The sequence below is a fragment of the Acetobacter lambici genome (genome assembly GCF_011516885.1).
In the GTDB taxonomy this organism is placed as follows: domain Bacteria; phylum Pseudomonadota; class Alphaproteobacteria; order Acetobacterales; family Acetobacteraceae; genus Acetobacter; species Acetobacter lambici.
The window spans coordinates 1-55,297 of sequence record NZ_WOTD01000008.1 but is presented as its reverse complement, the minus strand read 5'-3'; the positions used below and the strand labels follow the sequence as shown (position 1 = coordinate 55,297).

General features: G+C 58.9%; 58 protein-coding genes (1 of these 58 cut by a window edge). 41 read left to right on the top strand and 17 right to left on the bottom strand.

The window, feature by feature from the left end; genetic code table 11:
* The 6 genes from GOB86_RS06085 to GOB86_RS06060 form a co-directional block, all read left to right on the top strand.
* Positions 1–1,486, top strand: partial view of a putative bifunctional diguanylate cyclase/phosphodiesterase gene (locus GOB86_RS06085; RefSeq protein WP_165991474.1) — the 3' portion only. The gene continues 554 nt to the left of window position 1, outside the view; 1,486 of the gene's 2,040 nt are visible here — the last part of the coding sequence; its start codon lies beyond the left edge, outside the window; the stop codon is at positions 1,484–1,486.
* Positions 1,487–1,622: 136 nt separating this feature from the next.
* Entirely contained in the window at positions 1,623–3,428 is a 1,806-nt protein-coding gene (gene lepA, locus GOB86_RS06080) for a translation elongation factor 4 (RefSeq protein WP_165991473.1), read from the top strand.
* Positions 3,429–3,551: 123 nt separating this feature from the next.
* Positions 3,552–4,727, top strand: coding sequence for a homoserine O-acetyltransferase MetX (metX, locus tag GOB86_RS06075; protein WP_165991472.1), 1,176 nt, complete (start codon positions 3,552–3,554; stop codon positions 4,725–4,727).
* A complete protein-coding gene (gene metW, locus GOB86_RS06070) occupies positions 4,727–5,326 on the top strand; it encodes a methionine biosynthesis protein MetW (RefSeq protein ID WP_165991471.1) in 600 nt (199 codons plus the stop codon). The genes metX and metW overlap by 1 nt, the downstream gene beginning before the upstream one ends.
* 495 nt (positions 5,327–5,821) lie before the next feature.
* Complete coding sequence (locus tag GOB86_RS06065) at positions 5,822–7,135, top strand: DEAD/DEAH box helicase (protein ID WP_165991470.1); 1,314 nt, start codon at positions 5,822–5,824, stop codon at positions 7,133–7,135.
* Between the two features lie 195 nt (positions 7,136–7,330).
* Entirely contained in the window at positions 7,331–7,564 is a 234-nt protein-coding gene (locus GOB86_RS06060) for a hypothetical protein (protein WP_165991469.1), read from the top strand.
* 4 nt (positions 7,565–7,568) lie between these two features.
* Here GOB86_RS06060 and GOB86_RS06055 read toward each other — a convergent pair whose 3' ends face one another.
* From GOB86_RS06055 to GOB86_RS06045, 3 genes are all read right to left on the bottom strand, one after another.
* Entirely contained in the window at positions 7,569–8,054 is a 486-nt protein-coding gene (locus GOB86_RS06055) for an exonuclease/endonuclease/phosphatase family protein (RefSeq protein ID WP_165991468.1), read from the bottom strand.
* 40 nt (positions 8,055–8,094) lie between these two features.
* The gene (locus GOB86_RS06050) at positions 8,095–8,793 is read right to left on the bottom strand and encodes a carbonic anhydrase (RefSeq protein ID WP_165991467.1); all 699 of its coding nucleotides are present in this window, start codon (positions 8,791–8,793) and stop codon (positions 8,095–8,097) included.
* 135 nt (positions 8,794–8,928) lie between these two features.
* Positions 8,929–9,549: a LabA-like NYN domain-containing protein gene (locus tag GOB86_RS06045; protein ID WP_165991466.1), complete on the bottom strand. Its 621-nt coding sequence runs from the start codon at positions 9,547–9,549 to the stop codon at positions 8,929–8,931.
* Between the two features lie 181 nt (positions 9,550–9,730).
* On the opposite strand from GOB86_RS06045, the gene folK reads away from it, so the two are divergent.
* The 20 genes from folK to gloA all read left to right on the top strand — a co-directional run bounded on the left by folK (position 9,731) and on the right by gloA (position 28,837).
* The gene (gene folK, locus GOB86_RS06040; RefSeq protein ID WP_165991465.1) at positions 9,731–10,246 is read left to right on the top strand and encodes a 2-amino-4-hydroxy-6-hydroxymethyldihydropteridine diphosphokinase; all 516 of its coding nucleotides are present in this window, start codon (positions 9,731–9,733) and stop codon (positions 10,244–10,246) included.
* A gap of 92 nt (positions 10,247–10,338) precedes the next feature.
* Positions 10,339–10,710 carry a DNA-directed RNA polymerase subunit omega gene (rpoZ, locus tag GOB86_RS06035; protein ID WP_059023327.1) on the top strand — a complete coding sequence of 124 codons (372 nt, stop codon included), beginning with the start codon at positions 10,339–10,341 and terminating at the stop codon, positions 10,708–10,710.
* A 7-nt stretch (positions 10,711–10,717) separates the two neighbouring features.
* On the top strand, positions 10,718–13,057 hold the full coding sequence (locus tag GOB86_RS06030; protein WP_408737328.1) for a RelA/SpoT family protein: 2,340 nt from the start codon (positions 10,718–10,720) through the stop codon (positions 13,055–13,057).
* Positions 13,054–13,461, top strand: a complete 408-nt coding sequence (gene acpS, locus GOB86_RS06025) for a holo-ACP synthase (protein ID WP_165991464.1) — start codon at positions 13,054–13,056, stop codon at positions 13,459–13,461. The genes GOB86_RS06030 and acpS overlap by 4 nt, the downstream gene beginning before the upstream one ends.
* Before the next feature lie 76 nt (positions 13,462–13,537).
* Positions 13,538–14,341: a signal peptidase I gene (lepB, locus tag GOB86_RS06020; RefSeq protein WP_165991463.1), complete on the top strand. Its 804-nt coding sequence runs from the start codon at positions 13,538–13,540 to the stop codon at positions 14,339–14,341.
* The gene (rnc, locus tag GOB86_RS06015) at positions 14,341–15,081 is read left to right on the top strand and encodes a ribonuclease III (protein WP_408737327.1); all 741 of its coding nucleotides are present in this window, start codon (positions 14,341–14,343) and stop codon (positions 15,079–15,081) included. Before lepB ends, rnc begins: the two co-directional genes overlap by 1 nt.
* Before the next feature lie 10 nt (positions 15,082–15,091).
* The gene (era, locus tag GOB86_RS06010) at positions 15,092–15,991 is read left to right on the top strand and encodes a GTPase Era (protein WP_165991462.1); all 900 of its coding nucleotides are present in this window, start codon (positions 15,092–15,094) and stop codon (positions 15,989–15,991) included.
* A gap of 118 nt (positions 15,992–16,109) precedes the next feature.
* Complete coding sequence (gene pyrH, locus GOB86_RS06005; RefSeq protein WP_165991461.1) at positions 16,110–16,847, top strand: UMP kinase; 738 nt, start codon at positions 16,110–16,112, stop codon at positions 16,845–16,847.
* Between the two features lie 57 nt (positions 16,848–16,904).
* Positions 16,905–17,510 carry a ribosome recycling factor gene (gene frr, locus GOB86_RS06000; protein WP_165991460.1) on the top strand — a complete coding sequence of 202 codons (606 nt, stop codon included), beginning with the start codon at positions 16,905–16,907 and terminating at the stop codon, positions 17,508–17,510.
* A gap of 63 nt (positions 17,511–17,573) precedes the next feature.
* The gene (gene uppS, locus GOB86_RS05995; protein WP_165991459.1) at positions 17,574–18,314 is read left to right on the top strand and encodes a polyprenyl diphosphate synthase; all 741 of its coding nucleotides are present in this window, start codon (positions 17,574–17,576) and stop codon (positions 18,312–18,314) included.
* On the top strand, positions 18,311–19,141 hold the full coding sequence (locus GOB86_RS05990; protein WP_165991458.1) for a phosphatidate cytidylyltransferase: 831 nt from the start codon (positions 18,311–18,313) through the stop codon (positions 19,139–19,141). Before uppS ends, GOB86_RS05990 begins: the two co-directional genes overlap by 4 nt.
* Before the next feature lie 68 nt (positions 19,142–19,209).
* A complete protein-coding gene (gene dxr, locus GOB86_RS05985; RefSeq protein WP_165991457.1) occupies positions 19,210–20,367 on the top strand; it encodes a 1-deoxy-D-xylulose-5-phosphate reductoisomerase in 1,158 nt (385 codons plus the stop codon).
* A 31-nt stretch (positions 20,368–20,398) separates the two neighbouring features.
* A complete protein-coding gene (gene rseP / locus GOB86_RS05980) occupies positions 20,399–21,511 on the top strand; it encodes an RIP metalloprotease RseP (protein ID WP_194301103.1) in 1,113 nt (370 codons plus the stop codon).
* A gap of 165 nt (positions 21,512–21,676) precedes the next feature.
* Entirely contained in the window at positions 21,677–24,088 is a 2,412-nt protein-coding gene (bamA, locus tag GOB86_RS05975; protein ID WP_165991512.1) for an outer membrane protein assembly factor BamA, read from the top strand.
* 4 nt (positions 24,089–24,092) lie between these two features.
* Positions 24,093–24,965: an OmpH family outer membrane protein gene (locus GOB86_RS05970; RefSeq protein WP_165991456.1), complete on the top strand. Its 873-nt coding sequence runs from the start codon at positions 24,093–24,095 to the stop codon at positions 24,963–24,965.
* A gap of 2 nt (positions 24,966–24,967) precedes the next feature.
* Entirely contained in the window at positions 24,968–26,053 is a 1,086-nt protein-coding gene (gene lpxD, locus GOB86_RS05965; RefSeq protein ID WP_165991455.1) for a UDP-3-O-(3-hydroxymyristoyl)glucosamine N-acyltransferase, read from the top strand.
* Between the two features lie 83 nt (positions 26,054–26,136).
* The gene (gene fabZ / locus GOB86_RS05960; RefSeq protein ID WP_264813731.1) at positions 26,137–26,574 is read left to right on the top strand and encodes a 3-hydroxyacyl-ACP dehydratase FabZ; all 438 of its coding nucleotides are present in this window, start codon (positions 26,137–26,139) and stop codon (positions 26,572–26,574) included.
* Between the two features lie 129 nt (positions 26,575–26,703).
* The gene (gene lpxA, locus GOB86_RS05955; protein ID WP_165991511.1) at positions 26,704–27,561 is read left to right on the top strand and encodes an acyl-ACP--UDP-N-acetylglucosamine O-acyltransferase; all 858 of its coding nucleotides are present in this window, start codon (positions 26,704–26,706) and stop codon (positions 27,559–27,561) included.
* Positions 27,562–27,566: 5 nt separating this feature from the next.
* A complete protein-coding gene (locus GOB86_RS05950) occupies positions 27,567–28,409 on the top strand; it encodes an LpxI family protein (protein WP_165991453.1) in 843 nt (280 codons plus the stop codon).
* Between the two features lie 38 nt (positions 28,410–28,447).
* Entirely contained in the window at positions 28,448–28,837 is a 390-nt protein-coding gene (gloA, locus tag GOB86_RS05945) for a lactoylglutathione lyase (RefSeq protein WP_165991452.1), read from the top strand.
* Between the two features lie 7 nt (positions 28,838–28,844).
* Here gloA and GOB86_RS05940 read toward each other — a convergent pair whose 3' ends face one another.
* On the bottom strand, positions 28,845–29,291 hold the full coding sequence (locus GOB86_RS05940) for a hypothetical protein (RefSeq protein ID WP_165991424.1): 447 nt from the start codon (positions 29,289–29,291) through the stop codon (positions 28,845–28,847).
* Positions 29,292–29,392: 101 nt separating this feature from the next.
* Here GOB86_RS05940 and rpmH point away from each other — a divergent pair, with 101 nt between their 5' ends.
* The 8 genes from rpmH (at position 29,393) to GOB86_RS05900 (ending at position 36,276) form a co-directional block, all read left to right on the top strand.
* Positions 29,393–29,527 (top strand): 50S ribosomal protein L34, encoded by a 135-nt coding sequence (gene rpmH, locus GOB86_RS05935; protein WP_081774758.1) that lies wholly within the window; start codon positions 29,393–29,395, stop codon positions 29,525–29,527.
* Positions 29,528–29,551: 24 nt separating this feature from the next.
* Positions 29,552–29,929, top strand: a complete 378-nt coding sequence (rnpA, locus tag GOB86_RS05930) for a ribonuclease P protein component (RefSeq protein WP_165991451.1) — start codon at positions 29,552–29,554, stop codon at positions 29,927–29,929.
* Positions 29,930–30,058: 129 nt separating this feature from the next.
* Positions 30,059–31,834: a membrane protein insertase YidC gene (gene yidC / locus GOB86_RS05925; protein WP_165991450.1), complete on the top strand. Its 1,776-nt coding sequence runs from the start codon at positions 30,059–30,061 to the stop codon at positions 31,832–31,834.
* Complete coding sequence (yihA, locus tag GOB86_RS05920) at positions 31,831–32,502, top strand: ribosome biogenesis GTP-binding protein YihA/YsxC (protein ID WP_165991449.1); 672 nt, start codon at positions 31,831–31,833, stop codon at positions 32,500–32,502. Before yidC ends, yihA begins: the two co-directional genes overlap by 4 nt.
* Positions 32,503–32,542: 40 nt before the next feature.
* Positions 32,543–33,460 (top strand): acetylglutamate kinase, encoded by a 918-nt coding sequence (gene argB / locus GOB86_RS05915; RefSeq protein WP_165991448.1) that lies wholly within the window; start codon positions 32,543–32,545, stop codon positions 33,458–33,460.
* 140 nt (positions 33,461–33,600) lie between these two features.
* A complete protein-coding gene (gene dapD, locus GOB86_RS05910) occupies positions 33,601–34,449 on the top strand; it encodes a 2,3,4,5-tetrahydropyridine-2,6-dicarboxylate N-succinyltransferase (protein WP_165991447.1) in 849 nt (282 codons plus the stop codon).
* Between the two features lie 31 nt (positions 34,450–34,480).
* Positions 34,481–35,656 carry a succinyl-diaminopimelate desuccinylase gene (gene dapE / locus GOB86_RS05905; RefSeq protein ID WP_165991446.1) on the top strand — a complete coding sequence of 392 codons (1,176 nt, stop codon included), beginning with the start codon at positions 34,481–34,483 and terminating at the stop codon, positions 35,654–35,656.
* Positions 35,653–36,276, top strand: coding sequence for a hypothetical protein (locus tag GOB86_RS05900; RefSeq protein WP_165991445.1), 624 nt, complete (start codon positions 35,653–35,655; stop codon positions 36,274–36,276). Before dapE ends, GOB86_RS05900 begins: the two co-directional genes overlap by 4 nt.
* Before the next feature lie 83 nt (positions 36,277–36,359).
* Here the strand turns inward: GOB86_RS05900 and truA are convergent, their stop codons facing one another.
* The 3 genes from truA to def are packed head-to-tail and all read right to left on the bottom strand — an operon-like array spanning position 36,360 to position 38,755.
* A complete protein-coding gene (truA, locus tag GOB86_RS05895) occupies positions 36,360–37,151 on the bottom strand; it encodes a tRNA pseudouridine(38-40) synthase TruA (protein WP_165991444.1) in 792 nt (263 codons plus the stop codon).
* Positions 37,148–38,176, bottom strand: coding sequence for a methionyl-tRNA formyltransferase (gene fmt, locus GOB86_RS05890; RefSeq protein WP_165991443.1), 1,029 nt, complete (start codon positions 38,174–38,176; stop codon positions 37,148–37,150). Before fmt ends, truA begins: the two co-directional genes overlap by 4 nt.
* An 18-nt stretch (positions 38,177–38,194) precedes the next feature.
* Entirely contained in the window at positions 38,195–38,755 is a 561-nt protein-coding gene (gene def / locus GOB86_RS05885; protein WP_165991442.1) for a peptide deformylase, read from the bottom strand.
* Between the two features lie 249 nt (positions 38,756–39,004).
* Here def and GOB86_RS05880 point away from each other — a divergent pair, with 249 nt between their 5' ends.
* The gene (locus tag GOB86_RS05880) at positions 39,005–39,505 is read left to right on the top strand and encodes an Hsp20 family protein (protein ID WP_165991441.1); all 501 of its coding nucleotides are present in this window, start codon (positions 39,005–39,007) and stop codon (positions 39,503–39,505) included.
* Between the two features lie 19 nt (positions 39,506–39,524).
* Positions 39,525–39,791 (top strand): hypothetical protein, encoded by a 267-nt coding sequence (locus GOB86_RS05875; protein WP_165991440.1) that lies wholly within the window; start codon positions 39,525–39,527, stop codon positions 39,789–39,791.
* 91 nt (positions 39,792–39,882) lie between these two features.
* Here the strand turns inward: GOB86_RS05875 and hpf are convergent, their stop codons facing one another.
* The gene (gene hpf / locus GOB86_RS05870; RefSeq protein ID WP_165991439.1) at positions 39,883–40,494 is read right to left on the bottom strand and encodes a ribosome hibernation-promoting factor, HPF/YfiA family; all 612 of its coding nucleotides are present in this window, start codon (positions 40,492–40,494) and stop codon (positions 39,883–39,885) included.
* Between the two features lie 326 nt (positions 40,495–40,820).
* On the opposite strand from hpf, the gene GOB86_RS05865 reads away from it, so the two are divergent.
* Positions 40,821–41,114, top strand: a complete 294-nt coding sequence (locus GOB86_RS05865; protein WP_165991438.1) for a hypothetical protein — start codon at positions 40,821–40,823, stop codon at positions 41,112–41,114.
* Positions 41,115–41,135: 21 nt separating this feature from the next.
* A complete protein-coding gene (locus GOB86_RS05860; protein WP_165991437.1) occupies positions 41,136–41,990 on the top strand; it encodes an MOSC domain-containing protein in 855 nt (284 codons plus the stop codon).
* A 99-nt stretch (positions 41,991–42,089) separates the two neighbouring features.
* Here the strand turns inward: GOB86_RS05860 and lptB are convergent, their stop codons facing one another.
* From lptB to GOB86_RS05835, 5 genes are read right to left on the bottom strand one after another with little or no spacing between them, the layout of a single operon-like run.
* Positions 42,090–42,911 (bottom strand): LPS export ABC transporter ATP-binding protein, encoded by an 822-nt coding sequence (gene lptB / locus GOB86_RS05855; RefSeq protein ID WP_165991436.1) that lies wholly within the window; start codon positions 42,909–42,911, stop codon positions 42,090–42,092.
* A gap of 2 nt (positions 42,912–42,913) precedes the next feature.
* Complete coding sequence (locus tag GOB86_RS05850) at positions 42,914–44,002, bottom strand: LptA/OstA family protein (protein WP_165991435.1); 1,089 nt, start codon at positions 44,000–44,002, stop codon at positions 42,914–42,916.
* Positions 44,003–44,005: 3 nt separating this feature from the next.
* Positions 44,006–44,743: an LPS export ABC transporter periplasmic protein LptC gene (lptC, locus tag GOB86_RS05845; RefSeq protein WP_165991434.1), complete on the bottom strand. Its 738-nt coding sequence runs from the start codon at positions 44,741–44,743 to the stop codon at positions 44,006–44,008.
* Entirely contained in the window at positions 44,740–45,744 is a 1,005-nt protein-coding gene (locus GOB86_RS05840) for a KpsF/GutQ family sugar-phosphate isomerase (RefSeq protein ID WP_165991433.1), read from the bottom strand. Before GOB86_RS05840 ends, lptC begins: the two co-directional genes overlap by 4 nt.
* 45 nt (positions 45,745–45,789) lie before the next feature.
* Complete coding sequence (locus GOB86_RS05835; RefSeq protein ID WP_165991432.1) at positions 45,790–46,449, bottom strand: ribonuclease D; 660 nt, start codon at positions 46,447–46,449, stop codon at positions 45,790–45,792.
* Between the two features lie 208 nt (positions 46,450–46,657).
* Here GOB86_RS05835 and rlmB point away from each other — a divergent pair, with 208 nt between their 5' ends.
* Positions 46,658–47,482, top strand: coding sequence for a 23S rRNA (guanosine(2251)-2'-O)-methyltransferase RlmB (rlmB, locus tag GOB86_RS05830; RefSeq protein WP_165991431.1), 825 nt, complete (start codon positions 46,658–46,660; stop codon positions 47,480–47,482).
* Here the strand turns inward: rlmB and GOB86_RS05825 are convergent.
* Together GOB86_RS05825 and GOB86_RS05820 are read right to left on the bottom strand one after the other, a co-directional pair.
* Complete coding sequence (locus GOB86_RS05825; RefSeq protein WP_165991430.1) at positions 47,446–48,795, bottom strand: purine-cytosine permease family protein; 1,350 nt, start codon at positions 48,793–48,795, stop codon at positions 47,446–47,448. The genes rlmB and GOB86_RS05825 overlap by 37 nt on opposite strands.
* Positions 48,796–48,837: 42 nt before the next feature.
* Positions 48,838–49,656 carry an SDR family NAD(P)-dependent oxidoreductase gene (locus tag GOB86_RS05820; RefSeq protein ID WP_165991429.1) on the bottom strand — a complete coding sequence of 273 codons (819 nt, stop codon included), beginning with the start codon at positions 49,654–49,656 and terminating at the stop codon, positions 48,838–48,840.
* A gap of 109 nt (positions 49,657–49,765) precedes the next feature.
* On the opposite strand from GOB86_RS05820, the gene gmk reads away from it, so the two are divergent.
* Together gmk and GOB86_RS05810 are read left to right on the top strand one after the other, a co-directional pair.
* Entirely contained in the window at positions 49,766–50,416 is a 651-nt protein-coding gene (gmk, locus tag GOB86_RS05815; protein WP_165991428.1) for a guanylate kinase, read from the top strand.
* Between the two features lie 62 nt (positions 50,417–50,478).
* Complete coding sequence (locus GOB86_RS05810) at positions 50,479–51,975, top strand: replicative DNA helicase (RefSeq protein WP_165991427.1); 1,497 nt, start codon at positions 50,479–50,481, stop codon at positions 51,973–51,975.
* Between the two features lie 144 nt (positions 51,976–52,119).
* Here GOB86_RS05810 and GOB86_RS05805 read toward each other — a convergent pair whose 3' ends face one another.
* A complete protein-coding gene (locus GOB86_RS05805) occupies positions 52,120–54,570 on the bottom strand; it encodes a DUF3772 domain-containing protein (protein ID WP_165991426.1) in 2,451 nt (816 codons plus the stop codon).
* 403 nt (positions 54,571–54,973) lie between these two features.
* Entirely contained in the window at positions 54,974–55,117 is a 144-nt protein-coding gene (locus GOB86_RS05800) for a hypothetical protein (protein WP_165991425.1), read from the bottom strand.
* Positions 55,118–55,297 lie beyond the last annotated feature (180 nt).

The following is a 55,297-nucleotide window of genomic DNA, read 5'->3' as shown; positions in this document are numbered from 1 at the left end:
CGTTCATTTTATTGGCATGGCGGCATACCATGTTCAGGCGACGCCACTGGTTGCGGGTGCTGTGTCTGGCCCCAATGATTCTCTGGTACTGGCCTTGGCCATTGCCATTATGTCCTTCCTTATTCTTGGAGGGGGGCTGGTCAGCGGCATGATTGATGACAGTTCGCGCGCAGAGTCGGTTGAAAAGCTGCGCCGCATGGCCCTGAACGACACACTGACAGGCCTGCCCAACCGCCTGAACTTCCACCAGCGTTTTGACCTTGAACTGGACTGGGCGCGCGAGAATAAGGGCAGGCTGGCGCTTATCGGGATCGATCTGAACAGGTTTAAGGAAATTAACGACCTGCGTGGTCACAGGGCGGGGGACGAAGTTCTGCGCATTCTGGGGCGGCGGTTGCGTGGACTTTTGCAAGATAACAGTGGCGAATTTATTGCCCGCACCGGTGGGGACGAGTTTCTGGCCCTGTGCCGCGTTGCCTCGCGCGAGCAGATCAAGGGGTTTTTGCTCAGGCTGGAGGAGGTTCTGTTCAAGCCCATCCGTTTTGAAGAGTCAGAGGTTTTGCCCGGTGCCAGTCTGGGTGTTGCCATATGGCCGGATCATGCGGCGGACAAGGAAACCCTGATCAACAATGCCGATCTGGCCATGTATCGCGCCAAAGCCGACCCGGGCAGGCATCCGTGTTTTTATGAGCCCTCAATGGACGAAAAAGTGCGCACCCGGCGTAAGCTTGCCGCAGACCTGCGGCAGGCCGTCAAGGCAGGGCAACTGACCATCTGCTACCAAGTGCAAAGGGTGATCGCCACGGGGGAAATCCGGGGCTACGAGGCACTGGTGCGCTGGCAGCACCCCACGCGTGGCACCATTATGCCAGATGACTTTATTCCGTTGGCTGAAGAGAGCGACCTTATTCTGCAAATTGGGGAATGGGTGCTCCGCTCCGTATGTGCCGAGGCCGTGCAGTGGCGTCAGCCTTACAAGGTTGCGGTCAACCTGTCGGGTATGCAGTTTGTCCATACGGACATTGCGCGCATTGTGGCCAATGTGCTGGAGGAAACGGGGCTACCGCCCCAGCGGCTGGAACTGGAACTGACAGAAGCGACTATTATTGCCGATCAGGCCCGGGCCTTGCAGGTGCTCCACCAGATCAAGGACATGGGGGTCAGTCTGGCGCTGGATGATTTTGGCACGGGTTATTCCTCGCTGGACACGCTGCGCCGTTTTCCCTTTGACCGCATAAAAATCGATCGCTCCTTTTTTGGCGCAAGCCAGACCAGCGAGCACACGCAGGCGGTTGTGCGTGCCGTGCTCGCACTGGGCAAGGCGTTCGATATTCCCGTTATGGCGGAAGGGATCGAGACCACGGACCAGTTGAGCATGCTCAATGCCGCCGGGTGTGATGAGGCACAGGGGTTTTTGCTCGGTCGGCCTGCGTCGCTGGCGGATATTGTTAAAAATGGCCAGATCACCATCAATTGCGTTCTCTAGAGCGCGCGATTTTCCCCACCTGTTTGCTGGGGTGTTGGCAGGGCAATGCACCCGTGCATTAAAAAATTGCGCGAAAGTGGTGCCCGGAGCAGAGGAACAGGCTGACTTTTCTCTTTATTTACCGTAAAGGGGCAGCATGACCGACGTACCCCTTTCGCTCATCCGCAATTTTTCCATCATCGCACATATCGATCATGGAAAGTCCACTCTGGCCGACCGCCTGATTCAGGCGTGTGGAGCCCTGACTGCCCGCGAGATGACCAATCAGGTTCTTGATAATATGGATCTGGAGCGGGAGCGTGGCATTACCATTAAAGCGCAGACCGTCCGGCTTACCTATCCTGCCAAGGATGGCAAGACCTACGTCCTTAATCTCATGGACACGCCCGGACATGTTGACTTTGCCTACGAAGTCAGCCGCTCCCTGGCCGCGTGCGAAGGCTCGCTGCTGGTGGTGGACGCGTCCCAGGGGGTGGAAGCCCAGACTCTGGCCAACGTCTATCAGGCCATAGATGCCAACCACGATATTGTGCCCGTGCTCAATAAGGTGGATCTGCCCGCGGCGGAGCCCGAGCGGGTGAAGGCGCAGATTGAGGAAGTCATAGGCATTCCAGCCGATGACGCGGTTGAGATTTCGGCCAAGACCGGGCTGAACATCGAAGGTGTTCTTGAGGCCGTGGTCACCCGTCTGCCGCCGCCCAAGGGGGATGCGGAAAAACCGTTGCAGGCCATGCTGGTCGATAGCTGGTACGACCCCTATCTGGGCGTGATCGTGCTGGTGCGTATTAAGGAAGGTCGCCTTAAGCGGGGTATGAAGGTCCGCATGATGTCCTCTGGTGCAGTGCATCAGGTGGATCAGGTTGGTGTGTTCTCCCCGCGTATGACGGCGGTGGAAAGCCTTGGTCCGGGTGAGATGGGCTTTATTAACGCCGCGATCAAAACCGTGGCGGACTGCAATGTGGGTGACACGATTACCGATGACCGTCGCCCTGCCGCAACGCCGTTGCCCGGCTTTAAGCCCTCCATCCCGGTCGTGTGGTGTGGTCTTTACCCCATTGTCTCGGATGATTTTGAAAAGCTGCGCGACAGCCTTGCCAAGCTGCGCCTGAATGATGCGTCTTTCCATTACGAGGCAGAAACATCGGCAGCCCTTGGCTTTGGGTTCCGCTGCGGCTTCCTTGGTCTGCTGCATCTGGAAATCATTCAGGAACGTCTCTCCCGCGAGTTCGATCTGGACCTGATCGCAACGGCACCGTCCGTTGTGTACAAAGTCTATCGCACCAATGGGGAGATGGAAGAACTCCATAATCCGGCCGACATGCCCGATGGCTCTCTGATTGAAAAAATCGAGGAACCATGGATCAAGGCCAACATTATGGTGCCGGACGAATATCTGGGCGCGGTGCTGACCCTGTGCACGGAGCGGCGCGGTATTCAGGTGGACCTGACTTATGTGGGCAACCGGGCCATGGCCGTCTACCGCCTCCCACTGAACGAGGTGGTGTTCGACTTCTACGACCGGCTCAAGTCGCTCACACGCGGTTACGCAAGCTTTGATTACCAGATGGATGGGTATGAGGAGAGTGACCTTGTGCGTATCTCCATTCTGGTCAATCAGGAGCCGGTGGATGCGCTGTGTTTTATTGCGCACCGCTCCGCAGCCGAAACACGGGGGCGCTCCATCTGCGCGCGTCTGAAAGACCTGATCCCTCGCCAGTTGTTCAAGATTGCCATTCAGGCCGCTATTGGCAGCCGTGTTATCGCGCGTGAGACTATTGGTGCCCTGTCGAAGGATGTGACGGCCAAATGTTATGGTGGTGACATCTCACGTAAGCGCAAACTGCTGGAAAAGCAGAAAGAGGGCAAAAAGCGCATGCGCCAGTTTGGTAAGGTGGAAATTCCACAAAGCGCCTTCCTTGCTGCGCTCAAGATGGAACACTAGGTATTCAACACCGGCTTCTGCCTGAACGTGGCCGGAAAAACCCCCGGTCTGGCAATGCTGGTGTAACCGGGGCCGATACTGTTTTTTACCCGGCCTGTCCGGGGTGGAGAATGCAGCGGGTTTATGAACAGCACAACGCCCCTTACCGTTGGTGATCACCCGCACGCCAGTTTTCCCGAAGGGGTGGAACTGGACTGCGGGGTAACACTGGCGCCTGTTGATATTGCGTATTGTACGTATGGTCAGCTCTCGCCCCAAAAAGACAATGCCATTCTGATCTGCCACGCCTTTACGGGTGACCAGTATGTGGCGGAAAAACACCCGCTTACAGGCAAACCGGGTTGGTGGGAGCGTATGGTCGGCCCGGGCAAGCCGATTGATACCAACCGTTTTTTTGTGATCTGCTCCAACGTTCTGGGCGGTTGCATGGGCAGCACCGGGCCGCGCTCCCCACGGACCGATGGGCAGGGCGCGCCGGGCGAGTTATGGGGCACCGCATTCCCCCCCATTACCATCCGCGATATGGTCCGTGCCCAGCACAAGCTGGTGCACAGTCTGGGTATTGAGCGCCTGTTTGCTGTGGTGGGTGGCTCCATGGGGGGCATGCAGGTGCTCGAATGGGCCGTGACCTACCCGCAGATGATGCTTGCGGTCATGCCCATTGCTACGGCTCCCTTCCACTCTGCCCAGAACATTGCGTTTAACGAGGTCGGGCGTCAGGCCATTATAGCCGACCCGGACTGGCGTGGCGGACGATACTGGGAGGCCGATGTTGTGCCCGCGCGCGGGCTGGCCGTTGCCCGTATGATGGCGCATATTACCTACCTGTCGGAGGAGGCGCTGACCCGCAAATTCGGGCGGCGCATGCGCCGTGGACCTGCGAGCGGGCAGGGGCCGGAAGGCCCGGTTTCCACCTTTGGCGATATTTTTGAGGTGGAATCCTACCTGCGCTATCAGGGGTCCAGTTTTGTCCGGCGGTTTGATGCCAACTCCTATCTGAGTATCACACGGGCTATGGACTGGTTCGATATTGCCGCCGACCATGATGGCGAGCTGACGCCAGCCTTTGCTGGCACGGCGGTGCGGTTCTGTGTTGTGTCTTTTTCCTCGGACTGGCTCTTCCCCACATCGGCGGCGCGCACCCTGGCACGCGCACTTAACAGAGCTGCGGCCAACGTCTCGTTCGTTGAAATTGAAACAGATAAGGGGCATGACGCCTTTTTGCTGGACGAACCGGATTTTGACCGGACGGTGCGTGGCTTTTTGTGTGGTGTTGCCGAACATGCGGGATTGTCCTGATGCGTCTTGACCAACGCCTGATCGCGGACATGATCGAACCCCGCACCCGTGTGCTCGATATTGGGAGTGGGGATGGCACACTGATCGGCCATTTATACCGCGAGCGTGGGTGCGATGCCCGCGGTATTGAACTGAACATGGAACTGGTAACCCGCTCCGTAGCCCACGGTCTGCCCGTTGTGCATGGGGATGCGGACCACGATCTGGCCTATTACCCCGATCATTCGTTTGATTACGTTGTGCTCCAGCGGACCTTGCAGGCGGTTGAACGCCCAAGGGAGGTTTTGCGGCAGATGTTACGGATAGGTCGGTACGCCATCGTCTCGTTTCCGAATTTCGGGCATTGGCAACTCCGGTTGCGGCTCCTGCTGGGCGGGTGCATGCCCATGACCGCCGTATGGCATACACCTTGGTATGAGACGCCGAATATTCACCCCTGCACGATTCGGGATTTTCTCGAACTTTGTCGCAAGGATGGATATATCGTGGAAAAATGGCTGGCAGTGGATGAAGACGGCGAGCGTGCTCCATGGCGGCGCTCCATAAGATTGGCCAATCTGTTTGGGGAGCAGGCCCTGTTTTTGTTGCGCAGGCGCTAGGGTGGTGCCCGGTAACAGGTGTTGCGCAAATGTCTGGATTTATGGGCGATTATTAACGGCGGACTAAAAAATAAGTTAGAATTCAAGCCGTTTTCAAGCGCTCTGGATTGCGTGTTGCATGGAGCGCATGTGCAAAAATATATTAAAAATACTAGTTATATGATAAAAAACCTGTATATATCGGGTGTCTGATGATCGTGATTTGCAGATGTTGTAACAGTTCTGCGGGCTGCTTATTTTCGGACCAATATGGTACGGAACCCTTGCGGGGCGCTCAGACTGCTTTTATATAATTCTTCCAAGACAGTATGCGCGGGATGCATGATTCCGAAAATTTCTTATTCTGTCTGTAATGTAATAAAATTCATGCTGACCTGTCCGTCCGGTCTGGCTTAGAGACGGTTCTGCTCTGTCATCAATTTTGGTTTGGTAGTGCGTGACTGAAAATAAGGTGGATGTGACTCGTTTTCAGGTGCATGGAGAGGTTGCCCCTAAATGACTACTTTTTCGGATCTGAAACTAGCTGCACCCCTGTTGCAGGCGCTGACGGATCAAGGGTACGAAATACCTACTCCCATTCAGGCGGGTTCCATTCCGCATCTGCTCGAAGGGCGTGATCTGTTAGGTCTTGCGCAGACAGGAACAGGCAAGACCGCATCTTTTGCGCTGCCGATCTTGCAACATCTGCATAACAACCCCAAGGCTACGGCTCCCAAGCAGCCACGCGCTCTGGTGCTGGCTCCCACGCGTGAACTGGTCGCCCAGATCAGTGACAGCTTCAAAGCTTATGCGAAGTACATGAAGTTTTCACAGGCCGTTGTGTTCGGTGGTGTGGGGCAGGGCAGGCAGGTCGAGGCCATGCGCCGCGGCGTGGATGTGCTTGTGGCCGCGCCAGGCCGCCTGCTGGACCTGATCGGTCAGGGTTATATTGACCTTTCCGGGCTGGAAATCCTTGTGCTCGACGAAGCCGACCGTATGCTTGATATGGGGTTTGTGCGCGATATCCGCCGGATTATGAGCTTTGTTCCCGCGCAGCGGCAGACCCTGCTGTTCTCGGCTACAATGCCCAAAAGCATTGAGGACCTTGCCGCATCCTTGCTGAACAACCCTGCTCGGGTGGAAGTTGCTCCACCTTCAAGCACGGTTGACCGCATTCAGCAGGCCATCATGTTCGTGAATGGCACCAGCGACAAGCGCGATGCGCTGCTGACGATGGTGGAATCTGACAAGGTTGCTCGCGCCGTGGTGTTCACGCTGATGAAGCATGAAGCCAATAAGGTTGCCGAGTTCCTTAACAAGAACAGCGTTACAGCCGAGGCCATTCACGGCAACAAGTCTCAGGGTGCGCGTGAGCGGGCCATGAAGGGCTTTCGTGCCGGTTCGGTCAAGGTTCTGGTGGCAACTGATATTGCTGCCCGTGGGATTGACGTGGATGAAGTCAGCCACGTGTTCAACTACGATCTGCCAAATGTGCCAGAAAGCTATGTGCACCGTATTGGCCGTACCGCTCGTGCCGGGCGTGATGGCTGGGCCGTTTCCTTCTGCGATGCGGAACAGCGCGCATGGCTGAAAGATATTGAAAAAACAATCGGGAAGTCCATTCCCGTTGTGCGCGATCATCCGTGGCATTCGGAAGAAGCCGAGTTCTCCACGCAGCGCCCGCCTGTTCTGGGTGGTGGCGGTGGTGGCGGCCGTGGCCGTGGTGGTCCGCCGCGTAATGGTGGTGGCGGCGGCGGCGGCCGTGGTGGTCCGCCACGTCGCTCTGGTGGGCGCCCGGGTTCTTCGCACAGGTCTGGTGCTCACGCCTGATCGGGCCATAAGTTACAAAAAGGGTTGCTACGGAAACGTAGCGACCCTTTTTTATGGTGTTTTTTGTTGCGGTATTTTCAGGGTAACAGAAACGGGGCAGTGGTCGCTGAGTGTTCTGCCTGTGTCTTGTGGAATGGTCATAACCCGTAGCGAGCCCGGTTCTTCCCACTGGATAGCGGATCCGCCGAGTAGAATATGATCAATAAACGCACTGCCGTTCAGGCATGGATTGGCATAACCTGCGGTTACAAGGTCAAGTGGTGCTATCTGATTAAGGGCTATGAACAGTGGGTCCGTGCGCGTCATGCGGCGGTTAAAATCCCCTATAATGGCAAAGGATTCTCCGTTATTGACCCTTTGGGTCAGCCATTCCTGCAAAGCGCGAAACTGCTGGAACAGAATGGGGCAGGCATGGTGTTTTTCGGATAAAGGGTTATCCCAGCAGCCAGTTTTGAAATGAACAACCAGAATCCGTAAGTCCGCTCCCCCCGTAAGGATGGTCACATCCAACCCACTGCGTAAGCGATGCTGTGTTACTGCCGGGGCTGAGTGCCAGAGCGGCTACATCCGGGTTGCGCCGTATGCGCAGCCCCTGCCGCACGGCAAGGGCTGTATGCTGTGCAATATCATCGCCAGACAAAAAAAGCTGATAGTCCTGCGCGTTAAACAGGCGTGCAAGGGTTGTTGTATCGCCCACTTCCTGCAAGCCGATCAGGTCGGGGTGCAGGCGTTGGGCATATGTGGCTAAGGCGGCAAAATCGGGCGCTGTTCTGTGGGGAATATCAGGTGGTAACTGGGGAGCGTTCTGTGTCTGGGGAGCCAGAAGCCAGTCCATATTCCATGTGCTGATTTTTAGTGTCTGCACTGGTGCTGCAAAGCTGGCGCTGGCCCAAAAAAAACCGGCGCCCACCAAAGCCATAAAGCCAAGGTGCAGCGCCGGTGTGCAGAAGCCAGACGTGTTATGCAGTTTCCTGCTCGGTCTGTTCTTGCAGTTTTTGAATAACACCACTGATCGGAACACTCGTGCGGGTTTGTTCATCCAGCACCGAAATTTCACCAGTGCCAATGTCGTAGAACCAACCTTGCAGGAAGAGTGTGTTCCGCGCCAGACCGGCAGCCACGGCAGGGTGGGTGCGTAGGTGGGCAAGCTGGAGCAGCACGTTCTGTTCAGCAAGGCAGCGTACGGTGGCTGGCCCTGCATCATCCGAGCGCAGTGTGTTTACTGTTGCTGCCCGTGCGGCTTCGGCATTGCGCAACCAGCTCTGGACCGTGGGCATTTTATCCAGCCCGTTTTTTTCGGGCTCGAGCAATGCTTTCATGGCGCCGCAGTCGGAGTGGCCGCATACAATAATGGAGGACACACCAAGCCCGAGCACTGCATATTCAATGGCGGAGGAAACACCTCCCAGCATTTCCCCATAGGCGGGAACCAGATTGCCAATGTTACGCAGAATAAACAGATCTCCCGGTTCGGTCTGGGTGATCAGGTTGGGGTTGATGCGGCTATCGGCGCAGGCAATGAACAGCGCGCCGGGAGCCTGCCCTTTGGCCAGACTGGCAAACAGGGCTTCCTTCGCGGGGAAAATTTCGGTGTTGAAGTGTTCAACACCACGCAGCAGAGAAAGCAGTTTGCTTCTGGCTTCGGAACATGTTGGCATCAGTTAACTCCAGAAAACCTTGACGTTTGGCCTTTGGCAGGCACTTGGCCCGGAATGGGGTGGTGTCAGACCAAACGTGTGAGGAACAGATACGTTCTAGGGCATAGAGCAAAATTCTGTTTTGTAATATTTCGCTCAGCTTAGCGGATCGTCCTCGGGTTCACTCATCTGGTCGGCCGGATGGCGGACTGGTGCAAGATTGTTGGCGCGCGGACGGTTGGGTTCTGTCTGGCGGCGGGTAAAGTTGGCGCCAAGGGACGCCAGTTCCAGGAACTGGTCGGCCTGCCTGCGCAGGTCATCGCCAATAAGCGGCGGGGAGGAGCGCATGGAGGAGACAACAGATACGCGCGTACCCTGCCTTTGCACGGCTTCCACCACCCGGCGGAAGTCAGAATCCCCGCTGAACAGAATGGCGTGGTCTATGTGTGGGGCCATTTCCATCATGTCCACCGCGATTTCGATGTCCATATTGCCTTTTACGCGGCGTTTGCCGGTCGAATCCGTAAATTCGCGCGCAGGCTTGGTCACCAGAAAATAACCGTTATAGGACAGCCAGTCAGTCAGTGGCTTAAGGGGGGAGTAATCCTCCGTGTCCAGAATGGCGGCGTAATAGTATGCGCGGATCACATGCGTTTTGGCTGCAAAAAATTCGAGCAGTTTTTTGTAATCAACGTCAAAGCCTAGGCTGCGGGACGTTGAATACAGGCTTGATCCATCAATGAAAAGACAGGTTTTTTCATCTTTTTTCAGGTTCATGAGCGTAGTCCTCTAAATAAATTTAAAGTTGTTTCTTTTGGGTTTTGATTATGTGGAAATGAAATTTTTATCATGCGGTTCGTAATAAGAGCCCCTCTGGCTGTTTGTTTGCAGGGTGCTCTTATAAAAGAGACCCCAATTGTGTTCAAAACAAGATATCCACTCAGGCATGAGGCGTTACATGGCGGAAGAGCAAAATCATACCAGATCGGTCCTGATAGCAATAGGTGCAAATCTTCCTCTGGGGGAGCAATCCGCACTGAAAAGTTGTGAGCAGGCCGTGCGCGCCCTGCGCGACGTGCCGGATCTGACCATACAGGCCGTCTCCCGCTGGTATGAAAGTGCGCCTGTGCCGCCATCGGGGCAGCCTTCTTACGTGAATGGGGTTGTGCGGGGTGTAACGAGTCTGCCTCCTCTGGTATTGCTGGATCATCTTCAGAGCATAGAAACGCATCAGGGCCGCGTGCGTTCCGTGCCCAACGCTGCGCGCACGCTTGATCTGGATATTATCGACATGGGCGCTCTGTGCCAGAATGAGGAGTGGCTGGTTCTGCCTCATCCGCGTGCGCATGAACGCGCTTTTGTGCTATATCCCCTAGCCGACGTGTGGCCCGACTGGGTGCACCCGCTCACGCACCAGCCCGTGGAGCAGTTGCTCAAAGCCGTGCAGGGGCAGGAAATCAGGGTGATCGGGTAATAAACCTTTCCTGCCGGGGGTGGATGCGGTAATATGTCCTTTCTGTCTTTTTTATCTTATTTCTGTGCTGAACTGTCTGGAGGCTCTTCGTAATGGCCCGCGTCACCGTCGAAGACTGCGTTGAAAAGGTTCCAAACCGCTTTGAACTGGTGGTGTACGCCGCGCAGCGCGCCCGCAACATCTCCCGTGGCGAGGAGCTGACCATTGACCGCGACAATGACAAGAATCCTGTCGTTGCCCTGCGTGAAATTGCGGATGAAACCGTGCAACTGCCCGCTCTGCGGAACGATCTGATCCGTTCTCAGGCCCGTGAGCCCGAGCCCGAGCCCGTGGAAGAAGAAGTGCAGGATCTGGTGCCGACCGAGCAGAATATTTTCGGTCTGCAGGAAGTTTCCGCTGAAGAAGAAGCCGCGGATGACGTGCGCGCCATCGAGGCGGCTCTGACCGGTCGCGCACGGCGGTAAAGAGCGCGTGGACCAACCGGGCGGCGATATTCCCGTTCACACTCCTTCCCCCATGCGGGAAGGGGGTGCCCCGGTTGAGGCGTCTGTTACGCCCGTTTCCTCCGCTGATCGTGTGGGGGAGATCGGCTGTGAGCGGCTGGTTGCCAAGGTGCTCAGTTATGCACCGCAGGCGGATGTCAATTCCATCCGTCGGGCGTTTGATGTGGCCAATAGGGCGCATCAGACCCAGATGCGTGATAATGGCGACCCCTACATAACCCACCCTTTGGCCGTCGCCATGATTCTGGCGCGCTTCAGGCTGGATGTGCAGTCCATCTGCACGGCCCTGCTCCATGATACGATTGAAGATACCGGTGTTACATATGACACCCTGAAAACCGATTTTGGCCCGGTTGTGGCTGATCTGGTGGATGGGGTCACCAAGCTGACACGGCTGGAACTCCAGTCCGATCGTACCAAACAGGCCGAAAATTTTCGTAAGCTTGTGCTGGCCATGTCCAAGGACATCCGTGTCCTTCTGGTCAAGCTGGCCGACCGTCTGCATAACATGCGTACCCTCCATTTTGTGGAGCGGCAGGATCGCAGGCATCGCATTGCGCGGGAAACGCTCGATATTTACGCGCCTCTTGCCGAGCGTATTGGTATGGACCGGGTCAAGACCGAGCTCCAGAACCTTTCCTTCGCGCAGCTTGAACCCGAAGCTGACACCACCATCCGCACACGCCTGAACTATCTGCGCGGGCAGGGGGCGGATGTTATTGAGGACGTGCGGCGCGAATTGCTGCGCCTGTGCCATGAGGCAGGGCTGAAAGACGCTCAGGTCTCGGGGCGGGAAAAATCGCCTTATTCCATCTGGGAAAAAATGCAGCGCCGGAACGTGGCGTTCGAACAGTTATCCGACATCATGGCTTTCCGCATGATCGTGGATACGCGGGAGGACTGCTACATGGCGCTGGGGGCCGTGCATGCGGCCTATCCCATGATCGCCGGACGGTTCAAGGACTATATCTCTACCCCCAAAGCCAACGGTTATCAGAGCCTGCATACGGGCGTAACCCTGCGCTCACCGCGTAACCAGAAGATCGAGGTACAGATCCGTACGCAGGCCATGCATGATGTGGCCGAAAACGGTGTTGCCGCGCACTGGGTTTACAAGGAAGGTGGCACCAGTTCCAATCCAGAAGAAGGCGGTTATGGCGGTGTACGTCGGCCGCGCTGGGTGCAGGACCTGCTGGAAATTCTGGAAGCCTCATCCGCGCCGGATGAGTTTTTGGAAAACACCAAGCTTGAGCTTTATCAGGATCAGGTTTTCTGCTTCTCGCCCAAAGGCCAGCTTATCTCGCTCCCCCGTGGGGCCACGCCGGTGGATTTTGCCTATGCGGTGCATAGTCAGATCGGGGATACCTGCGTTGGCGCCAAGGTAAACGGTCGCCTGATGCCGTTGCGCCACGAGCTGGAAAATGGCGATCAGGTCGAGATCATGACCGCCCGTGGTGGCGCGCCTTCACCCTCGTGGGAGCGGTTTGTCGTTACGGGCAAGGCGCGTGCGCGTATCCGCCGTTATGTGGCGCAGCAGCAGCGTCAGGTCTCGCTGGATAATGGACGGGCCGCTCTGGCCAAGGCCTTCCGGCAGGAAGGGGTTGATGGCTCCGAAAAAATTATGGAGACCACCCTCAAGGCGCTCAAGCAGAGTTCCTTGCAGGACCTGTATGTAGCCGTTGGCACCAGTAATCTGAATGCGCGTGATGTGGTGCATGCGGCCTACCCCGAATTGCGGCGTGTGCAACGTGTGCCGCGCATGCTGGCGGGTCTGCCCGGAGTGCTGGGGACCGCGGGGCCACGGCCAAGGGGAGCATCCACCATGCGCCGCCCCTCTGGGGGCGCTGTGCCGCTGGTCGGGCTTGGTGCTGGTGTTGCCGTACATTACGCAGCGTGCTGCCACCCCTTGCCGGGGGACCGCATTGTGGGGGTGGTGGCAACCGGCAAAGGTGTGACCGTACATACACGCAATTGCCAGACGCTGGAAAGCTTTGCCGCAACGCCCGAACGTTTTTTGGATGTGGACTGGGATTATGACGCCATGGCCCGGACAGGGGGCATGGGGCAGATGCGGGTTGGCCGTATTACCATTGTGGCGGAAAACGAAGGCTCGGTTCTGGCGGCCATTACCAATACGATTTCCAAATGTGATGCGGCCATGGTCAACCTCAAGATCGTGCATCGCCAGCTCGACTTTACGGAAATTCTGCTGGATGTGGAGGTGCGCGACCTGCGCCACCTATCCTCCGTTATTGCCGGGTTGCGCGCGGTCTCCGGTATTACGCAGGCGGATCGGGCCAAGTCATGACCCTGCTGGCAACAGGTGTGGACCTGTGCGACATGCGGCGGATTGAACGGGTTATGGAACGGTTTGGCGATCGTTTTCTTGACCGTGTGTTCACACCGTACGAGCGGGCCAAGGCGGAGCGCCGCGTTGGGGCAGCCAGAATAGGCACCTACGCCAAACGCTGGGCAGCCAAGGAGGCCTGCGCAAAAGCGCTGGGTACAGGTTTTGCCCAAGGGGTTGCGCAAAGTCAGATCGGGGTGGAAAACCTTGCATCGGGCCAGCCTGTGCTGGTGCTGACGGGGGCTGCCGCACAAAAGCTGGCCGAGCTTGTGCCTGCGGGCCATAAGCCAGAACTGATGCTGAGCATGACCGATGAGCCCCCTTATGCGTTTGCACAGGTGTTTATCTCGGTCAGTGCGGGTTGACATCACACCAAGCGCACGGCTTGATCCAGCGGATTTTACTTTTCTGGCATGATTATGGGAGCAGATGGGGCAGCGCATGAGTAAACCGGAGACTTCTCCAACTGGAGCGCAGCACGCTGTTACCGTCAGGCACGCTGTGGTGGAATACGTACGAACAATTCTGACGGTGGTGATCGTCGTTGTTTTTGTGCGCACCTTTCTGTTTGAATCCTTTGTGATCCCATCAGGTTCCATGATCCCGACCCTACAGGTGGGGGATTACATATGGGTGTCCAAATACAGCTATGGGTACTCGCGCTTTTCCCTGCCGTTCTCGCCAGATCTGTTCAATGGGCGGGTCTGGGGCGGCCAGCCGCACCGGGGCGATGTGGCCGTTTTCCGTTTTACCAAGGACACGTCCATAGACTACATCAAACGGGTTATTGGCCTGCCGGGGGACCATATTCAGGTTATTGGCGGGCAACTGTACCTCAATGGCACACGGGTTCCGTGCACGCAGCCGCACCCTTATGTGGCGCAGGACGAAACACGCATGCCCATGGAGGGGGAAACCTGCACCGAGGAACTGCCCCTGCGTGATGACAGGGGGACGGTCAACCACGCCATTCTCAAGCTGACCAATGACGGCCCGCAGAATGACACCCCCGAATATGTGGTGCCGCCGGGCTACTTTTTTGCCATGGGTGACAACCGTGATGACAGCGCGGACAGTCGTTTTATGGGCGATGGTCCCAAGGACCTCGGTTTTGTGCCCATGGAAAACCTTGTGGGCAGGGCGCAGCGCATTTTCTTCTCTGTCGAGGCGGCTCATCCCATATGGCAGGTCTGGTACTGGCCGACCGAAATCCGCTGGGCCCGTCTGCTTAAGGGCGTGATGTAATGAACGCAGGCCATCCCACGCCGCAATATCTGGCGTCCATGGCGTTGCAGGAGCGTTTGGACTACCGGTTTGCCAACCCGGCCCTGTTGCAGGAAGCGCTGACCCATCGTTCGGCCGCGCATCAGAAGGCGGGCGGGCGCAGACGTAACAAGACCAAGGGCGCAGGCTCCAACGAACGGCTGGAGTTTATTGGCGACCGTGTGCTGGGCCTGCTTATGGCGGAGTTGCTGCTGGAGCGGTATCCGGGGGAGCAGGAGGGGGCTTTGGGGTCGCGGCTTGCGCATCTCGTTTCACGTGCAACGCTGGCGGATATTGCGGAGCAACTGGGTATGGCGGAGGCTCTGTCTGTGGCCGAGCATGAGGCCCGCGCGGGTGTGCAGACCGCAGCCAACGTCGTGGCCGATGGGCTGGAAGCCGTGCTTGGCGCGGTTTTTCTGGATGGTGGACTGGCCCCGGCCCGCAAGATTGTGCGGGCATGCTGGAAGCGGATACTCGATGCACAGGCACTCCCCCCCAAGGACCCCAAAACGGCCTTGCAGGAATGGGTGCTGGGGCGCGGGCAGGGGCTACCGGTTTACGAAACAATAGGGGCTGATGGCCCATCTCACGCACCACTGTTTGTGGTGCGGGTGAGTGCGGGCGGTCATTCAGCGGAAGGATGCGCAGGGAGCAAGCGGGCAGCGGAAAGTTCTGCCGCGGCAACCCTGCTGGAAAAACTTGGAGGCAGCCATCAGGGCTGAAGCAATAGGCATGACACAAACAACACGTTGTGGCTTTGCTGCGCTGGTGGGTGCACCAAACGCAGGCAAGTCAACACTTCTTAACCGTATGGCGGGTGCCAAACTCTCCATTGTCTCCCCCAAGGCGCAGACAACGCGCTTTCGGGTTCTGGGCATTCTCATGCGCGGAACCAGTCAGATTCTGCTGGTGGATACGCCGGGAATTTTCAAACCGCGCCGCAAACTCGACCGCGCCATGGTCGCAGCCGCCTGGAATGGTTCGGATGATGCCGACATTACCCTTTTATTGGTGGATGCCCGTTCGGGCCTGACCGAAGCGGTGCAGGAGATTATAACCCGTCTGGCGCAGACCGGCCGCACCACATGGCTGGTGCTGAACAAGACGGATCTTGTGCCCGCATCGGCCCTGCTGCCGCTGACGGCCGCTATTACCGAAAAGCTGCCTGTCGAACATGTATTTATGGTTAGTGCACGCACGGGTGGCGGGGTAGAGGATCTGCTGGACAAACTGGCAGCCAGCCTGCCCGAAGGTCCTTACCTATATCCAGAGGACGACCTGACCGACCTGCCGGACCGCCTGCTGGCGGCCGAACTGGTGCGCGAGCAGATTTTTATGCAGACGCATGAGGAAGTGCCGTATGGCACCACGGCCGAGACAGAGAGCTTTCAGGAACGTCCCGATGGCTCGGTGCGGATCGAGGTCACCATTTACGTCGGGCGTACCGGCCACAAAGCCATTCTTATCGGGAATGGCGGGCAGAAGATCAAAATGATTGGCGAGCGTGCGCGTAAGCAGCTTGCCAGCCTGCTGGAGCGCCCGTGCCACCTGTTTTTGAACGTCAAGGAACGTTCGGGTTGGGATGAAGAACGGGCCCGCCTGCGCGCCATCGGGCTGGATGACGTGCCATAAAGCGTGGCTTGGCGCTTGTGGCCATGCGCCTTGGAGGATAAGAGAGAGCGATCTTACACGCTGCGCGCCTGCGTGGCGGAGGTCTGCTTTTTTCGGACTTTTGCATGATTGAGGGCCTATGACTGCTTCTGTCGCTGAAACGCCAAGGCGTAAACGTGTATTGCTCAAGGTGTCTGGTGAAGCCCTGATGGGCGAGGGTGCCTTTGGGGTGGAACAGAAGACGGTTGAGCGGATTGCCAAGGATGTTGCCGAGGTCGTTCGCGGCGGTACGGAAGTGTGCCTTGTTGTGGGCGGCGGTAACATTTTTCGTGGAGTGGCGGCTGCCGCCAAAGGCATGGACCGCGCACAGGGTGACTATGCCGGAATGCTGGCAACAGTGATCAACGCGCTGCTGCTCCAGAATGCGCTTGAACGTGAACTGATAACAACGCGGGTTATGTCCGCTATCCATATGTCGTCCGTGGCAGAGCCGTATATCCGGCGCCGGGCGGTGCGGCATATGGAAAAAGGCCGGGTGGTTATTTTTGCCGCCGGTACCGGCAACCCCTTCTTTACCACGGATACGGCTGCTGCCCTGCGGGCCGCGGAAATGGAATGCGACATCCTGCTCAAAGGTACGCAGGTCGATGGTGTCTATTCGGCCGACCCCAAGCAGGACGCCAGCGCCACCCGTTATGATGAGCTGACATACATGACGGTTCTGTCCAACCAGTTGAACGTCATGGACGCAGCCGCCATCAGCCTTGCGCGTGAGAACAAGCTGCCGATTATCGTGTTCAATATTGGCGAGGAAGGCTCTTTTGGTCGCGTTATGCGCGGCGAGGGTGCTTTTACGCGCATTATTGAAGCGGCCTGAACACCATGCAACCCGCTGCCCGTTAAGGCAGCACGCGGAATGAACTAGGTCGGAGGCATGACGACACATCGCCTCCGCGACAAAACGGGAGAAACCGCCGTGTCTGACTTGAATGATCTGCTTGATGACATCAAGCGCCGTATGGATAGCGCACTGGAAAGCCTGCGCCGCGATTTTTCGGGCTTGCGCTCCGGGCGCGCGAGTCCGGCGCTGCTCGAACCCGTGCGCGTGGAAGCCTATGGCGGCGAAGTGCCGCTGACGCAGGTTGCCTCCATTGCTGTGCCAGAAGCGCGTATGATCACCGTGCAGGTCTGGGACCGTGTTCTGGCCAGTGCGGTGGAACGCGCCATCCGTGATGCGGGTCTGGGGCTGAATCCCGCAGGCGAAGGCCAGACCATTCGTGTACCCATTCCGCAGTTGACCGAAGAACGGCGTAACGAGCTGGCAAAAGCTGCCGCACGTTATGCGGAAGGGGCCAAGATTGCAGTGCGCGGCGTGCGCCGGGATGGCATGGACAAGGCCAAAGGCTTTGAAAAGAAAGGGGATATCAGTCAGGATGACGTTAAGACATGGTCTGACGCCATTCAGAAAACAACTGATCAGTATGTCAAAAAAGTTGATGACATGCTTGCCGAAAAAGAGAAGGAAATCAAGCAGGTCTGACGGCCTGCCAGGGTGGGGTGCCTTGTATTCCCGCTAAACTGAAACGGTGGATTTTTTCCTGCTATGTCTTCCTTGCCAGCCGACAGAAAAGCGGTCGTTCCTTCGCATGTTGCCATTATCATGGACGGTAACGGGCGCTGGGCGTGTGAGCGGGGACTGCCCCGTCTGGCAGGGCACCGTGCCGGGGCGGATGCTGTGGCGCGGTGTATCAAGGCAGCTATTCAGCGCGGTGTGCCCTACCTGACGCTTTATGCCTTTTCATCCGAAAACTGGTCGCGTGGTCCCAAGGAAGTATCGGATCTGACAGGCCTTTTGCGCTATTATCTGCGGCATAAGGTCAAGGAACTGCATAGCGAGGGCGTATGCCTTCGGTTTATTGGCGATCTGAGCCGGTTTGACACATCCATGCGTGAGGAACTGGCCCGTGCCGAGGCCATGACCCGCAATAATGGCCGTCTGGTCCTTCTGCTCGCTCTGTCCTATGGCGGACGGGGGGATATTATGCAGGCGGTGCGGCGTGTTGCGCAGGAAGTGCGCGATGGCTGGCTAACTCCCGACCAGATTGATGAAAGTCTGTTTGCCAACCATCTGTGGACCGCAGGCGTGCCTGACCCGGATGTGGTGGTGCGCACAAGTGGGGAATATAGGCTTTCCAATTTCCTGCTCTGGCAGAGTGCATATGCCGAACTTGTTTTTCTGGATGTGTTCTGGCCTGATTTTAATGAAGGACATTTTGCAACGGTGCTGGATCTTTATGCCCGCAGAGAGCGGCGATTTGGTGCCCGACCGGCGGCATCGGCATGAGTGCTGCGGGGCAATCTTCCGCATGGCGTGACCTGAGGCCGCGTGTTCTGTCCGCCATGGTTATGGTGGTTGTGGCCGGGGGCTGCATTGGCTTGGGCGGTATGGCCTTTACGCTGATGGTGCTTCTGGCCATGGGCGGTATGGCGGCCGAGGCTGCCGGGCTCTTCAGGCTCCCGGTGCGGAGCTGGCGGGGTGGGCGTTATGTGCTCTGGGCGGTATGCGCCGGGCTGTCTGCTGCCAGTGGGCATTGGGGTTACTTCATTCTGTTCTGTATAAGCGCGTGCGTGTTTGGTGCGTCGCTCTGCGCGGTCATGAGCGTGATCATTATGGCTGGCACAGCCCTGCTGTGGCTGAGGCAGGAGAGCATCTGGCCTGTTCTGTTCGTTGTTGCCGTAGTGGTTGCGAGCGATACATCAGCCTACGTGGCAGGGCGTCTGATTGGTGGGCCAAAGCTTGCGCCGCGGATCTCGCCGGGCAAAACCCGCTCCGGTGCCGCGGGGGGCTTTGTGGGCGCGGTGCTTATGGGGGGGGCTATGGCCCTTCTGTCCGGGTTGGGTGGTGCTGGCATGGCGCTGGTCTGGGGTGGTGTGCTGGGTGTGTCCGCCCAGATTGGTGATCTGGCCGAAAGCGCGATGAAGCGGGCGCTGGGTGTTAAGGATTCTGGCACGCTCCTGCCCGGCCACGGCGGTTTGCTTGATCGGTTTGATGGTCTGGTTATTGCCGCGCCGGTAGCGGCCGCCATTTCTCTCGCAGTGCCCGGTGCGCCGTTCTGGAGTGCTGGTCTGCACGACCTTGTTCATAGTCTTGTTGCTGGAATGCCGGGTTAGTCCAGTTGTTGCCTTCTGGCCTGTGTGGTCGGGGGGTATGTTATTTTTCGGGTGTGGAAAGACAAAGCATGAGAACCGTAACCGTTCTGGGGACTACCGGCAGCATTGGCTGCTCCACCGTGGATCTGCTTGAGCAGGCGCGTGACCAGTTTCGGGTACGCGCGCTTGTGGGGGGCAAAAATGCCGCCAAGCTGGCCGAACAGGCCCGGAGCCTGAATGCGGAACTGGCTGTTCTGGCGGATGAGGGCGCATATGCCGAACTCAAGGAGCTTCTGGCCGGTAGCGGTGTGGAAGTGGCCTGTGGCCGCAAGGCGGTCATAGAGGCAGCCGGCCTGCCCGCCGACTGGACCATGGCGGCCATTACCGGCGCCGCTGGTCTGGAGCCCACCCTTGCCGCCGTTAAGAACGGCAACAGCATAGCTCTGGCTAACAAGGAGGCGCTGGTCTGCGCAGGGGATGTTATGCTCCGCGCGGTGCAGGATGCAGGGGCCACATTGCTGCCGGTCGATTCCGAGCATAATGCCGTCTTTCAGTCCATGGCGGACCGGCAGGCCGATCAGGTTGAAAAAATAATTCTTACCGCGTCAGGCGGTCCTTTCCGCAACGCATCGCTGGATGTCATGCGGGCGGCCACACCCGCGCAGGCGCTCAAACATCCGACATGGAGCATGGGCGCTAAAATCAGCATCGATTCCGCCACCATGTTTAACAAGGGGCTGGAAGTTATCGAAGCCGCCCGTATCTTTGGCCTGACCGAAGATCGGATTGACGTGCTGGTCCACCCCCAGTCCGTAGTGCATGGCATGGTGCAGTATACAGATGGCAGCCTGATCGCTCAGATGGGTTCGGCCGATATGCGTATTCCCATTGCGCATACACTGGCATGGCCGCGGCGTATGGCCACAACCTCCAGCCGTCTGGACCTTGCGGCATTTGGCACGCTGGAGTTTATTGCCCCGGACGAGGTTCGCTTTCCCGCCCTGCGTCTGGCGCGGCAGGCCCTGCGGGCTGGCAAGGCCGTTCCGGCTATTCTGTCTGCCGCCAACGAGATTGCGGTTGAGGCGTTCCTTAAAGAGCAGATTGGTTTTCTGGACATTGCACGCGTGGTTGAGGAAACCATGGGCGAACTCGGCGCGCCCCCGGCTGACACGCTGGACGCCGTGCTACATTGGGATGCACAGGCCCGGCGCGTTGCAACGCAGTTGATTTCCGCCGTGGTTGCTTGAGAAAACCGGCTTCAGTCCCGATATCGGAGGAATGATGATACACGAATATCTGCGCACCCTGATTTCCTTCGTTTTTGTGTTGGGCGTTCTGGTCACCTTTCACGAGCTTGGGCATTACCTTGCGGCCCGCTGGCGCGGTGTGCATGTGGAGGTCTTCTCGCTCGGGTTTGGTCCGGCCCTGTTTAAATGGCGCGACAAAAGTGGCACGGAATGGCGTATCTGCCCGATTCCCTTGGGCGGGTATGTGCGGCCGCACGGGTTTGATGACCCCGAGGACGCAACGGAAGAGCAGAAAGCCGCGTGGATTCCGGGCCGGACGTTCCATGATAAATCCGTCTGGTCGCGGGCTATCGTTATTCTGGCCGGACCGGTTTTCAATTTCATTCTGGCCTTTGTTCTGTTTGTGCTGCTGTTTGCCACGGCCGGGCAGCCGCAAGTGCGTAATGAGGTTGCCTCCGTTATGCCCGGTAGTGCGGCGCAGAACGCAGCCCTGCAAAAGGGCGATGTGATCCTGCGCATTGGCACGCATGACGTGGCGGGTGTTGCGGATGCACAGGCCACGGTGGCCCAGACCCCGGGGCAGAAGACAACGCTGCTGGTCCGGCGTGATGGCCAGCAGTTGGAAATTCCCCTGACCATAGGGTCCACGCAGGATTCGCACGGCGGGGCAGCGCACGGCCTGCTGGGTGTGGTCTTTGCGGTTGAGCCGGGCAAGGCGCTGCCTTTGCCACAAGCTATTGCAGCAGGTGCTCAGGCAACGTGGAGGACCACTGTGCAGACGCTCAATGGCGTGTGGCAGATCTTTAGCGGGCAGCATACAGCGCGGGATTTGGGCGGTCCGCTCAAGATCGCGCAGCTTTCCGGGCAGGTCGCGCAATATGGGTTTGCCAGCCTGCTGTCCTTCATGGCGCTGTTGTCTGTTAATCTGGGTCTTATCAATCTCTTTCCCGTTCCACTTCTTGATGGTGGACGTCTGGTTTTTTATGCCATAGAGGCAATAAGAGGGCGCCCGGTTTCCAAGCGGGTGCAAGAGGTTAGTTTCCAGACCGGGTTTGCCTTGCTGGCGGGTCTGTTTCTGTTTTCGACGTTCAATGATCTGTCCAGCTTCGGGTTGTTCAGGTGGGTTGCAACGCTCGCGGGTTGATAGTGAACTGGACGGAAAGGGAAGGCTTGCGTGACAAGGGTAAATTCGGATACGTCCCTTGCGGGCGAGACAAGAACGGAGGATGGGCTTCCGTGCTAAACCGACCCGGATGGAGGGAGGCAGATCTTGACGGGTAAACGTTCAGCCCTGTTCGTTTCTGTCTGCATGTTGCCTTTTTTCCTGATCGAGGGACGGGGGGCTATGGCCGCCCAGAACCCGGATGCAGAGGCACCAGCAGCTGTTGTTGCATCGCCCGAGGGCGATTCCGAAACCCCTCCCGCGCCACTGCCGGATGCTCAGCCAGCGCCCGTGGGGGTGATTGATGAGATCCGTGTCTCAGGCAACACCCGTATCGAGACCAATACGGTCTTGTCCTACATGGTTGTCCGCCCGGGTGATCCGTTTACGCAGGACGATCTCGATCGTTCCCTCAAAACCCTGTATGCTACGGGGCTGTTCAAGGATGTCACGCTCCGGCGCGAGGGCAGCACGCTGCTCGTCAAGCTGAAGGAAAACCCGATCGTCAACCGGATCGTGTTCGAGGGCAACCACGCCGCCAAGGATGAGGACCTGCGTAAGGTTCTCTCCCTGCGTCCGCGTGCGGTCTTCTCGGCGGAAACGACGGCCGATGACCGGCAGCGTATTCTGGAAGTCTATGCCCAGAAGTCCCGCTTTGCTGCGGTTGTTACGCCCCAGATCGTGCGTCTGGCGCACAATCGTGTGGACGTGATTTTTCAGGTGAACGAAGGCCCGAATACCAAAATCCGCAAGATCGCGTTTGTGGGCAATAAAGCTTACAACGAGGCTGAGCTTGCCGGTGCGATTTCCTCCAAGGAAACGGCCTGGTACCACTTTTTGGGTTCGTCGGACGAATATAACCCTGAACGCGTGAAGTACGACGGCGAACTGCTGCGGCGTTTTTATCTGCACAACGGCTATGTCGATTTCCAGATCAAGGACATAAAGGGCGAACTCTCGCCTGACCGCAAATCCTTCTACATTACCATTACCATGGATGAGGGGATACGTTACCGCTTGGGTAAGGTGGATATCCGCTCCAGCCTGCGGCACGTGCCCGCCAAGTCCTTGCGTAAGTATGTCGAGTTGTTCCCGCACCAGTGGTACGATGGCAAGGCCGTGCAGGATAATGCGACCGATATGGAGGAAGTACTCCAGTCGGAAGGGCATCCTTTTGCCGTGGTGCGCCCGACCATTGCCCGCAATCCTGAAAAGCGGATTGTTAATCTACTCTTTGACGTGAGCGAAGGTCCGCGGCGTTATATCGAGCGGATTGATATTAACGGCAACACCATTACGCAGGATAACGTGATCCGTCGGCAGCTTCCGTTTGCCGAAGGGGACCCCTACACGTCCAGTTACAAAAAATACGCCAAGGAAGGGGTCCAGGATCTGGGCTACTTCAAAACGGTTGATGTTAAGGACGCGCCTGGTTCCTCCCCGGATCGTGCGAACGTGTCTGTCAATGTTGTGGAAAAACCAACGGGCGAATTCTCGCTTGGTGGTGGTTACTCAACCGACGTGGGTATTATTGGTAACGTTGGGCTCAAGCAGCATAACCTGCTGGGCACAGGCGTGGATGCCGGGTTCTCGGGCACTGTTTCGTACTACCAGAAGCAGGCCGATCTTTCTGTTACGGACCCGGTCTTCCTTGGGCGTAATCTGGTCGTTGGTGCAGATATCTTCTTCATCGAAAATAATTACCAGACGTATCAGAACTACTCGGAAGGACGGTACGGTATTACCCTGCGTATGGGGTATTCCTATAACCGCTACCTGTCCCAGTCTTGGAACTACAGTCTGATCCGCCGTTGGGTTGGGGATATGTGGAGTGAATCCTCTCCATATGTTCAGGACCAGAAGGGCAAGTCGCTGCTCTCCCAGATCAGCACAACGATCATGTATGACCGGCGCGATAACCGCATGCAGCCGCATAGTGGTTACTTTGTGTCTGTCGGTGGAGACTTTGCCGGGATTGGCGGGGACGAAGATTACGTTCGTGGCAAAATCAACGGTGGTTATTACATCCCGCTTGATGACCTGACCAACAGCCATAACTGGACAGTCGCCTTCCGTGGTGGCGCTGGTTACCTTGCAGACTGGGGCAGCAACGGTCGCCACGATATTATCGATAACTTCTATCTGGGTGGTAACAACCTGCGCGGCTTCCTTGATGGTGGTGCTGGTCCACGAAGTGTTGGTAACGCGACCCATCAGTCCGAAGATCTGATTGGTGGCCGGTTTATGTACAATGCATCGGCCCAGTTGAACTTCCCGATCCCCTTCCTGACGGAAATGGGTGTGGGTGGTCGTGCCTTTGTGGATATGGGGACCGTGGCGGGCCTGCGTGTCAAACACCTGTACACCAACCCCGCAACCGCTGGCGCGAACTATACGGCTGTGTCGGGTGATATGTTGAGCCCACGTGTAAGTGCCGGTGCAGGCTTTTCGTGGAAAAGTCCGTTTGGTCTGTTGAATATTGACCTTGGTGTGCCGGTCAGACGCAGTTATAATGACCGCACACAGCTCCTTCGCTTCGGCTTCGGCCAGCAATTCTGAGGTAATGATGCGTTTCAGTTCAAAAGCTGCCCTTCTGGGGGCTGTTTGCCTTTCTTTTTCCGCAGCCCTCATGCCAGCCGCTCAGGCGGAAGGTGGCAATGGCTGGTTTGTGCCCAAAACCCAGCCCGCCGCTCAGGCTCCGCATCCTGCTGCGCATAATGCTGCTCCGGCGCCTGTTGCTCTGCCCGCTCCCGCTGCTGATAGTCAGGAAGCAGCGGATCAGGCTCCCCCGGTTCTGCCTCTCCCCCCCATTCCCAGCGCACCTGACGTTGCCAAGGAAGCACCGCCTCCCACCACCATTATTGGCGTGATCAGCGTATCTGGCGTCATGCGCCAGACTTCTGCTGCAATGCAGGTGGAGCGGGTTCTGGGTGGTCGCCGTGATGCGCTGGCGCAGGATCTTCAGCGTGAGCAGGCCGGCTGGCGCGATGAGCAGCAGACGTTGCAGGCTCAGGCCAAATCCCTGACATCCGACCAGATCCAGACGCGTGAGCGCAGCCTGCAGGCCAAGGTTATGAAGGCGCAGCGCGACTTCCGTAACCGTAACCGCATTATTCAGGAAGCCGCGCAGGTTTCTCTGGGGCAGATTGAACGTGAACTGGTGCAGGTCATCCAGAAAGTCGCCTCCGCTCATGGCATGAATCTGGTGCTGCATAGCGAGCAGGTCGCCCTGCACGTGGATGGTCAGGACATTACCAATGAAGTGGCCGCAAACCTGAACAAGGTTCTGCCCAGCGTCTTTATTCCCGAAGCGAATGTAGACCCTGAAGAACTGGCAAAATCAGGCAAAATGCCGACTACGGCTGATGGAGACCCGCAGATGGCCGCTTCCGGGCCTGCTCCTGCGGCACCTGCGGCTCCCGCCGGGAAAAAATAAGAATGGTGGATTGCAGGGCTTCTTCCGGCCCGGCTGATCCGCGTTTTTTTACGCGTGTCGGACCATTTGATGCGTCGGCACTGGCAGAAGCTGCCGGTGCCGACCTGAGACCTCCCCGGCAGGGGAGTTTTCCGCGTGATGGTTATACTGGTATAGCGCCTTTGCAGGTGGCCCGTGCGCGGGATGTTAGTTTTCTGGATAATCGGCGGTATGCCCATCTGCTGGAACATACCGAGGCTGGGCTGGTTATTGTTGCCCCCGCCTTTGCGGATAAGGTGCCTGCACACTCTGCGGCACTGGTGACTGCAACGCCCTATCTGGCCTGGTCACGTATTGCGCGACTGTTCCACCCGCGCTCACTCAGCAAGGCTGGTGTCCACCCTTGTGCGGTGGTAGATCCGTCCGCTGTTATTGACCCTACTGCCGAAGTGGGGCCTTTTGTGGTCGTGGGTGCAGCCGCGCAGGTTGGTCCGGGCTGCATTATTGGTTCCCATTCCGTTGTGGGGCAGGGCGTGCAGCTTGGGGCGGAGTGTCGTATTGGTCCCATGGTCACGTTGTCCCATGCTCTTGTGGGGGATCGGGTGACCATTCTGACCGGTGCGCGTATCGGGCAGGATGGTTTTGGGTTTGCAGTTGGCCCGGACGGGTTTGAGAGTGTTCCCCAGCTTGGTCGTGTGATTATTGAGCACGATGTGGAGATTGGCGCCAACAGCACCATTGATCGTGGTTCGGTCAATGATACGGTTATTGGCGCGGGCTCCCGGCTCGATAATCTGGTGCAGATCGGGCATAACGCGCAGTTGGGGCGTTGTTGCATTGTTGTGTCGCAGGCTGGTATTTCCGGCTCAACGGTGCTGGAAGACTATGTAACGGTTGCAGCGCAGGCCGGGCTTATCGGCCATATCCGTATTGGCGCCAAGGCGCGCATTGGCGCGCAATGTGGTGTTATGTCGGATGTTGAGCGTGGCGCAGATGTCATAGGCAGTCCGGCCATGCCGTTCCGGGAGTTCTTCCGTAACGTGGCGGTGCTGCGCAAGTTGGCAAAAAAAGCGTCTGGGTCGGCCAAGGGCGATTCAGACAAGGCATAACTTATCCCGGATTATGGTCCGGTACAGAGGGTGGTTTAGGGGACGTGGAGACACAACTAGAATCCCAGCAGGACGGCAAGACAATCGCGCGGATTGATGTCAACCGTATCATGCAGGCGATTCCTCACAGGTATCCTTTCCTTCTGATCGACAGGATGGAAGATATTGTCCTGGGGGAAGAGGCAACCGGTATCAAGAATGTCTCGGTCAACGAACCGTTTTTTCCGGGGCATTTCCCGGGGCGGCCCGTTATGCCCGGCGTCCTTATTGTGGAAGCCATGGCGCAGACTGCGGCAACGCTTGTTGTTCTCTCACTCGGAGAGGCCTTTGAGGGTAAGCTCGTCTATTTCATGACGATCGAAGGGGCAAAGTTCCGTCGTCCGGTAGAACCGGGCGATCAGTTGCGCATTCATGTGGTCAAGGAACGGCATCGCTCCAATGTATGGAAGTTCCGTGGTGAGGCGCGTGTTGATGGCGTTGTGGTGGCAGAAGCGACCTTTAGCGCCATGATCATGGGCTGATTTTTTGCGCTTGGTGTGCCAGTTGGCTCAAGATATGCTTCAGAACCGTTCGCTTTTGCCAGCCGACGTTCTGAAGCGTGAGCCTATGACACTGTGTTGCAGACAGGCGGATTATAAGGAACTGAAGTGGTGCACGCTGTAGAGGAAGCCAGGCAGACGCTTGTTCATCCAACGGCTCTGGTTGCCCCGGGGGCAAAGCTTGGGCAAGGCGTGGTTATTGGTCCGTGGTGTTCTGTGGGGCCGAATGCAGTGCTTGATGACGGGGTGGAACTGATCTCCCACGTTGTTGTGGATGGTCATACCCATCTGGGCGCGCATTCGCGCTACTTCCCGTTCTGTACGGTGGGCATGGCACCGCAGGACCTAAAATACAAAGGCGAGCCAACCCGGTGTGAGGTTGGTGCCCGCACTGTGGTGCGCGAGCATGTGACCATTCACAGAGGGACCGCCACGGGTTCTGGTATAACACGGGTTGGGCAGGACGTGCTCATCATGGCTAATGCCCATGTTGCGCATGACTGCGTGTTGGGCGACCGCGTGATCATTGTTAATAACGTGGTCATGGGTGGCCATGTGACAATTGGTAATGATGCGCGCATCATGGGTTCTGCCGCCATCCATCAGTTTGTCCGGATCGGGCATGCAGCACTTGTGGGCGGTGTTGCCGGGGTTGAGGCAGATATTATTCCCTATGGGAGTGTGCTGGGCAATCGTGCCCGGTTGATTGGCCTGCACTGGATATGGCTGCGGCGCAATGGTGTGCAGTCAGCCGAAATTCACCGGATGCGCAAAGCCTTTTTTGCCCTGTACCCCAAGGTATGCGCGGATGTGTCTTTTCAGGCGCGTCTGGAGCATGTGCGTCAGACATTTGCCGATGATGGCCGTATTCAGGAAATTCTGGATTTTATAGACGCGCCGAGCCGCAGGGGCCTTGTGCGCCCAGCACGTGGTGGTGCCGCTGATCAGGCCGAAACCGAAGGCGCGTGAGTGCCATGCCAACAACGGTTGGCATTCTGGCGGGGGGTGGTCCCCTGCCAGCCAGAGTGGCGGAAGCGGCGCATGCCGCAGGTCAGTCTGTTTTTATCATTGGGTTCGATGGATTTGCCGATCCCACAAGCCTCGCACCTTGGCCGCATGAGTGCGTACGCCTTGGCGCTGCGGGGCGTATGCTCAGTCTTTTGCGCGAGCATGCCTGTTCGGATCTGGTGCTGATCGGCCCCATCCGCCGTCCTTCCCTGCGTAGTCTATGCCCCGATGCCGAAGGTGCCCGTATTCTGGCGCGCCTTGGCAAGGCCCTGTTCGCGGGGGATGACGGGTTGCTGGCAGCACTGGTGCGTATTCTGGGGGAGGAGGGTTTTCGTGTGCGTGGCGCTCATGAGTTTTTGTTCCACTCCGTAGCCGGGCCGGGGGTTCTTGGTCACTTCGCTCCAGATGCGCAGGCTCTGGAGGACATCCGGCATGGGGTGCTTGTCGCTCAGACGCTTGGCAGGCTGGACATAGGGCAGGGCTGCGTGGTGCAGAATGGCGTTGTGCTGGCTGTGGAGGCCATGGAGGGCACGGACGCCATGCTGGCGCGCTCGGGGGCCTGTCGTCAGCCGGGGGAAGGTGGTGTGCTGGTCAAGCTGCTGAAGCCGGGGCAGGAAAAAAGAGCGGATATGCCCACCATTGGCCCAGTCACATTGCGTAACGCCCATGCGGCTGGCCTGCGCGGGATTGCGTTTGAAGCGGGGAACACTTTGCTGACCGACAGAGCCGCCTGTGTGGCGGAGGCCGAGCGCTTGGGGTTGTTCCTTATTGCCATAGACCCGGCGGCCGGTATGCCCTGCCTGGGGTAAAAGGCAGGGCAAAATGTTGACGAAGGGGAGGGCAGGCAATGTCCAGTTTTTTACACACCATGGTTCGTGTCCGCAGTCTTGAGCAGAGTTTGGGGTTTTATACCTTGCTTGGTATGCGCGAACTCCGGCGCAGGGATGTGCCGGAAGGCAGGTACACGCTTGTTTTTATCGGTTTTGCGGATAATGCCGCCGGACAGGCGGAAATTGAACTGACCTATAATTGGGGGCAGGACGATGGGTATGACCTGGGCACGGGCTTTGGGCATTTTGCCATAGGCGTGGCGGACGTAGCGGCATTAGTGGAGCGTGTTCGCGCAGGTGGCGGTAAAGTTGTGCGCGAGGCCGGGCCTGTCAAATTCGGCACCAGCATGATCGCCTTTGTGGAAGACCCGGACGGTTACAGGATTGAGTTGATCGAACGCCCGTAAAAAATCCTTAGCCTGTATTGCGTTGCTTCAGGCGGGCTGTCAGGCGGTCCAGCGAATCATTAATGGTGGTAGCGGCTTTTTTTGTGGCGGGGTCCTGACTGAGCAAAAGCTGCTCTGCGACCAGCATGGCGGGTGAGATAATACCGCGTATGTCATGCCGTAATTTTGGGTCGTCTTTCCCTAATGGGGCGGTGGGGCTGGGGGGCGTGGCGGGCTGGGGAGTGGCTGGTATGGGCAGGCATGTGGTTATCCATGCCGCACAGCCCCCTGCAAGGCCGACCAGCGCTGTGGTGAGCAGGGGATGCGCCCCTATGCCCATGCCCAGCAGGCAGGCCAGAACAGGCAGGCCAATAATAGCCAGAATGGTCCAAAACCGGGTGGATGAGGCAGGCATGCGGCGTTCCATCATGCGGATGATCGAGCGGGAATAGTCGTGCGACTCTGCGCCGCACATTGACGTTCTTCTATCTGAACTTTATAAGCCGCGACTTCAAGAGAGAGTGGCTCGTACTGCGGCCACTGGCGAAGCATATTCAAACTGAAGGGAGTGCAGCCATGAAGCGCACTTATCAACCGTCCCGGCTGGTCCGCAAGCGTCGTCACGGGTTCCGCACCCGTTCGGCTACTGTTGGCGGCCGTCGTATTCTGGCAAACCGCCGTTCCAAGGGCCGCAAGCGTCTTTCCGCGTAAGCGTTGCCCGGCAGTCCGGTTTTGATGGACTGGTCTGAAGGTCAGGAGCAGCCGGCGGCAGGGGCGCATGCGTCCTTGCGGCTTAAAAAGAGAAAAGAATTTCTCTTCATGGCAGCCAATGGGCGTAAGGCTCCGGTGTCTGGTCTTGTCCTTCAGTTTTTCAGGCGGCCCGATTCGGACCCTGCTCGTGTTGGCTTCACGGTGACCAAAAAAGTCGGTAATGCCGTGGTGCGTAACCGGGTACGCCGCAGGTTGCGTGAGGTTGTGCGCAGAGTGGAAGCCGATACACCGCTGAATGGGCTGGATCTGGTGCTGATCGGACGGGGGGCTACGCGTGAGCGCCCTTTTGATGCGCTGGTGGCCGATTTTCGGAAAGCGTTGAAACTCTGTATGCGGGATTAGTGAATGTCCCGTCTTGCATTCCTGTCGATCCTGCGCTGGAACACGGTTGTGCCGTTCAAGACCGCCGTTATGGGTGGTTGTTGAGTTTTCCATTTTTGTTATGTGCAGGGGGCCTGTAGGCCAGAGCTCATGGATTCAAAACGTCTCATACTGGCAACACTGTTGTCAGCTCTGGTTCTTATCGGGTTTGATTATTTCTTTCCCCAGGCTCCGGCTCACCAGCCCGCACAGCAGGTCACGCAGACCGAGGCCTCTAAGGCGGCTCCGGCAGCGGCTTCCTCTGCGTCTGCGGGGCAGGCGGTCACGGCGCAGCCTGCATCGGCCACACCAGCAGCGGATGTGGCCGATGGGCCAGATACCCGCATTGCCATCAATGCTCCCTCGGTTCAGGGCAGTATCAACCTGCGTGGTGCCCGGCTGGATGATCTGGTGCTCAAGCAGTACCGCGAGACCGTAAAGCCCAACAGCCCGGATGTGCGTGTTCTTAGCCCCGTGGACACCAAACGGGCGGACTATGTGGATTTCGGCTGGCGTGCGGCAACATCCGACGTGCCGGTAGCACTGCCCAACGCCCGCACATTGTGGAAAGCCTCCGGCACCCAGTTGGACGGGGAACACCCGATCACGCTGAGTTGGGATAACGGGCAGGGGCTGACGTTCGAAGTCGCCCTTGGGGTGGACAAGGACTATATGTTCACCGTGACCCAGCGCGTGCACAACGCAACGGGCCAGAGTGTTGCTCTTTTCCCTTACTACCGTGTGAATCGTGGTTACACCCCCGAAGAAACCGGCGGCATGCTGGTGCATGAAGGCCCGATTTCGGTCATTGATGGCCGTCTGAACGAAGGGTCCTACAAGTCGGTCCGTAACGACGGCGTTCCGCCCGAAAACGTGGCGTGGAGCCATCAGGGCACAGGCGGCTGGGCCGGGATTACCGATAAATACTGGCTGATGGCTATTGTGCCCGATCAGGCGTCCAGCGTGGTTGGCACGTATGCGTGGCAGGCAGCGCAGACGCAGTATCAGGTCGGCTTTACCGCCACGGCTCCCATGCAGGTGGGTGCTGGGCAGACAGTCTCCACGCAGGCGCATGTGTTTGCTGGTGCAAAGGAAGTGCGGCTGCTTGAGCAGTATGAACACGACCTGCACATTCCCATGTTCTGGAAAGCCGTGGACTTTGGGTGGCTCTCCTTCCTGACCCGCCCTGTGTTTTTTGTGCTGGACTGGCTGAACAGCCATCTGGGCAGTTTTGGTCTGGCCCTGCTGACCTTTACAGTTATTGTTAAGGTGGCCTTCCTGCCTCTGACCATCAAACAGATGCGTATGACGTGGAAGACCTCCCGCCTGAAGCCGCAGGTTGATCTGATCCGTGCGCGCCACAAGGATGACCCGGTGGTGATGCAGCAGCAGATCATGATGCTGTATCGCAAAGAGAACGTCAGCCTGTTTGGCGGGTTCCTGCCCCTGTTCATTCAGGCCCCCGTGTTCTGGTGTCTCTACAAGGACCTGTACGTCACGATCGAAATGCGTCACGCTCCCTTTGTGGGCTGGGTGAAGGATCTTTCGGCGCAGGACCCGACCAATATTTTCAATCTGTTCGGTCTGATCCCGTTTGACCCCACGCAGATCCTGCCGTTGCTGACGCTTGGCGCATGGCCGATCATTTATGGTGCCACCATGTTTGTCATGCAGAAGGTCAGCGCAAGCTCCACCAGCATGGACCCCGCACAGCAGAAGGTGATGATGTTCATTCCGCTGCTGTTCACGTTCTTCATGGCGCGGCAGCCTGTTGGTCTGGTCATTTATTACTGCTGGAGCAACGTGCTGACCGCCATCCAGCAGATTATCATCATGGGTCGCCTCAAAGCGGCGGACGCCAAGCCCCAACTGGTTGCCAAAAAATGACGTATCAAGAGCCTTCTTTCCGAGAACTGAAGGACGAAGCAGACATCGCCGCCGCTCTGGAAGAAGGGCGGCGGCTTTTTGCCGGGTCTTGTGACTTTGTTTTTGGCGCGCAAAAGCTGGGGCAACTGCCCCCGGAGACCTTGCCGGAAATTGCGTTTGCCGGGCGCTCCAACGTGGGTAAGTCCAGCCTGATCAACGCCCTGACAGGACGCAAGACGCTTGCGCGCGCCTCATCCGAGCCGGGGCGGACCAAGCAGTTGAACTTTTTTGACCTTGCTCAGCGCCTGATGCTGGTGGACATGCCCGGCTATGGCTTTGCCCGCGCAGCCAAGTCCGTAAAGGAAGACTGGCAGGAAATGATGTTCGACTACCTGCGAGGCCGGCCCAGCCTGCGCCGGGTCGTACTGCTGCTGGACGCACGGGTGGAAATGAAAACGCATGATCAGGATGTTATGAAACTGCTCGACCGCGCGGCGGTCAGCTTTCAGGTTGTGCTGACCAAGTGTGATGACGTTAAACCCACGGCCCTTGCACGCAAGCAGGCCGATGTGGAGGCCGAAATCGCACGCCATGCGGCGGCTTTTCCGCATCTTTCTCTTACTAGCAGCCAGACCGGGCAGGGCATTGAGGCATTGCGGGCGGAACTGGCAGAATTTGCCCTGACCTGATCAGGAAAAAACGGACAGACGACGGCAGGATTTTCAGAGCATGACTGAACCGAGACTCCCTTCTTCCGGCCCCAAGCATGATGCAGTGCATGAGGCCGCCGTTCTGGCTAACGCCCTGCCATACCTGCGGCGCTACGCGGGGGACACCATTGTGGTCAAGTATGGTGGCCATGCCATGGGGGATATTGGTCTGGCCAAGACCTTCGGGCGGGACATTGCCCTGCTCAAACAGGTGGGGATTAACCCGGTTGTGGTGCATGGGGGTGGTCCGCAGATCAACCAGATGCTCAAGCGGCTGGACATTCCCTCGCACTTCATTGACGGGCTGCGGGTTACAGACGCCAACGTGGTGGATGTGATCGAAATGGTTCTGGCCGGTTCGGTCAACAAGCAGGTGGCGGAGCTTATCTGCGAGGCCGGGGCTCTTGCTGTCGGGATTTCGGGCAAGGACGGCAAGATGATCACCGCGCGCAAGATGCGCCGTACCGTGCGGGATATGGATAGCCAGATCGAACGCGTGCTGGATCTGGGGTTTGTAGGGGAACCGGTCAAGGTTGACCCGCGTGTGATCTACGCCCTGTCCGGTTCGGGCCTTATTCCGGTTATAGCGCCCGTAGGCCTTGGTGAGGACGGCGAGACCTATAATATTAACGCCGATACCGCAGCCGGTGCCGTGGCGGGTGCTGTGCATGCCACACGCCTGCTGATGCTGACCGATGTACCCGGTGTGCTGGACAAGCAGGGTAACCTTATTCCCGAACTGACCGCAGCACAGGCCCGTCAGGCTATTGAGGACGGAGTGATTACCGGCGGTATGATCCCCAAAGTGGAAACCTGCATTGAGGCGGTGCAGGGGGGCGCGCGTGGGGCGGTCATTATTGATGGCCGCATGCCCCATGCCTGCCTGCTGGAACTGTTCACGGCCTCTGGTTCGGGCACGCTCATCCGCGCGGAGTAAATGTCCGCGCGGGGCAGGGGCCGCCGCATAAGACCCGCGTTGACAGGACAGGCCCCTGTCCGCATGGTCTTTATCCTCTTTTGTTGCCGGGCGGGCCTGTCGCCCGGGCTGAATTTTCCTTAGTTTCTGATTGGTATGCCATGACAGACGAAACCCTCCGCGCTCATATTGAAACCCTGTGGGAAGGCCGTGACGGCATTTCTTCCGCAACGGTGGGCAAAGACCGTGACGCCATTGAAGCAGCGCTTGAAGCGCTGGATTCTGGCCGCCTGCGTGTGGCCGCCCCGCAGGAAGATGGATGGGTTGTGCATGAATGGCTGAAAAAGGCCGTGCTGCTCTCCTTCCGTCTGAATGACAGTGTTGTTCAGCCCGGTGGTGCCGCTGGCGCTCCCGCGTATGACAAGGTGCCTCTCAAGTTTGCCGGCTGGGATCAGGCGCGGTTTGACAAGGCCGGGTTCCGCGTGGTGCCGGGCGCTGTTGTGCGCCGCTCCGCCTTTATTGCTCCCGGTGCCGTGCTGATGCCCAGCTTTGTCAACGTGGGTGCCCGCGTGGACAGCGGCACCATGGTGGACACATGGGCAACGGTTGGTAGCTGTGCGCAGATTGGCAAAAACTGCCATATCAGCGGCGGCGCGGGTATTGGTGGCGTGCTGGAGCCGTTGCAGGCTGCACCGGTCATTATTGAGGACAACTGCTTTATTGGTGCCCGTTCGGAAGTGGCCGAGGGTGTTATTGTGGAACGGGGTTCCGTTTTGTCCATGGGTGTGTTCCTTGGTGCTTCCACCAAGATTGTGGACCGCGCAACGGGCGAAATTTACATGGGCCGCGTGCCTGCCTATTCCGTGGTGGTTCCCGGCACCATGCCGTCTTCCAACCCGGTTGGCCCGGATGGTCGCCCCAACCCGGCACTGGCCTGCGCGGTTATTGTGAAGCGTGTTGATGAGCGGACCCGCTCCAAGACCTCTATCAACGAACTGCTGCGCGACTGAACCGCCAATGCCTAAAGGACGAGACTGACGTATGACAAAAGGCACATCAGGCCCACTTCCCGCTGATCTGGCGCTGACAGACCCGGTGGCTGTGGCCCGGTTGCTCATCCGTCAGCCTTCGGTCTCCCCCGACCCCGGTGAATCCCAGCTTCTGCTGGGTGCCATGCTGGCCAGTCTGGGGTTTACGGTCACGCACCTGCCATTTGGCGAGGGAGCGGAGCGGACCCCCAACCTGTTTGCCCGACTGGGGGAGGGGGCTCCACATATCTGCTACGCCGGACATACCGACGTAGTGCCTGCGGGCAACGAGTCCGATTGGACGCATCCTCCGTTTGCTGCCGATATTGTGGACGGCGTGCTCTATGGCCGGGGTGCTTGCGACATGAAAGGCGGCATTGCCGCCTGTGTGGCGGCCATTGCCCGCCATGTGCAGGCCGGTATGGGCCGTGGTTCCATCAGCCTGCTGATTACGGGGGATGAGGAAGGCCCAGCCACCTACGGCACCCAAAAGGTTCTGGAATGGATGGCCGCACACGGCCACATTCCCGACTACTGCCTTGTGGGGGAGCCAACAAACCCCCAGACCTTGGGGGAGATGGTCAAGGTTGGCCGCCGGGGCAGCCTGAATGCCCATATTACAGTCGAGGGTACGCAGGGGCACGTGGCTTATCCACACCGGGCCGATAACCCCGTGCATCGGCTGCTCGCTGTTCTGGATGCCCTGCGGGCCACACCACTGGACCATGGCTCGGAGTATTTTGAACCCTCCGGCCTTCAGGTCACCAGTCTGGACGTGGGGAATACCGCAACCAACCTGATTCCCGCGCGGGCGCAGGCTCGGCTGAACATCCGGTTCAATGACCTGCATACGGGTGCAGACCTTGCCGGTTGGATAAAAACCGTGTGTTCCCAGCATGCGCCCCGGTCGCATGTTGATATTAATATTAGCGGCGAGTCCTTTTTTGCCCCACCGGGGGAGGAAATGGCGGTGCTGCAACAGGCCATCACAAGTGTTACGGGGCTTTCTCCCAAACTGGATACGGGGGGGGGCACGTCAGATGCGCGCTTTATTGCCCGGTATTGCCCGGTGGCGGAGTTTGGTCTGGTCGGGGCGAGTATTCATAAGGTGGATGAACATGCAGCCGTTGCTGACATGGAAAAGCTGACCCGGATTTATGAAGCCTTCTTTAAAGGGGTAGGGGCGTGATTCCAGATACTGGCAAGTTAGGCGCGGTTCGTCGCATATTACAGGGCATGTTGCAGTTGGCCGCTGGCAAGCGGGAGGGGTTAGCCTGTTTTGAAGGGACGCCAGATGCTTTTGGCGCGGCCCTTGCACCGCAGATGGCCTGCATACTGGTGGGGGGGATTCAGATATTCCTGCTGCCAGATAAGGTTATGTCAGCCACCAAACTGCTTCTTTCTTTGTGCGTGCTGTTTCTGCCTGCGGTTATTTCCCATTTTTATGCACACCGCTGGGGGCGCGGCGCGCTGTGGCTGCGTTATATTACGGCGGCAACCTGGTGTGGCTGGGTTGTGGTGCTGATCTCGCTCGCCTGTGCGCTTATTGCCGCTGTGATTACGCCCGATATCGCCCGCCAGCAGGTTTTTATTGGCGCTCTGGCGCTCTGTGCGGCGGCGTATGAACTCTGGCTGCAATGGTTTGTGGCCAAGGTGGGCCTTGGTATTTCGGGTGGGCGCGCAGCACTGCTGTATGTGTCCATCCTGCTGGCATCGATCACGCTGTATGCTTTGGCGGCACTGTTGCCCCCGCATTACATGGTGATCAATGACCTGCTTCAACCCATGGTGAACATGAAAGCAGGTTGAGGGCGCGCGCCTTCAACCTTGCTGGCCATGCAACAGTCTGGGGATGCTTTATCGCCCAGCAGGCGTATTTTTTGCGTGCGGTTCTATTCTGCCATATTGCCAAACGGGTCGGGCTCGTAGCCAACACCGTTTAAGTACAATCCATCTGGCGGGGCTGTGGGGCCAGCCGCGCTACGGTCGCGCGCGGCCAGAGCATGGGCGACCCGCTCTGGCTCCCATGCGCCAGTCCCCACTTTTTTAAGTGTTCCAACCATGTTGCGTACCTGATGGTGCAAAAACGAGCGGGCCTTGGCAAAGACCACCACCTCGTCCCCTTCCCGCGTGATGTCCAGTTGGTCCAGCGTACGGATGGGGCTGTTGGCCTGACAGGCTACAGCGCGGAAGGATGTAAAGTCATGCAGGCCAAGCAGCATGTTGGCGGCTTCTTGCATGCGCTGCACATCAAGTGGGGATTTAACGTGCCACACATGGCACTCGGCCAGTGCGGGCCGTGTGCGCCGGTTGAGAATACGGTAGCGGTAAGACCGCCATGTGGCGGAAAACCGTGCACTCCAGTCCAGACTGACGGGAGCCGCATTGAGCACAACAACGGCATGGGGTTTGAGGTGGTAGCTCAACCCCTCCCGCACGGAGTAGCTGGAAAAACGGGCATCTGCGGGGAAGTCCAGATGCGCGACCTGTGCCAGAGCATGCACGCCCGAATCCGTGCGACCGGCTGTAATGCTGGGCACGGTTCTGCCGCCCGCAAGGCGGAAGGCAGCCTCTTCCAGCAAAGCCTGAACGGAAAGGCCGGAAGCCTGCCGCTGCCAGCCCACAAGCCCGCGTCCGTCATATTCCAGTTGAACAGCCCAACGCTGGATGGCGGGGTCGGTCATGGCGTATTGCTGGGGGGGAGGGTACCAAGGCGTGTGCCCGCAGGCAGGGGTTGCCCGCGCAGGAAGGCATCAGCTTCCATCATGCCGCGACCGGGCCGTTGCAGGCGGGTCAGGCGGATGAAGCCCGTGCCACATGCCACGCTCAATTGGTCATCCACGACTGTGCCGGGGGCTGCGGCTTGCGCGGCGGAATGTTCAGGTCCGCCGGATGGTCCTGTTGGGGGGGGGATTGGCAGACCCCCGCCAATTTTGATTACGGTGCCATCCGCGAGGGTAGTAAACGTGCCCGGCCATGGGGTAAGGGCCCGAATCTGGCGGTCAATTGCGGTGGCGTCCTGTGCCCAGTCAATGCGTCCATCTTCACGTGTCAGGCGGGCGGCGTAGGTGACCCCCGTATCTGGCTGTATCTGTCGCGCCGGGCGGTTTGCACCAAGGCGTGCCTGTGTGTCTGCCACAGACTGCGTTGGTGGTGGAAAATCCTGCAACACACGTAGCACCATGCTCCCCCCCAGTGCGCTCAGGGCATCGTGCAGGGTGGTGGCGGTTGTGTGGGCTGTAATGGGCACGGCCTTACGCAGGAGCATGGGGCCTGTGTCCAGCCCTGCTTCCATCTGCATGATGGTTACCCCACTTTGTGTATCTCCCGCCCAGATCGCACTCTGGATGGGGGATGCTCCCCGCCAGCGGGGCAGCAGGCTGGCATGGATGTTCAGGCAGCCCATTGCGGGGGCGTCCAGCATGGTCTGGGGCAGGATCAGCCCGTAAGCGGCCACAATGGCGGCATCGGCGCGCAGGGCGGCAAATGCCTCCCATTCCTCCATATTGTTGCGGAGCGAGAGGGGGTGGCGCACTGGCAGGCCAAGCTCCTGCGCGGCTTGCTGCACGGGGGATGCGCGCAAGGCTTTGCCCCGTCCGGCGGGGCGGGGGGGCTGGGAATACACGGCAACAATATCGTGCCCCGCGGCATGGAGAGCCTTTAGGGCGGGTACGGCAAAATCTGGCGTACCCATAAAAACAAGACGCATCGGGCGGGGGTTTTCCACTTAGTTGCGCTTCAGGTCCTTGGCCAGACGGCGCAGGATCATGTTGCGGCGCAGGGCGGAAAGGTGGTCCACGAACAGAACACCATCCAGATGGTCAAGCTCATGCTGTATGCAGGTGGCCAGCAGGCCATCCACATCGCGCTCCTGCTTGTCCCCATTGATGGTGTGCCAGCGCACGCGCACTTTTTCGGGGCGGACCACTTCGGCATACTGGCTGGGCAGGGAAAGGCAGCCTTCCTCCCGCGTGGACATTTCTTCCGTTTCGGCCACAATTTCGGGGTTGATCAGGATCATGGGCTCGCGGTTTTCTTTTTCGCCCAGATCGATCAGAACAAAGCGTTGGCTCAGGCCAACCTGCGGGGCAGCCAGCCCAATGCCGGGGGCCTGATACATGGCGGCAAACATGCCGGGCAGAATCTTTTGGATTTCTGCCATATCTTCAGGTTTGACCAGTCTTGCTTTCTGGCGCAGCACGGGGTGGGGCGGCGTCAGGATGGTAAGAGGGGCCGCTTTATCCGAGGCAGCGGAAAATGCGGCGTCTGTCAGGGCTGCGTTTGTCATACAGCCCGATTTAGCGTCGTGTTGTGGCGGATGCCAGTATAAAACGGCATTAAAAGCTGTTCTGGCGCAAAAAATCTGTCACTTTGCCGCCACAATATGGCGCGCAAACCACAGTGTTGGGCCATCAGACCATAATGACGCGGGACACAGGGTTGCGTGTGTCCGCCTCTATCCCATATCGTGGAGGGACCGGATGCCAAGGCGGGTCCGGTTTTATACGTCTCGCTCAGAAAGGAGGAGGCTTGTACAATGTCAGGCAGGCTTTTTGGCTCGCCCATGTTTTTGGGTTTTGATCATCTGGAACAGATGTTGGAACGTGCCAGCAAGGGTTCGGGTGATGGCTACCCCCCTTACAACATAGAGCAGATAGCCCCCAACGGCCTGCGTATTACTCTTGCGGTTGCCGGTTTTAGGATGGAAGATCTCCAGATCACACAAGAGGACAACCAGCTTGTGATCCGTGGTCGGCAGGTGGAAGAGGGAGAAGAGCGCGTTTATCTGCATCGCGGTATTGCCTCCCGCCAGTTCCAGAAGGCTTTTGTGCTGGCCGAAGGAATAGAAATTGGCGGTGCATGGTTGGATAACGGGTTGTTGCATATTGATCTTTTCCGCCCGCAGCCGGAGGTGAGGGTCAAGCAGATCGAGATCATGCAGGGTGGGCAAAAAGGGCAGGGCGCTGCTGGTTCAGGCGTTAAGCCCCGGCCCACGCCACGTATGCTGCATCCGGTCATGGATGTAGACGGTAGTTAAAACCCGGAAGGAGGACGCAATGAAAAGCAGCATGCAGGGTGGTTACATGCCAGCTGGTCTGCCACAGGCCGAACATGTGGCGGATGTGCGGCAACTTTCCGATATGCAGTTCCGTTCCCTTGGGCTGAGCAAGGTTGCCTATACGCGCCCGGCCACCTTGGAGGATGGAGAGGAAGGCTGCGCTATTTACGCAGCAGACGGTTCGTTACTGGCCGTGGTGGATGACATGGAAACCGCATGGGGCGCCATTGTGCAGAACGACATGGTTCCGGCCTCTCTCCAGTAATCTGTAATTTTTACAGAGCATAAAAAAAGGACCGGTTTGCGCCGGTCCTTTTTTGTTGAGGGTAGAGGAATACCCGGTGGGGTGTGGTTGCTCAAGCAGCAGAGGCCTCCAGCGGTGCTGTGTCCAGCCAGCCAATGTTCCCGTCATCGCGCCTGTAAACCAGACTGATGTGGCGGCTGGCCGTATTGCGGAAAAGCAGAAAGTTCTGCCCGGCAAGGTCGAGCCGCATAACGGCCTCCCCTACGGACAGAACGGGAATGTCCGCAGGCTGCTCGGCAATAATGGTCGCAAATGTTTCCTCCTCCGTGACCGGGGTGGTGGAGGTGGTGTCGTCCTGTTCGTGTTCTTCCACAGGCTGCAACACGTAGGAGCGTGCGCGCTCGGGCAGTTCCTGCCGGGTGGTGGAGCGGGCGTGGGAGGTTACGCGCTTGTGGTAACGGCGCAGGCGCTTGGCAATGTGTTCGGCTGCGTCATCAAAGGCGGCATTGGCGTCTGCGGCCTCGCCTTCTCCGCGCAGGATCAGGCCGCGACCGGCCTTGACGTTGATGTCACACGTAAAAAAGGAGCGGGCTTTGCCGAAGGTCACCTGCGCCTGTAGTCCTGTATCAAAGTATCGTTCCGCAAGATTGCCCAGATGGGTGTTGACCCGATGTTTCAAGGCGTCGGAAAGATCAATCTGTTTACCGGAAACCTGAATATGCATAGGACATCGTTCCTTGCGACTGGCAGGCAGGCCCACCACCCCCTACCGGCGCGGTGTCCGTTCAGGCGGCACCGCAGGGCAGTGGACTTGCCAGTGTTACAATGCAGGCAGGGTCTGCAATGCTTCATCCTGCATTTGGGCATGGGCGGGGTGTTTATGTCCATGCCTTTGTTACAGATATAATGCAGAGCTTTATCCGGTGGTTGCATGCTTGGCCTGTTGGCGCGGAATATAAAGGCGCATGGCAGGCTTGTCGCCAGCCCCACCCTATGCCTACACAGGGAGGGAACAGGTCTTACACGTTATAATCCGGATACTTGCCCGCCATGCTTTTACGTTCCGCCCCACCTGAGCATATGCCCAAAATGCCGCGTGGCTGGGGCTGGCAGATCAAACTGGGCTGCCTTGCCGCTCTTGTGGCGCTGTATGGCGGCTTTATGTGGCACGTAGCACACCAGAAAATACGCCCGATTATGGAACGGGTGGATATTCCCGTGGCAGTTGTGGCAGCCCCCATACCGCCAGCCCCCCCTTCGCCCCCCATTGCCATGCAGCCAGCCCCTCCGCTGGCAGTAACCGCGCCGCCAGTTCTGCCCGGCTCCGTGGAGCACCGCCCCTAAGCTGCTCAGCGGAGGTAAGGTATGAGCGAACTGCGCGTTGCCAGCCTGCATATATACCCGGTCAAGGGGTTGCATGGGCTCTCTCCCCCCACGGCCATGGTCAGCCCATGGGGGCTGGAGGGGGACCGCCGGTGGATGGTGGTGGACCCCGATGGCCGATTTATAACCCAGCGTACCTGCCGCGCCATGGCGCTGGTCACCCCCATTCCCACAGCAGAGGGGCTGACACTCACCCGTGCGCGCATGCGCCCCTGCCCGGTGCGTTTTCCCGATCAGGAAAGCCCCATGGCTTTGGTGACGGTCTGGAAAGATCAGGTTCAGGCGCGGGACGCGGGGGAGACGGCTGCTGCATGGCTGGAGCAGGCACTGGGGCAGCCTTGCCGTCTGGTATGGATGCATCGGCCAGAGCTGGCACGCATCCGCCAGTTGGGGGCGGAGGCGCGGCCTGTCTCGTTTGCGGATGGGTACCCGCTATTGCTGGCCAATACTGCGTCTTTGGAGGACCTGAACGCGCGCATGCCTGCGGGGCAGGGCGTGCCCATGGCGCGCTTCAGGGCCAATATTGTGCTTGCTGGCCAACAGCCATGGGCTGAGGATGGGTGGCGGCGTCTGTCTATTGGAGGTGGGGTTGTGGTGCGTGTGCTTGCCCCGTGCTCGCGCTGCGTGGTCACATCCATCGACCAGAATACGGCGCAGGTCCCTGCTGTGGGGGAGCCGCTGGCTACACTGGCCGGTTTCAGGCGAACACGGGATGGGGTCATGTTCGCGCAGAATGCAGTGGTGGAAAAAGGTGGGCTGATCAGTGTGGGGGACACAGCATGCGTGCTGGAGGAAGGGCCTTCCAACCTACTGGACACGCGTAGCAAACAGGCCTGAAAAACCGGATTCCGCCGCTGTGGCATCCGCATGGACTATGGGGGCCAGACAGGCCGGTTCCGGTTGTCTGCATCAGAACGATGCCGATCGGGGCATGGGTTAGAGCGAGAAACTGTCGCCCAGATAAACACGCCGTACGTCCTCATGCGCGACAATTTCTTCAGGCACGCCCTGCATCAGCACCTGCCCGCTATGCATGATGTAGGCGCGGTCAATAACTTCCAGCGTCTCACGCACATTGTGGTCGGTAATCAGCACCCCGATCCCACGGTCCTTGAGATGGGAGACAAGGTCGCGGATTTCGCCCACGGCAATGGGGTCAATCCCGGCCAGTGGTTCATCGAGCAGAATGTAGTGCGGCTGGCTGGCCAGTGCGCGTGCAATTTCCAGCCGCCTGCGTTCCCCACCGGAAAGGGCGAGAGAGGGGGAGTGGCGCAGGCGGGTAATGCCAAATTCGTTCAGGAGCCCATCCAGCATGACCTGCCGCTGGTCGGGGTCGGGTTCGACCACCTCCAGTGCGGCCATAATGTTCTGCTCCACATTCAGGCCACGAAAAATGCTGGCTTCCTGCGGCAGGTAGCCAATACCCAGCCGTGCGCGCCGGTACATGGGCAGTTGGGTAATGTTAGCCCCATCCAGCGTGATTGTGCCGGTATCGGGCTGGACCAGCCCTACAATCATGTAAAAGCTGGTGGTCTTGCCAGCGCCGTTTGGCCCCAAAAGCCCGACGGCCTCGCCCCGATGCACCTCGATCGAGACATCCTTGACCACCTGACGTTTTTTATAACTTTTGCCAATATTATGGGCGATCAGCCCGTGCCCCGGCTTGTGAGGGGCGTTCAGGTCAATGGGTTCTGGGCCAAGACCAATAACTTCTTCGCGCACAGTTTCCTCGGACGTCCAGCTTACTTCCCGGTTCATTGTTACTTCCTGTCCGATGTATCGCCATTATTGGGAACAACCAGCCCGCTTACCCGGCTGCCCGGACGTTCTGTCATGGTGGCAATACCCGTGTGCATGTTAATAATGGCCGCAGCCCCCTGAATCTGGTTTGGCCCACGTGTAATGTGAACATTGCCAACAATGCGGGCAATACCCGTATCTGGCACATACACGCCGCGCTCACCCGTTACAATTTCGGTCTGGGTCCGGACCCAGACGTGACCGAACGCATTGACCTTTTCCAGCTTGTTCGAGCGGGAGGCAAGGGGGGTGTCCGAGTTGTCGGTTTTGTTCTGGCTGGTTGTGGCCGGTTTGGCCGGGGCATCCGGGGTGCTGTAGCCGACCAGCACATCAGCGCGAATCTGCCTGTGGTCATCGGTTGTAACGGTCGCATCTCCCCGCCCGATGGAAATATGCTGCTGCGAGTAATATTCCATGGAATCGCGCGCGGTCAGCACGTCCTGCGGAGTTGTCAGCCGGAGGTTTTTGCCGGTCATGACCAGCACGGCCTTGTCCATATCATAGACCGCCTTGTCCCCCCATGCCTGATCGGTATCGGTAAAGATGTGGACGTGGCCTATGGCTTCGAGCCGGTAAATTTCGTTTGCGCCGGAATCCTGGTCATCCGTGCCCTTGGTCTCGGCTGTGGTGCTGGGCGCACTGGCTGTGCCGCCCGGTGCGGTTGCCGGTGCTGAGGGCGCCGGGTCGGGGGTCGGATGGTCGGGCTGGACGGCAGGGGCCGGGTTTGTCTGTTCGGGCTGTGGGGTGGCCGTGGTGCCTGCGGGTAGTTTTTTGCGGTAGTAGGCAATAAGTTTATCGGCGGTCACCGTGGCGTTGTTCCGCACGGCCTTGGCCTGATCGTAGGCGACCACTTTTTTCAGGTTCTGGTCCCAGTCAAATCCGCCCAGAGCGGTTACCGCAATCTGCCCGCCATGGGACAGGTCGATCGCCTGTGCGTGTGCGCTGGCGTGGCAGAGCATACTGGCGGCAGGCAGGCAGGCCAGCAGGGACAGGCGGCGGGCAAAGGAGCGCAGGGTGGCGTATGTGCAGGGCAGTGTTCTTGTGGTCATGCTTCAGGATGCCTTTTTGCCAGTGCTGGCATCATTCTGGGCGTCGTCATTAAGGATCAGGCGGCCGGGGCCGCGGAACTGGGCAAGACCGTCATGCTGGCTCAGCAGGAAGCCCTGCGCGTCCAGTGAGCCAAATGGCCCTTCCACCCGCACCCATGAATCGGAGGTGATAATACCGCCCTTGATGTCAATATCGGCAACGGGGGTGTGCATCATCAGGCCATCATCGCGGTACAGGGTTACTTCTCCGGTCAGGTCAAGAATCTGTGCGTGTTGCATGTAAACGCCTTTTTCCGATCGGACCATAAGCCAGTCTCCGGCCTGTGTCAGAATATCAGCCATGGGGTCGGTCAGGTCCAGCCTGTTGCCTGTGGCCTGGTGCACCGTATCCGCTGTAATGGTGAACGGACGGTTGTGTTCATCTACCCCACGGTAGGTTGCCCCGACCAGATTGCCGCTTTCTATTTTGACCTTGCTTAACTCGCGCATGGTGGTCTGGTTGGCACTGATCAGGTGTTCCACTTCCGGCCAGATGGCAATGGCGGACAAAAGCAGCAGGGCTGTTGAGGGCAGCAGCCATTTGGCCCAGCGCAGCATGGTACGCCTGCGTGCCAGATTGGCGGCATCGGGCACTTTGCGCCTGACGGACGAGGCCGCAAGGCGTTCGCGCTGCTGTTTGATGTCCGCCCCGGAGCGGGCGTAGTCCTCGCGCTGGGGGCGTTTATCGGGGGTGTCTGTCATCCAACGCCTGCTCGGACCAGATCATGCAGGTGCACAACGCCCACGGGCAGACCTGCGGAATCAAGGACAAAAAGAGCTGTAACGGGCTGCTTGCGCGCGTTCATGACCTGCAACGCCTCGGAGGCAAGAGCGTCCGGGTTTATGGTGAGCGGCCTTGGGTTCATGACATTTTTTGCCAGTGTGGTTGTAAGGTCTTGGTCCAGCGCGCGGCGCAGGTCGCCATCCGTGATCAGCCCTGCCAGTTCCCCATTCTGCCCCACAATGCCAACGCAGCCTAGCGCCTTGTGCGTCATTTCCATAATGACCTCACGCATGGGTGTGTCGGGGGTGGTCAGGGGCATGGCGTTGCCCTTGTGCATGACCTCACGCACCGTGCGCAGGCGCGCGCCAAGCCTGCCACCGGGATGAAAAGTGCTAAAGTCGGAAGCGGTAAAGCCCCTGTGGCGCAACAGGGCCACGGCCAGCGCATCACCAAAAGCCAGTTGCATGAGTGTGCTGGTGGTAGGGGCCAGCCCCATGGGGCAGGCCTCTGGCATGGTAGGTAGGGTCAGGGCCAGTGTTGCCGTGGTCGCCAGGGTGGAGGTGGCCCTGCTGGTTACGGCCAGCAGGGGCTGGCCGGTGCGCAGGGTATGGGCCGCAATATCAGCCAGTTCCGTGGTCTCACCCGAGTTGGAAAAAGCCAGAATGGCATCACCGGGCTGCACCATGCCCAGATCCCCGTGTGAGGCCTCGGCAGGATGCACGTAGAGCGAGGGTGTGCCGGTGGACGCCAGCGTGGCCTGTATCTTGCGCGCAACATGACCGGACTTGCCAATACCCGTGACCACCACCCGACCAGAAATGCCAAGCAGAACAGTCACGGCCTGCGCAAACGCACCGCCCAGTCCGGCCGGGTCCTCCAACGCGTGGGCCAGAGCTTCCAGCCCGCTTTGTTCAACACGCACTGTGGCGGCTGCGTCCATGCCGGGGGTGGTCGAAGCGGTGAGGGCGGGACTGGTCATGCGTGAGGTCGGTCCGATGGTCAGAAAGTGTCAGATGTGCCTTGCTCAGGCGCGATGGGAGAAAATATCAGGGTCTTCGTAGCCCATCATATCCAGCCGTGCGCGCGTGGGCAGAAAATCATAGCATGCCTGTGCCAGATCGTGCCTGTTTTCGCGCTCCAGCAGGGCGGAAAGCTTGTGCCACAGGGCATGCAGGTAAAGCACGTCCGACGCGGCATAGGCCAGTTGCTCGGGTTTGAGTTCCGGCGCGCCCCAGTCCGAACTCTGCTGCTGTTTGCTCAGGTCCACGCCCAGCAGATCACGGCACAGGGCGGCCAGCCCGTGGCGGTCCGTAAAGGTGCGCACCAGTCGGGCTGCTATTTTGGTGCACACAACAGGACTGACCGTAATACCCAGCGCGTGTTGCAAAATACGAACGTCAAAGCGGGCATAATGCATGATTTTGGTCAGCGTCGGGTCTGCCAGCACACGTTTGAGGTTGGGGCAGTCATACCCGGTGCCACCAAGGGAGGAGGGAATCAACTGGACCAGATGGGCTGTGCCATCCCCGCCAGAAAGCTGGACAAGGCACAGCCGGTCCCTGTGGGGGTTCAGGCCCATTGTCTCCGTGTCCACGGCAACAGAGCCAGTAAAGCGCAGGTGGTCGGGCAGGTCATTTTTGTACAGGGTAATGGCGCCAGCACATGGGCCCTGAGCTGCGGACATGAGGCGCTCCTGTTCTGCTGTTGCGTCTAGGCTGCTTTGCATCAGACGGATTACCGCCGCATGGGGGGAATGTCCATTCCCCGGCATGGGTGCGGCACCCTTATGAGCAGACAAAGATAAGGCCATGCGCCGTTGCAGGGATAGGCGGATACCCCGCTCATGCGCTAGGGGAGAGACATAGTGACTCCAACCTGGAACCATATTGTCCATGCAGAACCCCCGCAAAGCCGCACGTCCCGCACGCCGCTCCCGCTCATCTGGCCATGGTGGCGGTGGGCGCGATGGCATGTCCACGGCCCCGGCGGGCAAGTGCTGGCTGTTTGGCACGCATGCCGTGGCGGCGGCTCTGGCCAATCCGCGCAGGGTGTACGAACGCCTGCTGGTGACCGAGGCCGAACACCCCGCACTGGAAGAAGCCGCCCGTTCTGGCGGAGGTGGTTTGCAGGTGGCGCCAGAGCTTGTGCAGCGTGCTCGGCTGGATGATCTGCTGGGGCCAGAGGCCGTACATCAGGGTGTGGCCATGCTGGCGCATATTCTACCCTCGCTTACGCTGGAGGAGGCGCTGGAACGCCCCGGCCCCGTGCTGGTGCTTGATCAGGTAACTGACCCGCGCAATGTGGGGGCTATTTTGCGCTCTGCGGCGGCTTTTGGCGCGGCCTGCATTGTGGTGCAGGACCGTAACGCCCCCGAAGAAACCGCCGTGCTGGCCAAGGCGGCCTCTGGTGCGTTGGAAACAGTGCCTTTTGTGCGTGAGGTCAATCTGTCCCGCGCCATAGAAATGCTTCAGAAGGCCGGATGCTGGACCGTAGGGCTGGATGCGGGCGGCACAATCCTGAACGGTGCCGGGTTTGACGGGCGGCGCGTGGCCCTTGTGCTGGGTGCCGAAGGGCGCGGCCTGCGCCGCATGACGCGTGAAAGCTGTGATGAAATTGCGGGCCTGTACATGCCCGGTGAGATGGAAAGCCTGAACGTGTCCGTGGCGGCAGCATTAGGGCTTTACGAACTGGTGCGGCGCGGCATGCCCGCAGCGTAGCAGACTGCGGCACCAAAAAAACCAACGTAATACCCGATATCCGCCCCACCCAACCAGCGGGCGATGGGGCCGGTATACAGACTGCTGGTGGAAAACAGACCAATGGTCAGGGCCGCGGTTATGGTGAATATGCTTGCACCGCGCGTCCACCCCTTGGGGGTAGGCCGGGCTGTGTGGTCCTTTGTGCAGTACCAGTCCGCCAGCACAATGCCCGTCCATGGGGCAATCCAGTACATGGTGACCATAAGGTAGTCCGTATAAAACGTTGCGTATTGCCCCGCCCCGGCAACCGCTAGTACATAGCCCAGAGCCGCAGTCAGCACCGCAGCCGCTACGCGGGGCACATGCAGCCCGGCGGAAATAAGGCTGTAACTCGCCGTGTTGTCGTTGAACGAGTTGCCGGTAATGGAGGACAGCGCAATGGCGGCCAGTGCAAATGTGCCCAGTGGCCCCAATGTGTGCTGGAGCGATGCAATAACCGCTGTAGGTGAGGCATCCACCACGCTCCCCGCCGAGATAAGGCCCAGAATCTGGAATGGAATAGCCGATGCCAGCAGCCCGGCCAGTGCGAGCAGCACGACTTTTTTAGGGCTGGAACTGGCAGGCAGGTAGCGGGTGTAGTCCGATGAGTAGGACGCCCATGAGAGGTTGAAGCTGACCAGAACCCCCACAGCCAGCAAAAACGTGGTTACGCTCACGGGGTGATGGCTGGCAAGTGGAGCCTGCCCACGGATGGCAAACACAATGCCGATCAGCGCAAAGGCAAGCAGCAGGAACGCGCCAAGGTATTTCTGCAACGCCTGCACAACATGATGGCCATAGATTGAGGCCACCATCTGCACCCCGGCCAGAACGCCAAGTGCAGCCCAGAAGGGGGTATGCATGCCCCCGGCAAGCAGCAGCGCGATCAGGGCTGTGGCTGCGGGCACGTTGTTCACCGCATCCCACCCCACACAGTAAATCCAGTTCAGGAACGCGGGCAGGCGCAGGCCGATCTGGCCCAGTGCCCGGCGGGAGGCCTCCATTTGTGTCAGCCCGGTGGAAGGGCCAATGGCTGCGGCAAGGGCTACGGGCAATGCGCCAATCAGGTTGCCCAGCACAACAGCGGCAACGCCTGTTTTAAAGTCCAGCCCCATGCTGATCAGCAGCGCGCCGGTAACCCAGCCCCCCGGCCCCAGATTGGGGGCAAAGTGGCTCCAGAACACACGGTCCATCTTCATGGTTTTCAGGTGTTCTGGCACGGGTTCGCGCACGGCGGCGGCGGACATGTCTTCCATTATGGCATGCGCGCGGGGGCGTGTGTCCTGCGTCATGTCGTTGGGGGCTTTCTGTTAGGGGCGGGGGAAGGGGGCGGGTTAGCTCAGGTCCGGTGCAGGCATGCTGCCAGCAGCCCCGGCAGGCTGGTTGTTATAGTAGGCCTCGGCTAGCGCTATGGGCAACAGGTCCATCAGGCGGGAGCCAGCGGCCAGCCAGAGCGGGAAGGTAATGCGCCGCTCATTGCGCGCAAGCCCGCGCAGAATGCGGCGGCACGCGCTGTTGACATCCGTAAGTCCGGGCATGGGAAAGGTATTGCGCGCCACCATGGGCGTGTCCAAAAAACCGCAGACAACCGAACTGAGCAGAATACCCGCTTTTTTGGCGTTGCCCCCGGTGGCCACCATAAATCGGTCTACCGCCGCCTTGGCGGCACTATAGGCCGGTGTGCCGGGAAAAGAGACAAGCCCCGCCACGGAGGAAATGGCGCAGATACGCCCGCGCATGCCATCTGCCGCGCGGGGCTGGTTCTGCATCATCTCCAGTGCCGGGAGCACGGTGTTGAGCACACCGGTCAGGTCGGTCTCAAAAATCCGGCGGATCTGGGCTTCTGGTTCTATCGCCGGGGCATCCGGGGCCAGGGGTTTGCGCGTGCCCCCGGTAATGCCAGCACAGGCCAGAACCATGTCCAGCCCACCCGTGCCCTGCACCCACTGCGCCATGGCCGCACGGTCTGTTACATCGCAGGTGTTCAGGTGAACGGCGGCGCCCCGGCTAATGCAGTTGCGTGCCGTATCTTCCAGCCGTGCCGTGTTGCGCCCCCCAAGCCATAGCCTGCGGCCGGGGCGTGCAAGGGTCTGGGCCAGCGCGCGGCCCAGACCGGAGGAGGCACCTGTTATGAGAATGGTGTTGTGCATCATGGTGGGGTCCGCCTTCCTTGTGGCATAGAGCGCGGTGGCGCAGCGTGGCCGCTTCTGGCATGAAGGGGCAAGAGCGTAAGTTTGAACAGACAGGGTGTGAAAGAGCAGTATGGCACACAATGGAACGGCTCATCCGGGTCATGCAACGCGGCGGGGTGTATGCCTTGTTATTTCTGCCCCTTCGGGCGCTGGCAAATCAACTATTGCCAATGCGCTGCGTGCGTCGGACACAAAACTGAAACATTCTGTTTCCGTCACCACACGCCAGCCCCGACCGGGGGAAAAAGAGGGCGTGCATTACTACTTCCGCACCATGGAGCAGTTTGAGGCCATGGCGCAGGCGGGCGAACTGCTGGAATGGGCTATTGTGTTCGGTCGCGGTTACGGCACACCGCGCGCGCCGGTGGAACAGGCCCTTGCCGCCGGGCATGACATGGTGTTCGATATAGACTGGCAGGGACACAGGCAGATACGCGAAACCCTGCCGGGCGATGTGGTCGGCCTGTTTGTGCTCCCCCCCTCCTTGGAGGAACTCGAACGCCGCCTGACCGGCCGTGGCTCTGACCACCCGGACGAAATTGCCCGCCGCATGGCTGCGGCAAGGGACGAAATTTCGCACTGGCAGGAGTTTGATACCGTTATCATCAACACCGAGCTGGACCGGGCCGTGGCCGAGGCCCGCGCCGTGCTGGTGGCGGGCCGCCTGCTCACCCGCAGGCAGATCGGCCTTGCCGATTTTGTCGCAACGTTTGATGCCTGACAGACAGGTCCTTCCAGCACCCTACGCCCGCCCCGCACCCATAACAGGCCATTAATGTGAGCATGACAACACAGACTGACAAACCAAAGGAAGATGGCCTGCTGGGGCTGACCCTGCGCCAGCCCCCGGCCAACATAGAGGCCGAGCAGGCGCTGCTGGGCGCGTTGCTGACCAATAATCGGGCCTATGACCGGGTGTCCGACTTTTTGGCGGGCGAGCACTTTGCCAACCGTGTGAACGGGCAGTTGTACGCAGCCATTGCCCGCAGGATAGAGAACGGCCAGTTGGCCGACCCGGTCACCATGCGCGCGGAGCTGGAAAACTCCGGTATGCTCGATAGCGTTGGCGGCATTGCCTATCTGGCCAAACTGCTGACCTCCATGGTCGGGATTATTAACGCCGGGGATTACGGGCGCACTATCCATGATGCATGGATCCGTCGCCAGTTGATTGATATTGGCGAAAATGTTGTCAACAACGCCTTTGGCGCCACAGGGGACCTGTCCGGCCCGGACCAGATTGAGGCGGGGGAAGAAGCCCTGTTCAAACTGGCGACCGAAAAAGGCAAGGAGGGCGATTTTGTCGCCTTTAACAAAGCCCTTACTGGGGCGATCAATGTTGCAGCCCTTGCCTTCCAGAGCGAAGGCCATGTTACGGGCCTGACATCGGGTTTGCGTGATCTGGATAAAAAAACAGGCGGGCTGCACCCATCCGATCTGCTTATTCTGGCAGGGCGTCCGGCTATGGGCAAAACGGCGCTGGCGACCAAAGTTGCATTTTCCGCTGCCCGCTCACTGATGGACGAGGCAGAGGAAAAAGGGGAAAAACCCAAAGGGTCTGTCGCCATTTTCTCGCTCGAAATGTCGGCCGAGCAGTTGGCCACCCGTATTTTGTCCGAACAGGCTGAAGTGTCTGGCGAGCGCATCCGCCGGGGGGATATCGGGCAAAAGGAGTTTGACCGGTTTGTGCGGGTCAGCCACGAACTCGCCCGCCTGCCGCTGTTGATTGATGATACACCCGCAATCTCGCTCTCCGCCATGCGCACGCGCTGCCGCCGCCTCAAGCGCACACAGGGGCTGAGTTTGATTGTGGTGGATTACCTCCAGCTCATGCGCCCCTCCGTTGGTACCCGACCAGAAAGCCGCGTGCTCGAAATTTCCATGATCACGCAGGGTCTCAAGGCCATTGCCAAGGAACTGGAGGTGCCGGTTATTGCCCTCTCCCAGCTCTCCCGTCAGGTGGAAAGCCGCGAGGACAAACGCCCGATGCTGTCGGACTTGCGTGAATCCGGTTCCATTGAGCAGGACGCGGATGCGGTGATGTTTGTCTATCGTGACGAATATTACCTGCAACAGCGCATGCCCAAGGAAACAGCTTACGATTCCATGGACAAATACTCAGTGGCCATGGACGAATGGCAGCGCAAGATGGGGCTGGTCCACAACAAGGCCGAGCTTATTCTGGAAAAGCAGCGGCATGGGCCAACAGGCACCATCAATCTGTTTTTCGAAGGCGAATACACACGCTTTGCCGATCTGGATAATATTCACGAACATTAATGCGGGCCACTTCTGGCAGGTTCGGTCGGCACGTAAAAAAGCCCGGCTCCCCAGAGTGTGGGAGCCGGGCTTTTTGTTGGAGGTGCGTAGTGGGGGGCAGGCTTTGCTCTGGCCTGCGCAACCCCAGCCGTTGTGGCCGTGCGCTTATGGTGCGCGCACGGTCTGGCGGAATGTGACGGGAATTTCGTTTTCCTGAAAAGCCTGCCAGATTGCAAACAACGCGCTGCTGCGTGCAGTTTTTATTTCCACCCCATCGCGCGCCTTGGCCGACCCGGTCAGCACGGCCGAGCCATCGGCGACCGATGTCATGCTGACTGTGGGCGCGCTGTCGGGGTCTGTGTCGGCACAGGCGCTGAGTGTGGCAATAACCACGGCACTGGCCTTGTTCAGGTCCGAGGCAAAGGGCAGGTCCAGTTCCACGGTAAACACACCGGGTTTTTGCGCCCGTGTGGCGTTTTTGACCGCCGAGGTAATGAACTGCGAGTTCGGGACGATCATGGTGGATTTGTCATCGAGCCGGATGTCGGTCGAGCGGACGCTAATGCGTTCCACTTTGCCGGTAACACCCGCAATGGTCACCACATCCCCCACCGATACAGGGCGTTCGGCCATAAGGATAATGCCCGACACAAAGTTCTGCACAATGGATTGCAGGCCAAAACCAATCCCCACAGACAGGGCGCTGACAACCCATGTCATGCTTTTGACCGTAACCCCAAGGGCTGCAAACATGGCCAGCCCGATCAGGATCCACGCGGCATAGCCCAATATGCTCAGGATGGACGCCTGCGCCCCGATATCCAGATTGGTAGCCGGAAAAAACCTTTGCTGGAACCATGATTTAACAATTTTTATGGCCTGATAGCCCACAAGTGGCAGGGCAATGCACAGCAGAATGGCATCAAGCGAGACAGAGGATGTATTGCTGTCTTCCGTGCCGTGGAACAGGGAGTAAAGCTGCTGCCATATCTGCGGTGGGTCAAAATTGGCGCCAGAGCTTGCCACGGCGTAGGCCACGGCCAGCAGCAGCACATTGATCAGGCCGGGAACAAGAATACTGGCCTGATTAATCAGCCGTGGTGGCAACCCCAGTTCTACCAGGTGGCGGCCCAAAGGCGCGCGGGAGGCAAACAGTGCGCCCCCAAGGGCGGTTGTCAGCATGGACAGCAGCAAAAGGGTGGTCATGCTCAGGGCCATCACACTCACCCACGAGATCAGCGTGTAGGCGAGGGGGATATACCCGGTTAGGACCGCAATCCAGCAGATGATGGAAATACCCATGGCCATGCTGCGCAGGAACTGTGCCAGTGGTGGGGTCTGCTCGGTCGTTCCGGCTGGTTCTGCGGCTGTATCCGCATCCTGGTCCTGTGCGGCTGTCAGGCGCAGTTTGCGCGGTATGGCAAACAGAAGCGGGCTGACCGTCAGCGTATAAAGCCCGTCCACCAATTGCACACTCAGCAGGGAAAGCCCGCTCTGAGTATCCACATAGCGCAGCATACCACGCACGATCATGGCAATGGCCAGCCACGCGGGGAATAGCCGCAGGCTGCGGGCCAGATCGTCCGACATGGCAAAAACACGCCAGTCCGCCTTGGAGCTCAGGAAGCAGAACCCAAGTTCGAGCACCAGCCCGCACAGGGGAGCCTGCGTTGCCACCATGCTGGCAAGCTGGTCCAGATCATCCCCCACGGCGGGGTTATCAAACGCCAGCGTGTTCCAGAACACCTGAAAAGAAATGGCGCAGGCCAGAACACTCACAACACCGCACAATACGGTTGCGGCAATGGGGCGCACGCGCCCTTGTGGCAAAAAGCGGGTTGTGAGCAGGCGTATGGGTTTGCGCGCGTATAGCCACCCGGCCAGTAGCAGCAGGGAGGCGCTCAGACCGGCCAGCGTTATAAAAAAGCGTTTACCGGTAAGGGCCGTTGCCAGCATGGCCAGCGTTTCCGCCCCCAGTGCGTTCAGCCTGCGCCCGTCCTGTGGGGCGCTTTGTATGAACTGCGACCAGAAGTTGACACCCAGCGGGGAGGGCATTTGCTGCCACAGCGTTGCCTGCTGGATGGCGCTGTCATGCTGGCGCAGTTCATTGACCAGTTGTTGCGCTTCGACCTGATAAAGCTTCAGCCTTGTCATACGGGCGGAAATATCTTTCTGCCGTCTGTTCAGGCTTTCGCGCTGTTCGGTCAGGGAGGACGCCTCGGGCGGGTCGTCCTTGGCGGGAGGCTTGCCCAGAATGTCCACAAAGTTCTGGTACACATCCTGATACGGGCGGATGCGCGCCATTAGCCTGTCTGTCCGGGTAGAAACAGCGGTGGCGCGCTGGAGCAGTGCGCTCAGGTCCAGAGCGCTATGCCCGGCATGCTGTTCCGTTACGCCGCTTGTGTAAATGGAGCGTATTTCCGCCCCGATCTCATCAAGCGTTTTGTCAGAAACAATGTCCTGCGCGCTCATGATCAGGGGGGAGGGCACGTTGCCTGCGGTCAGGGCGGCTGCGGGCTGCTCCGCACTTTGCGCTCCGGCCGGGCCAGACAGGGATGGAATGGAAAAGAGGAAGAGCGAGAGTAAAAACAATACGCGGACAGGCATACGAAGCATCAGGCAACCTTGCGCCGTGGGAGAAGACATTACAGCTTGGAACGATCAGGGCGGATAACAGGTTGCATGCCACCGTGGTGCAAAGCCGGTGCGTTTTATATCATGGTGATATAAAACGAGAAAAGATTATCGTTTTTTTAAACTGTATTGTTGTCGGCCGGGCACTTTAAAAGAAGACCTGCAATAGCGGCGTACAGGAGCGTTTTACACAGTGCATTTCTGGTTTGAAGCACAAAAATTTGGGGAGCAGTATGTCCGCTCCCCCTCCTCGGTATTGCCCCGATAAAGCAATATGCCCGACGTTGCCGGCCTATGGTGTATAACCACCAGCCTGAGCCGGGCGAAGGAATATGCCCCAGTCACCATAAACCCGCCGCAGCGAGCAGAGCGGCAGTAGTCGTGATCAGTCGTCGCTGCTGTTCAGGTGGTCATGGTAACCCAAGGGTTCCCACTGTGCGGGTTTGGTCAGTTGGCGCGGAGGGTGATGGAACATTCCACAGGCGGAAAGCCCAAGCGCGCATGCCAGCAACAGAACCGCACGTTTCATTGTGTGTCTTTCTCCACAAATGGGTATGAGTGTCTCTATCTCATTCCCGCCTGCCATGGGCAAGGCAATTAGGGTTTGTGGGGATTCACATGAGGGTTAGGTTATGATTCAAGCATCTGATGGAACGCTTTGTGCTGACAGACGCCCAATGGGCGCTGATTGAACCTCATTGCCTTGGCA

What these genes read in the sequence shown, in the direction of transcription:
- lepA (WP_165991473.1), top strand. Translation starts at nt 1,623, where the DNA reads ATGACCGACGTACCCCTTTCGCTCATCCGCAATTTTTCCATCATCGCA.
- metX (WP_165991472.1), top strand. Translation starts at nt 3,552, where the DNA reads ATGAACAGCACAACGCCCCTTACCGTTGGTGATCACCCGCACGCCAGT.
- metW (WP_165991471.1), top strand. Translation starts at nt 4,727, where the DNA reads ATGCGTCTTGACCAACGCCTGATCGCGGACATGATCGAACCCCGCACC.
- GOB86_RS06065 (WP_165991470.1), top strand. Translation starts at nt 5,822, where the DNA reads ATGACTACTTTTTCGGATCTGAAACTAGCTGCACCCCTGTTGCAGGCG.
- GOB86_RS06060 (WP_165991469.1), top strand. Translation starts at nt 7,331, where the DNA reads ATGATCAATAAACGCACTGCCGTTCAGGCATGGATTGGCATAACCTGC.
- GOB86_RS06055 (WP_165991468.1), bottom strand. Translation starts at nt 8,054, where the DNA reads ATGGCTTTGGTGGGCGCCGGTTTTTTTTGGGCCAGCGCCAGCTTTGCA.
- GOB86_RS06050 (WP_165991467.1), bottom strand. Translation starts at nt 8,793, where the DNA reads ATGCCAACATGTTCCGAAGCCAGAAGCAAACTGCTTTCTCTGCTGCGT.
- GOB86_RS06045 (WP_165991466.1), bottom strand. Translation starts at nt 9,549, where the DNA reads ATGAACCTGAAAAAAGATGAAAAAACCTGTCTTTTCATTGATGGATCA.
- folK (WP_165991465.1), top strand. Translation starts at nt 9,731, where the DNA reads ATGGCGGAAGAGCAAAATCATACCAGATCGGTCCTGATAGCAATAGGT.
- rpoZ (WP_059023327.1), top strand. Translation starts at nt 10,339, where the DNA reads ATGGCCCGCGTCACCGTCGAAGACTGCGTTGAAAAGGTTCCAAACCGC.
- acpS (WP_165991464.1), top strand. Translation starts at nt 13,054, where the DNA reads ATGACCCTGCTGGCAACAGGTGTGGACCTGTGCGACATGCGGCGGATT.
- lepB (WP_165991463.1), top strand. Translation starts at nt 13,538, where the DNA reads ATGAGTAAACCGGAGACTTCTCCAACTGGAGCGCAGCACGCTGTTACC.
- rnc (WP_408737327.1), top strand. Translation starts at nt 14,341, where the DNA reads ATGAACGCAGGCCATCCCACGCCGCAATATCTGGCGTCCATGGCGTTG.
- era (WP_165991462.1), top strand. Translation starts at nt 15,092, where the DNA reads ATGACACAAACAACACGTTGTGGCTTTGCTGCGCTGGTGGGTGCACCA.
- pyrH (WP_165991461.1), top strand. Translation starts at nt 16,110, where the DNA reads ATGACTGCTTCTGTCGCTGAAACGCCAAGGCGTAAACGTGTATTGCTC.
- frr (WP_165991460.1), top strand. Translation starts at nt 16,905, where the DNA reads ATGACGACACATCGCCTCCGCGACAAAACGGGAGAAACCGCCGTGTCT.
- uppS (WP_165991459.1), top strand. Translation starts at nt 17,574, where the DNA reads ATGTCTTCCTTGCCAGCCGACAGAAAAGCGGTCGTTCCTTCGCATGTT.
- GOB86_RS05990 (WP_165991458.1), top strand. Translation starts at nt 18,311, where the DNA reads ATGAGTGCTGCGGGGCAATCTTCCGCATGGCGTGACCTGAGGCCGCGT.
- dxr (WP_165991457.1), top strand. Translation starts at nt 19,210, where the DNA reads ATGAGAACCGTAACCGTTCTGGGGACTACCGGCAGCATTGGCTGCTCC.
- rseP (WP_194301103.1), top strand. Translation starts at nt 20,399, where the DNA reads ATGATGATACACGAATATCTGCGCACCCTGATTTCCTTCGTTTTTGTG.
- bamA (WP_165991512.1), top strand. Translation starts at nt 21,677, where the DNA reads ATGTTGCCTTTTTTCCTGATCGAGGGACGGGGGGCTATGGCCGCCCAG.
- GOB86_RS05970 (WP_165991456.1), top strand. Translation starts at nt 24,093, where the DNA reads ATGATGCGTTTCAGTTCAAAAGCTGCCCTTCTGGGGGCTGTTTGCCTT.
- lpxD (WP_165991455.1), top strand. Translation starts at nt 24,968, where the DNA reads ATGGTGGATTGCAGGGCTTCTTCCGGCCCGGCTGATCCGCGTTTTTTT.
- GOB86_RS05950 (WP_165991453.1), top strand. Translation starts at nt 27,567, where the DNA reads ATGCCAACAACGGTTGGCATTCTGGCGGGGGGTGGTCCCCTGCCAGCC.
- gloA (WP_165991452.1), top strand. Translation starts at nt 28,448, where the DNA reads ATGTCCAGTTTTTTACACACCATGGTTCGTGTCCGCAGTCTTGAGCAG.
- GOB86_RS05940 (WP_165991424.1), bottom strand. Translation starts at nt 29,291, where the DNA reads ATGTGCGGCGCAGAGTCGCACGACTATTCCCGCTCGATCATCCGCATG.
- rpmH (WP_081774758.1), top strand. Translation starts at nt 29,393, where the DNA reads ATGAAGCGCACTTATCAACCGTCCCGGCTGGTCCGCAAGCGTCGTCAC.
- rnpA (WP_165991451.1), top strand. Translation starts at nt 29,552, where the DNA reads ATGGACTGGTCTGAAGGTCAGGAGCAGCCGGCGGCAGGGGCGCATGCG.
- yidC (WP_165991450.1), top strand. Translation starts at nt 30,059, where the DNA reads ATGGATTCAAAACGTCTCATACTGGCAACACTGTTGTCAGCTCTGGTT.
- yihA (WP_165991449.1), top strand. Translation starts at nt 31,831, where the DNA reads ATGACGTATCAAGAGCCTTCTTTCCGAGAACTGAAGGACGAAGCAGAC.
- argB (WP_165991448.1), top strand. Translation starts at nt 32,543, where the DNA reads ATGACTGAACCGAGACTCCCTTCTTCCGGCCCCAAGCATGATGCAGTG.
- dapD (WP_165991447.1), top strand. Translation starts at nt 33,601, where the DNA reads ATGACAGACGAAACCCTCCGCGCTCATATTGAAACCCTGTGGGAAGGC.
- dapE (WP_165991446.1), top strand. Translation starts at nt 34,481, where the DNA reads ATGACAAAAGGCACATCAGGCCCACTTCCCGCTGATCTGGCGCTGACA.
- truA (WP_165991444.1), bottom strand. Translation starts at nt 37,151, where the DNA reads ATGACCGACCCCGCCATCCAGCGTTGGGCTGTTCAACTGGAATATGAC.
- fmt (WP_165991443.1), bottom strand. Translation starts at nt 38,176, where the DNA reads ATGCGTCTTGTTTTTATGGGTACGCCAGATTTTGCCGTACCCGCCCTA.
- def (WP_165991442.1), bottom strand. Translation starts at nt 38,755, where the DNA reads ATGACAAACGCAGCCCTGACAGACGCCGCATTTTCCGCTGCCTCGGAT.
- GOB86_RS05880 (WP_165991441.1), top strand. Translation starts at nt 39,005, where the DNA reads ATGTCAGGCAGGCTTTTTGGCTCGCCCATGTTTTTGGGTTTTGATCAT.
- GOB86_RS05875 (WP_165991440.1), top strand. Translation starts at nt 39,525, where the DNA reads ATGAAAAGCAGCATGCAGGGTGGTTACATGCCAGCTGGTCTGCCACAG.
- hpf (WP_165991439.1), bottom strand. Translation starts at nt 40,494, where the DNA reads ATGCATATTCAGGTTTCCGGTAAACAGATTGATCTTTCCGACGCCTTG.
- GOB86_RS05865 (WP_165991438.1), top strand. Translation starts at nt 40,821, where the DNA reads ATGCTTTTACGTTCCGCCCCACCTGAGCATATGCCCAAAATGCCGCGT.
- GOB86_RS05860 (WP_165991437.1), top strand. Translation starts at nt 41,136, where the DNA reads ATGAGCGAACTGCGCGTTGCCAGCCTGCATATATACCCGGTCAAGGGG.
- lptB (WP_165991436.1), bottom strand. Translation starts at nt 42,911, where the DNA reads ATGAACCGGGAAGTAAGCTGGACGTCCGAGGAAACTGTGCGCGAAGAA.
- GOB86_RS05850 (WP_165991435.1), bottom strand. Translation starts at nt 44,002, where the DNA reads ATGACCACAAGAACACTGCCCTGCACATACGCCACCCTGCGCTCCTTT.
- lptC (WP_165991434.1), bottom strand. Translation starts at nt 44,743, where the DNA reads ATGACAGACACCCCCGATAAACGCCCCCAGCGCGAGGACTACGCCCGC.
- GOB86_RS05840 (WP_165991433.1), bottom strand. Translation starts at nt 45,744, where the DNA reads ATGACCAGTCCCGCCCTCACCGCTTCGACCACCCCCGGCATGGACGCA.
- GOB86_RS05835 (WP_165991432.1), bottom strand. Translation starts at nt 46,449, where the DNA reads ATGTCCGCAGCTCAGGGCCCATGTGCTGGCGCCATTACCCTGTACAAA.
- rlmB (WP_165991431.1), top strand. Translation starts at nt 46,658, where the DNA reads ATGCAGAACCCCCGCAAAGCCGCACGTCCCGCACGCCGCTCCCGCTCA.
- GOB86_RS05825 (WP_165991430.1), bottom strand. Translation starts at nt 48,795, where the DNA reads ATGACGCAGGACACACGCCCCCGCGCGCATGCCATAATGGAAGACATG.
- GOB86_RS05820 (WP_165991429.1), bottom strand. Translation starts at nt 49,656, where the DNA reads ATGATGCACAACACCATTCTCATAACAGGTGCCTCCTCCGGTCTGGGC.
- gmk (WP_165991428.1), top strand. Translation starts at nt 49,766, where the DNA reads ATGGCACACAATGGAACGGCTCATCCGGGTCATGCAACGCGGCGGGGT.
- GOB86_RS05810 (WP_165991427.1), top strand. Translation starts at nt 50,479, where the DNA reads ATGACAACACAGACTGACAAACCAAAGGAAGATGGCCTGCTGGGGCTG.
- GOB86_RS05805 (WP_165991426.1), bottom strand. Translation starts at nt 54,570, where the DNA reads ATGCTTCGTATGCCTGTCCGCGTATTGTTTTTACTCTCGCTCTTCCTC.
- GOB86_RS05800 (WP_165991425.1), bottom strand. Translation starts at nt 55,117, where the DNA reads ATGAAACGTGCGGTTCTGTTGCTGGCATGCGCGCTTGGGCTTTCCGCC.